The sequence below is a fragment of the Noviherbaspirillum massiliense JC206 genome, assembly GCF_000312045.1.
Taxonomy (GTDB): Bacteria; Pseudomonadota; Gammaproteobacteria; order Burkholderiales; family Burkholderiaceae_D; genus Noviherbaspirillum; species Noviherbaspirillum massiliense.
Map to the genome: position 1 here is coordinate 2,559,875 of NZ_HE978634.1, position 57,671 is coordinate 2,617,545.

The 57,671-nt window shown below is 52.6% G+C and carries 48 protein-coding genes and 1 pseudogene (1 of these 49 cut by a window edge); 6 read left to right on the plus strand and 43 right to left on the minus strand.

Features of this window, described 5'->3' with window-relative positions:
- Window positions 1-359 precede the first annotated feature (359 nt).
- Complete coding sequence (locus HGHM_RS21265; RefSeq protein WP_019141883.1) at window positions 360-2,264, plus strand: polysaccharide biosynthesis protein; 1,905 nt, start codon at window positions 360-362, stop codon at window positions 2,262-2,264.
- Between the two features lie 77 nt (window positions 2,265-2,341).
- Here the strand turns inward: HGHM_RS21265 and HGHM_RS12550 are convergent, their stop codons facing one another.
- From HGHM_RS12550 to HGHM_RS12615, 15 genes are all read right to left on the minus strand, one after another.
- The gene (locus tag HGHM_RS12550) at window positions 2,342-2,902 is read right to left on the minus strand and encodes a sugar transferase (protein WP_026075971.1); all 561 of its coding nucleotides are present in this window, start codon (window positions 2,900-2,902) and stop codon (window positions 2,342-2,344) included.
- A 7-nt stretch (window positions 2,903-2,909) separates the two neighbouring features.
- Window positions 2,910-3,848, minus strand: a complete 939-nt coding sequence (locus tag HGHM_RS12555; protein ID WP_019141885.1) for a UDP-glucose 4-epimerase family protein — start codon at window positions 3,846-3,848, stop codon at window positions 2,910-2,912.
- A gap of 19 nt (window positions 3,849-3,867) precedes the next feature.
- Window positions 3,868-5,028 (minus strand): glycosyltransferase family 4 protein, encoded by a 1,161-nt coding sequence (locus HGHM_RS12560; protein ID WP_019141886.1) that lies wholly within the window; start codon window positions 5,026-5,028, stop codon window positions 3,868-3,870.
- 18 nt (window positions 5,029-5,046) lie between these two features.
- Window positions 5,047-6,084: an NAD-dependent epimerase/dehydratase family protein gene (locus HGHM_RS12565; RefSeq protein ID WP_019141887.1), complete on the minus strand. Its 1,038-nt coding sequence runs from the start codon at window positions 6,082-6,084 to the stop codon at window positions 5,047-5,049.
- An 11-nt stretch (window positions 6,085-6,095) separates the two neighbouring features.
- On the minus strand, window positions 6,096-7,379 hold the full coding sequence (locus HGHM_RS12570) for a nucleotide sugar dehydrogenase (RefSeq protein ID WP_019141888.1): 1,284 nt from the start codon (window positions 7,377-7,379) through the stop codon (window positions 6,096-6,098).
- Between the two features lie 27 nt (window positions 7,380-7,406).
- On the minus strand, window positions 7,407-9,368 hold the full coding sequence (asnB, locus tag HGHM_RS12575) for an asparagine synthase (glutamine-hydrolyzing) (protein WP_026075973.1): 1,962 nt from the start codon (window positions 9,366-9,368) through the stop codon (window positions 7,407-7,409).
- A complete protein-coding gene (locus HGHM_RS12580) occupies window positions 9,368-10,507 on the minus strand; it encodes a glycosyltransferase family 4 protein (protein WP_019141891.1) in 1,140 nt (379 codons plus the stop codon). The genes asnB and HGHM_RS12580 overlap by 1 nt, the downstream gene beginning before the upstream one ends.
- Before the next feature lie 151 nt (window positions 10,508-10,658).
- Window positions 10,659-11,777, minus strand: a complete 1,119-nt coding sequence (locus HGHM_RS12585; RefSeq protein ID WP_019141892.1) for a glycosyltransferase — start codon at window positions 11,775-11,777, stop codon at window positions 10,659-10,661.
- 203 nt (window positions 11,778-11,980) lie between these two features.
- Window positions 11,981-13,096: a glycosyltransferase family 4 protein gene (locus HGHM_RS12590; protein WP_019141893.1), complete on the minus strand. Its 1,116-nt coding sequence runs from the start codon at window positions 13,094-13,096 to the stop codon at window positions 11,981-11,983.
- An 11-nt stretch (window positions 13,097-13,107) separates the two neighbouring features.
- On the minus strand, window positions 13,108-13,980 hold the full coding sequence (locus HGHM_RS12595; protein WP_081583563.1) for an FkbM family methyltransferase: 873 nt from the start codon (window positions 13,978-13,980) through the stop codon (window positions 13,108-13,110).
- On the minus strand, window positions 13,977-15,308 hold the full coding sequence (gene murJ, locus HGHM_RS12600; RefSeq protein WP_019141895.1) for a murein biosynthesis integral membrane protein MurJ: 1,332 nt from the start codon (window positions 15,306-15,308) through the stop codon (window positions 13,977-13,979). The genes HGHM_RS12595 and murJ overlap by 4 nt, the downstream gene beginning before the upstream one ends.
- A 378-nt stretch (window positions 15,309-15,686) precedes the next feature.
- On the minus strand, window positions 15,687-16,781 hold the full coding sequence (locus tag HGHM_RS12605) for a glycosyltransferase family 4 protein (RefSeq protein WP_019141896.1): 1,095 nt from the start codon (window positions 16,779-16,781) through the stop codon (window positions 15,687-15,689).
- A gap of 171 nt (window positions 16,782-16,952) precedes the next feature.
- Window positions 16,953-17,792, minus strand: a complete 840-nt coding sequence (locus HGHM_RS12610; protein ID WP_026075974.1) for a glycosyltransferase family 2 protein — start codon at window positions 17,790-17,792, stop codon at window positions 16,953-16,955.
- A 102-nt stretch (window positions 17,793-17,894) separates the two neighbouring features.
- A complete protein-coding gene (locus tag HGHM_RS22655; RefSeq protein ID WP_075111715.1) occupies window positions 17,895-18,311 on the minus strand; it encodes a divergent PAP2 family protein in 417 nt (138 codons plus the stop codon).
- Between the two features lie 3 nt (window positions 18,312-18,314).
- Window positions 18,315-19,199, minus strand: coding sequence for a decaprenyl-phosphate phosphoribosyltransferase (locus tag HGHM_RS12615; RefSeq protein ID WP_019141898.1), 885 nt, complete (start codon window positions 19,197-19,199; stop codon window positions 18,315-18,317).
- A gap of 365 nt (window positions 19,200-19,564) precedes the next feature.
- Between HGHM_RS12615 and HGHM_RS21270 the strand changes: the two are divergent.
- Together HGHM_RS21270 and HGHM_RS12625 are read left to right on the plus strand one after the other, a co-directional pair.
- Window positions 19,565-20,263 (plus strand): annotated as a pseudogene (locus HGHM_RS21270) (SDR family NAD(P)-dependent oxidoreductase).
- A 219-nt stretch (window positions 20,264-20,482) separates the two neighbouring features.
- The gene (locus HGHM_RS12625) at window positions 20,483-22,348 is read left to right on the plus strand and encodes a glycosyltransferase family protein (RefSeq protein WP_187370975.1); all 1,866 of its coding nucleotides are present in this window, start codon (window positions 20,483-20,485) and stop codon (window positions 22,346-22,348) included.
- Between the two features lie 122 nt (window positions 22,349-22,470).
- Here HGHM_RS12625 and HGHM_RS22660 read toward each other — a convergent pair whose 3' ends face one another.
- The 15 genes from HGHM_RS22660 to HGHM_RS12710 form a co-directional block, all read right to left on the minus strand.
- On the minus strand, window positions 22,471-23,421 hold the full coding sequence (locus HGHM_RS22660; RefSeq protein ID WP_075111716.1) for a glycosyltransferase family 2 protein: 951 nt from the start codon (window positions 23,419-23,421) through the stop codon (window positions 22,471-22,473).
- A 3-nt stretch (window positions 23,422-23,424) separates the two neighbouring features.
- Window positions 23,425-24,762, minus strand: coding sequence for a glycosyltransferase (locus tag HGHM_RS22665; RefSeq protein WP_075111717.1), 1,338 nt, complete (start codon window positions 24,760-24,762; stop codon window positions 23,425-23,427).
- A gap of 27 nt (window positions 24,763-24,789) precedes the next feature.
- Complete coding sequence (locus tag HGHM_RS12640; RefSeq protein ID WP_019141902.1) at window positions 24,790-25,722, minus strand: NAD-dependent epimerase/dehydratase family protein; 933 nt, start codon at window positions 25,720-25,722, stop codon at window positions 24,790-24,792.
- Between the two features lie 203 nt (window positions 25,723-25,925).
- A complete protein-coding gene (locus tag HGHM_RS12645; protein WP_026075975.1) occupies window positions 25,926-27,260 on the minus strand; it encodes a glycosyltransferase family 4 protein in 1,335 nt (444 codons plus the stop codon).
- Window positions 27,257-29,566: a glycosyltransferase gene (locus HGHM_RS22670; RefSeq protein ID WP_075111718.1), complete on the minus strand. Its 2,310-nt coding sequence runs from the start codon at window positions 29,564-29,566 to the stop codon at window positions 27,257-27,259. The genes HGHM_RS12645 and HGHM_RS22670 overlap by 4 nt, the downstream gene beginning before the upstream one ends.
- A 2-nt stretch (window positions 29,567-29,568) precedes the next feature.
- The gene (locus HGHM_RS22675; protein ID WP_161603782.1) at window positions 29,569-30,261 is read right to left on the minus strand and encodes a class I SAM-dependent methyltransferase; all 693 of its coding nucleotides are present in this window, start codon (window positions 30,259-30,261) and stop codon (window positions 29,569-29,571) included.
- Window positions 30,246-31,541, minus strand: coding sequence for an ABC transporter ATP-binding protein (locus HGHM_RS12670; protein ID WP_019141907.1), 1,296 nt, complete (start codon window positions 31,539-31,541; stop codon window positions 30,246-30,248). Before HGHM_RS12670 ends, HGHM_RS22675 begins: the two co-directional genes overlap by 16 nt.
- Entirely contained in the window at window positions 31,531-32,361 is an 831-nt protein-coding gene (locus tag HGHM_RS12675; RefSeq protein WP_026075976.1) for an ABC transporter permease, read from the minus strand. Before HGHM_RS12675 ends, HGHM_RS12670 begins: the two co-directional genes overlap by 11 nt.
- Window positions 32,358-32,903 (minus strand): dTDP-4-dehydrorhamnose 3,5-epimerase, encoded by a 546-nt coding sequence (gene rfbC / locus HGHM_RS12680; protein ID WP_019141909.1) that lies wholly within the window; start codon window positions 32,901-32,903, stop codon window positions 32,358-32,360. The genes HGHM_RS12675 and rfbC overlap by 4 nt, the downstream gene beginning before the upstream one ends.
- Entirely contained in the window at window positions 32,903-33,784 is an 882-nt protein-coding gene (gene rfbA, locus HGHM_RS12685; RefSeq protein WP_019141910.1) for a glucose-1-phosphate thymidylyltransferase RfbA, read from the minus strand. The genes rfbC and rfbA overlap by 1 nt, the downstream gene beginning before the upstream one ends.
- Window positions 33,781-34,680, minus strand: a complete 900-nt coding sequence (gene rfbD, locus HGHM_RS12690; protein WP_019141911.1) for a dTDP-4-dehydrorhamnose reductase — start codon at window positions 34,678-34,680, stop codon at window positions 33,781-33,783. The genes rfbA and rfbD overlap by 4 nt, the downstream gene beginning before the upstream one ends.
- Window positions 34,677-35,744: a dTDP-glucose 4,6-dehydratase gene (gene rfbB, locus HGHM_RS12695; RefSeq protein ID WP_019141912.1), complete on the minus strand. Its 1,068-nt coding sequence runs from the start codon at window positions 35,742-35,744 to the stop codon at window positions 34,677-34,679. Before rfbB ends, rfbD begins: the two co-directional genes overlap by 4 nt.
- A 338-nt stretch (window positions 35,745-36,082) precedes the next feature.
- Entirely contained in the window at window positions 36,083-36,805 is a 723-nt protein-coding gene (locus HGHM_RS12700; protein ID WP_019141913.1) for a class I SAM-dependent methyltransferase, read from the minus strand.
- Between the two features lie 333 nt (window positions 36,806-37,138).
- On the minus strand, window positions 37,139-38,242 hold the full coding sequence (gene gmd / locus HGHM_RS12705) for a GDP-mannose 4,6-dehydratase (protein ID WP_019141914.1): 1,104 nt from the start codon (window positions 38,240-38,242) through the stop codon (window positions 37,139-37,141).
- Between the two features lie 65 nt (window positions 38,243-38,307).
- Complete coding sequence (locus HGHM_RS12710; protein WP_019141915.1) at window positions 38,308-39,714, minus strand: mannose-1-phosphate guanylyltransferase/mannose-6-phosphate isomerase; 1,407 nt, start codon at window positions 39,712-39,714, stop codon at window positions 38,308-38,310.
- Between the two features lie 126 nt (window positions 39,715-39,840).
- On the opposite strand from HGHM_RS12710, the gene HGHM_RS12715 reads away from it, so the two are divergent.
- The gene (locus HGHM_RS12715; RefSeq protein WP_019141916.1) at window positions 39,841-40,662 is read left to right on the plus strand and encodes a symmetrical bis(5'-nucleosyl)-tetraphosphatase; all 822 of its coding nucleotides are present in this window, start codon (window positions 39,841-39,843) and stop codon (window positions 40,660-40,662) included.
- Window positions 40,663-40,720: 58 nt separating this feature from the next.
- Here HGHM_RS12715 and HGHM_RS21275 read toward each other — a convergent pair whose 3' ends face one another.
- From HGHM_RS21275 to HGHM_RS12780, 13 genes are all read right to left on the minus strand, one after another.
- Window positions 40,721-41,491, minus strand: a complete 771-nt coding sequence (locus HGHM_RS21275) for a lysophospholipid acyltransferase family protein (protein WP_019141917.1) — start codon at window positions 41,489-41,491, stop codon at window positions 40,721-40,723.
- Window positions 41,488-42,783, minus strand: a complete 1,296-nt coding sequence (locus tag HGHM_RS12725) for a dihydroorotase (protein WP_019141918.1) — start codon at window positions 42,781-42,783, stop codon at window positions 41,488-41,490. Before HGHM_RS12725 ends, HGHM_RS21275 begins: the two co-directional genes overlap by 4 nt.
- Window positions 42,784-42,787: 4 nt before the next feature.
- Complete coding sequence (locus tag HGHM_RS12730; protein ID WP_019141919.1) at window positions 42,788-43,747, minus strand: aspartate carbamoyltransferase catalytic subunit; 960 nt, start codon at window positions 43,745-43,747, stop codon at window positions 42,788-42,790.
- Window positions 43,740-44,246: a bifunctional pyr operon transcriptional regulator/uracil phosphoribosyltransferase PyrR gene (pyrR, locus tag HGHM_RS12735; RefSeq protein ID WP_019141920.1), complete on the minus strand. Its 507-nt coding sequence runs from the start codon at window positions 44,244-44,246 to the stop codon at window positions 43,740-43,742. Before pyrR ends, HGHM_RS12730 begins: the two co-directional genes overlap by 8 nt.
- Entirely contained in the window at window positions 44,233-44,622 is a 390-nt protein-coding gene (gene ruvX, locus HGHM_RS12740) for a Holliday junction resolvase RuvX (RefSeq protein WP_019141921.1), read from the minus strand. The genes pyrR and ruvX overlap by 14 nt, the downstream gene beginning before the upstream one ends.
- Window positions 44,623-44,647: 25 nt before the next feature.
- Window positions 44,648-45,235: a YqgE/AlgH family protein gene (locus HGHM_RS12745; RefSeq protein WP_019141922.1), complete on the minus strand. Its 588-nt coding sequence runs from the start codon at window positions 45,233-45,235 to the stop codon at window positions 44,648-44,650.
- Window positions 45,236-45,485: 250 nt separating this feature from the next.
- Window positions 45,486-49,514 (minus strand): Hpt domain-containing protein, encoded by a 4,029-nt coding sequence (locus tag HGHM_RS21280; RefSeq protein ID WP_019141923.1) that lies wholly within the window; start codon window positions 49,512-49,514, stop codon window positions 45,486-45,488.
- A 173-nt stretch (window positions 49,515-49,687) separates the two neighbouring features.
- Entirely contained in the window at window positions 49,688-51,436 is a 1,749-nt protein-coding gene (locus HGHM_RS22845) for an Hpt domain-containing protein (RefSeq protein WP_019141924.1), read from the minus strand.
- 101 nt (window positions 51,437-51,537) lie between these two features.
- Window positions 51,538-53,799 (minus strand): methyl-accepting chemotaxis protein, encoded by a 2,262-nt coding sequence (locus HGHM_RS12760; protein ID WP_019141925.1) that lies wholly within the window; start codon window positions 53,797-53,799, stop codon window positions 51,538-51,540.
- A gap of 57 nt (window positions 53,800-53,856) precedes the next feature.
- Window positions 53,857-54,420: a chemotaxis protein CheW gene (locus HGHM_RS12765; protein WP_019141926.1), complete on the minus strand. Its 564-nt coding sequence runs from the start codon at window positions 54,418-54,420 to the stop codon at window positions 53,857-53,859.
- Between the two features lie 9 nt (window positions 54,421-54,429).
- Window positions 54,430-54,795 (minus strand): response regulator transcription factor, encoded by a 366-nt coding sequence (locus HGHM_RS12770; protein WP_019141927.1) that lies wholly within the window; start codon window positions 54,793-54,795, stop codon window positions 54,430-54,432.
- Between the two features lie 21 nt (window positions 54,796-54,816).
- Window positions 54,817-55,218 carry a response regulator gene (locus HGHM_RS12775; protein ID WP_026075978.1) on the minus strand — a complete coding sequence of 134 codons (402 nt, stop codon included), beginning with the start codon at window positions 55,216-55,218 and terminating at the stop codon, window positions 54,817-54,819.
- Window positions 55,219-55,366: 148 nt separating this feature from the next.
- Window positions 55,367-55,519, minus strand: a complete 153-nt coding sequence (locus HGHM_RS12780; RefSeq protein ID WP_019141929.1) for a rubredoxin — start codon at window positions 55,517-55,519, stop codon at window positions 55,367-55,369.
- A gap of 99 nt (window positions 55,520-55,618) precedes the next feature.
- Between HGHM_RS12780 and thiD the strand changes: the two genes are divergently transcribed.
- Both thiD and hemL read left to right on the plus strand, forming a co-directional pair.
- Window positions 55,619-56,452, plus strand: a complete 834-nt coding sequence (gene thiD, locus HGHM_RS12785; protein WP_019141930.1) for a bifunctional hydroxymethylpyrimidine kinase/phosphomethylpyrimidine kinase — start codon at window positions 55,619-55,621, stop codon at window positions 56,450-56,452.
- Window positions 56,453-56,469: 17 nt separating this feature from the next.
- Window positions 56,470-57,671, plus strand: partial view of a glutamate-1-semialdehyde 2,1-aminomutase gene (gene hemL, locus HGHM_RS12790; protein ID WP_019141931.1) — the 5' portion only. The gene runs 82 nt beyond the window's last position; only the first 1,202 of its 1,284 coding nucleotides appear in the window; it begins with the start codon at window positions 56,470-56,472; its stop codon lies off the right edge, out of view.

Genomic DNA, 57,671 nt, shown 5'->3' on the forward strand with positions numbered 1-57,671 from the left:
ATAGCCTGATTAAAAAAATAGAAATCATAAGATTGTCTCATGTTGTCGAAACGGCGACAGCGAAACAGGGGATTATGATTTTTCTGGGGGATTAGTCTATACCAAGCGCCACAATACTTGGACACCCATATATTTTGACCGTTTAATCTTCGTTATACTTCGCTCGGGAAAATTCATCTAGATAACCTCGCTTGGCAGCATAGCTCCTTTTAGTGAAGGCATATCTTGGAAATTGACCGCCAAGTATGCAGTTCTCTCCTATTTACGAAGTAGTCAATATGTCCACAAAATACCCCTCGATTGCAGCTCGACTTAGCAAAAAACTAGTGTCGATGAATCGATGGTCAAAATTCGTACTTATGCTGGCAACGGACTTTGTTGCCATGCCATTCTGCTTCCTGTTTGCCATGGTGCTCAGGCTCGGTGACTTGAAGCTGGCATTGGACTATGAAGTAACGCCTTATTTAGTCGTTGGGGCACTCACAATTATCGTTTTCGCGGCATCAGGTTTATATAAGGCTGTCATCCGCTTCATTGACCGGCATTTGCTCACGCTTACGGGGATAGGACTTGGATTGGCAGTGGTCGCTGCTTACAGCATCATGTTTTTGCTTAACGATCAAATACTGCCGCGCAGCGCGCTTGTGATCTATTGGTTTATTGCGTTTTCGTATGTAGTTGGGTCCAGAATCATGGTACGCACCTTCCTGCGAAGCAATGCTGGCGGTCAACGTCAGCAAAAAAATATCATTGCAATCTATGGCGCAGGTGAAGCAGGAGCACAACTTGCACAAGCACTTCGAGCAAGTGAAAAATATCGTGCGGTCTGTTTCTTTGACGACAAGCTTTCATTACAAAACCAGAATGTTGCCGGTTTAAGGGTATTCCATACAAGTCGCCTTGCTGAAATAACTCAGCAACTGGGGATCAGGTTAATTGTGCTTGCCATACCTTCGGCCTCAACAAAGCGTCGCAGGCAAGTCATGCACCAAATTCATGAAGCAGGGCTGGAAACAAAAACAGTGCAGACCCTTTTCGAACTTGCGGATGACAAGATTTCTGCGCAATCCATACGTGAAATCAAGATCGAGGATTTACTCGGCCGCACCCCTGTTCCGCCACGCCTCGATTTGTTTGCAAAATGTGTTCGAGGCAAAAGCGTGCTGGTTACCGGCGCAGGGGGTTCGATTGGAAGCGAATTGTGCCGCCAGATTATTGCCCAAACTCCAACACATTTGCATTTGCTAGATCATTCCGAGTTTGCGCTATATTCCATCAAGCAAGAATTGCAATCACGCCTCTCAGCAACATCAATCCATGCTCATCTAGGCTCGGTGTGTGATGCCCGACTTGTCGAGCACATTATGCAGATACATAGAATCGACACTGTTTATCATGCCGCCGCCTACAAGCATGTACCGCTGGTCGAAGCAAATATGGCTGAAGGAATTCGGAATAACGTGGTCGGCACTCAAACAGTCGCAGCTGCCGCGAAAAAGTTCGAGGTTCAAACTTGTGTTCTGATTTCCACAGATAAGGCTGTGCGACCTACCAATATCATGGGCGCCAGCAAACGCATTGCAGAACTGATTTTCCAGGCTGCCGCCAAGTCAGATTCCAAAACCACCTTCTGCATGGTTCGTTTCGGGAATGTATTAGGATCGTCCGGTTCTGTTGTTCCTCTTTTTAAGAGGCAGATCGAGCTGGGCGGTCCAATTACAATTACTCATCCCGACGTGGTGCGTTACTTCATGCTGATACCGGAAGCTGCGCAACTAGTAATACAAGCAGGTGCCATGGCAAAAGGCGGAGAGGTTTTTGTTCTTGACATGGGCGAACCGATCAAGATCGTAGACTTGGCGCGCACAATGATTGATATGGCCGGTCTTCAGGAAAAGGATGAGCAAACCCCCAACGGTGATATCGAAATTCGATATGTAGGCTTACGTCCTGGGGAAAAATTGTATGAAGAACTGCTCATTGAGGATAAGGCCTCGCCCAGCGAACATCCTCGAATCATGTGCACGACAGAATACTCGCTTGCGCCTGAAATACTGAATAAACTGATCGAACAGCTATTGCAGGCATGCAACAGCAATGACCACGAAGGAATCAAGGCAATTATGCAAAAAATTGTCAGGGAATATTTGCCCAGACAAAGCGACCACACCGAAGACAATGTGTATTCAAGGAGTTCCAATCCGCATTCGGTACAGACAAAATTATTCGAACCGGTATCTGCACTGCTCAGTCTCCCAAAGTGATATTGCAAACACAGTTAGATCATAGATCCGAAATTTGAGTCCCAACACTGCTGTTACGCTACGCTGGAACGAAGACATCAATGTGATACGCCCTCTCGCCGCAACACCTTAATGAAGGTTAAGAATAAGATCTTGATGTCGAGCCAGAAGGATTGACGCTTCAAGTAGTGAGCATCCAGTCTCACTTTCTCTGATATCGGCAGCTCATCCCTTCCGTTGATCTGTGCCCAGCCAGTCAATCCCGGCACAAGCAAATGAACATTATGGGCTGTTCGCAGTGTTATGAGGTCCTCCTGATTAAACAAGGCAGGACGGGGGCCAATGAAGCTCATGTCTCCGCGGAGAATGCTCCATAGCTGCGGAAATTCATCCAGACTGGATTTGCGCAAAAAAGAACCAATTGGAGTCAAATATTGAGTCGGGTTCTCCAATAAATGGGTGGCCACTGCGGGTGTATCCACTCGCATGGTTCGAAACTTCGGCATGCGGAAAATGTGGTTATTTATTCCTATCCGATCGGACCAATACAAGACAGGGCCTTTGGAAGTCAATTTAATGCCAAGCGCCACAATCAAAAGCGGCAAGGCAAAAATCAGCAGCAGGATCAAGCTTAAAAAGACGTCAAAAGCACGTTTCATAAATCCGTTACATCTCCCCAAGAAAATGTGACACTGTCTTTTCAACAGCAGTACTCGTATCGATTAATGGCTTCCAATTCAATGTTTTTTTGGTGTGCGCAATATCCATCTGTAACGACCCAAGCAACCGATCTGCAATGGCAGATTTCCCTAATACAGCCAAAAATCCCTTGATTAGCCAAACCGGTATCGGTAGCAGAATTGGTTGCCTTCCCATGGAATTCGCAATCAGTCGGATTAGTTCTGAAATACTGAGATCGTTATCGTCAGATACCAGGAATATTTCTCCTGCAGCTTTCGGGTGATTTGCACAGACAACAAGCAATTCCACCAGATTTTCCAGTGCCACCATGCTTCTGCGATTTGAAATATCTTTGAAAGGCAGCGGCAATCCAAGCTTGACCAACTGCATCAGCCAAAGAAAGTTGGCGCGCACTCCCGGGCCGTAAATCAGAGGTGGCCGGACGATTACAAGTTCCATGCCGCTCTGCCTGGACAAAGCCTGCAATGCACGCTCCGCCTCAAGCTTCGATTGGCCGTAAGGATCAAGAGGTTCGGGCATATCGCATGAAGTAAATGGTTTGCCGGAAGTCGACTCGCCATTTACCTTGATACTGCTAACAAATACAAAACGCCTGATCCCGTGGCCGATCGCCTGCTTTGCCAGATTGAGTGTCGCATTGACGTTCACTTCACGGTAAGCGCGAAATGGATCGTTGGCCTTGTCTTTCATCACGTGAACACGAGCCGCAAGGTGTATGACGACGTCGCATCCACTTAAAGCCTGTGACCAATCCGTTGCACACGTCAAGTCACCGGTTTCATATTGAAACTCCGCCTTGTTCTTACGGACGGCTCCAATGTGTGGTATGCCCCTCTTATGGAGCGTGTCGCATAGTGCCGAACCGACGAAGCCATTCGCGCCCGTAACGAGTATCTTATTCATCAGTATTCATCAAACCTCATTACACATGGCAATCAAGAATCGAGGCCATTATCTGCTCATTGATCTTGTGTACATCGAATTTTTTTTCTGCCATGTTGCGGCTTGCACGTCCCATCGAGATGATGGATTCCGGTTTACCCACAAACCGAAGCATTGCCTGGGCCAGCGCTTCAGGGCTGCGCACAGGTACCATGAAACCATTCACGGCCTCTTCAACTGTTTCTCGGCAGCCCGGGGCATCCGTGGTAATGACCGGCCGCCCCATTGCCATTGCTTCCTGCGTGCTTCTCGGTAAACCTTCGCGGTACGAAGGAAGAACAAAGACGCTTGCCTGAGCAAGCCAAGAACGGACATCTGCCACTTGGCCTGGCCATTCGATCAAGCCTTCGTCTACCCAGGCCCTGACTTCTGATTCTGCGAGAGAACCTGGATTCACGTCCACACTGCCCAGCATCAGAAAACGCACTTCTGGATAAAGAGCCTTTACCTTGCGGGCAGCCGTCACGTAGTCGTAAATTCCTTTTTCCCGTAGAAGCCTTCCGATCAAAATAAAGCAGACTGGATGCAGGACCGGATTTGTTACGTGATAATGATTCAAATCCAAACCGATGCCGTTTAACAGACGCACCTTTTCCGCGGCAACCATATGAGCACTAACGAATAGGCTTTTGTCATCCTGGTTAAGCATAAATACCCGGTCAGCCTGGCTCAATCCGAGACGGTACAGCCAAGTAGTGGCCGAGCGCAACAAGCGACGACGTATCGACGGTCTTTCTTCGTCCATGAATACATAACCAGCGCCTTCGATCAATGCATATCGCTTTGGCACATTTGCCAATCGCGCGGCAATGGTTCCATATATAACAGGCTTGATGAAATAGGCAAAAGAAGCGTTCACCTGCAAAATTCGCAGCTTTCGCACGAGCTGGAACAGGCTGAAGATGTCCTTAAACGGACTTATTCCAGCGCGGATCATTGAATAATCTATCGGTTCTGCCCCGAGGGATCTTACTGCTGCCCTGCTCGCATCATCATAATCTGGCGCCAGCGCGTAGACTTCCATGCCATGACTCACCATCTCGCGCACAAGCGGGCCACGAAAATTGGCAATAGAAAAAGCTTGACTGGAAATGAGCGCTAATCGGAGCGGTGGCTTGCCACCATCTTTAACTGATTCCATAAGCAATCATTGTTTGCTTTAATCTTTAATGCTTACGGTCGAAAGATAAAATTCTGTCGCTTCGCTTAAGCCATCGGCAACGCGATGTGTGGGAACATAACCCAAGTGCAACCGAATTTTTTCAATGTCCGCTTGCGAATGGCGTACATCGCCTTTCCGGAAATCCCGGTATAGAGGCTTTGCAGAAGCTACTTGCGGGCGAACTTCTGCAACACGATCGCGTATCAGCATAAATAATTCGTTCAGGGTGGTTCGGTCACCCAATGCAACGTTGTAGATTTGATTTATCGCGTCAGGATCGGCCACTGTCGCAGCAAGAATATTGGCCTGGACGACGTTGGTCACGAAGCAGAAATCACGGCTTGTCTCCCCATCTCCATTGATGTAGACAGGGTCCGAGCGCAGCAACGCTCCATACCATTTCGGAATCACGGCCGCATATGCGCCATTCGGATCCTGTCTTGGCCCAAAAACATTGAAGTAGCGCAGGCCAATTGATTCCAGGTGATAGGAGCGTGCAAACACATCCGCATAAAGCTCATTCACATACTTCGTCACTGCATAGGGAGAGAGTGGTTTTCCTATCCGGTCTTCGACTTTCGGCAAGCCCGGATGGTCGCCATATGTCGAACTCGACGCTGCATAGACAAAGCGCTTTACTTTCGCATCGCGAGCGGCAACCAGCATATTTAAAAAGCCGGAAATATTTGTCTCGTTAGTAAAGATCGGATTTTCCAGCGAGCGCGGCACGCTTCCCAGCGCGGCCTGATGAAGTACATAGTCAGCCCCGTCAACTGCTTTACGGCAGTCATCCAATTCGCGGATATCCCCCTCATGAAAACGAAACCTGTCCCACTGTGCCGCCTGCACCAGTCCACGAACCCGTTCCAGATTGTCCCTGTAGCCGGTTTCAAAATTATCCAAGCCGATGACATGCTGGTCGAGTTTAAGTAACGCTTCCAGCAAATTTGAACCGATAAAGCCTGCAACTCCGGTTATCACCCATATCTTTGGATTTTCGCGCAGGGCCACGCGTGCCTTTTCATAGGCGCTCATGATGCTCCCTTTCAGAGACGCCAGAGCCGGATGCCGGCGGCGCCGAAAGCCACTTGGTCACAAATGCCCTTGACGTCAACTACGACAGGACTCTCTTTCAGGATGCGCAAATAGTCATTCACCTTGAATTCCACGAATTCCCTGTGTGCTACAGCGACCACTACAGCTTCCGCCGGCGGCAATTGGTTTATCGCCTTCAACTCGACTCCATATTCTTCCTTCGCCTCATGCGCGTCTACCTGCGGGTCGCAGACCTGTACTTTGACACCGAAGGACTGGAGTTCCCGAATAACGTCGATGACCCGCGAATTACGCAGGTCCGGGCAGTTTTCCTTGAAGCTTAAACCCAGTACTGTCACAGTGGATTTGCATACATCATGTCCTGCATGGATCAGCTGCTTGATTGTCTGTTGGCCGATAAAGCCCCCCATGCCGTCGTTGATGCGGCGACCTGCAAGGATGACCTGTGGGTGATATCCCAGCATTTCCGCCTTGTGTGTAAGGTAGTATGGATCGACACCAATACAGTGCCCTCCAACCAGGCCGGGCTTGAATTTCAAGAAATTCCATTTTGTGCCGGCAGCCTCGAGCACACTGTTGGTATCGATCCCCATGCGATCGAAGATAAGCGACAGTTCATTCATCAGCGCTATGTTCAGGTCACGCTGGGTATTCTCGATCACCTTGGCAGCTTCGGCGACCTTAATGCTTGCCGCCCTATGAATGCCGGCGGTGACGACTGACCCATACACTGCAGCGACCACATCTAGCGTTGACGCGTCCTGTCCGGATACCACTTTCGTGATCCTGGTAAAAGTGTGCTCCTTGTCGCCAGGATTGATGCGCTCCGGGCTATACCCTACAGTAAAGTCTGTGCCACATTTTAGGCGCGAGACACGCTCCAGAATGGGTACGCAAACATCCTCTGTCACGCCGGGATAAACTGTGGATTCATAAACCACGATGTCGCCCTTCTTGAGTGCCTTCCCCACCGTTTCGGAAGCCCGCACAACAGGAGTCAAATCTGGTTGATGCGCCTCATCTACGGGCGTCGGCACGGCCACGATATGGAAATCGGCCATTGCAAGAATCTTGATATCGGAGGTAAACAATATGTCCGCGCCCTTCAACTCCGAAGCAGTAACTTCGTTGGTGCGGTCATACCCCTCGCGCAGTTCTGCAAGCCGGCCTTCATTGATATCGAACCCGATGGTGGTGGCGTGCTTGCCGAAAGCAACCGCAACCGGCAAACCAACGTAACCAAGTCCGATAACGGAAATTTTTCTTTTATGCATGACGTTGAAATGACATATTTAAAATTTTTACTGATGTTCGAGCCATGATTGGAACATCAGCACATCCCAAAGGTGATACTGCCAGTTGCGTTGACCTGAAAGATGTTCCTTCCATTTGCGTCTAACAAGCTTTGGCAGAAAATATCCTTCATTCCGCATTCTCGATTCATCCAGCAGTGATTCGGCCCATTCCCGCAATGGCCCACGCAACCATTCATCGATGGGCACACCAAAGCCCATCTTAGGCCGTTCAATCAGCTCTTTGGGTACGTAGCGGTATAAAACCTGCCGTAATGCCCACTTGGTTTCGCCCTCGCGTAGCTTCATTGATTGCGGCAAACGCCAGGCAAGCTCTATCACGCGGTGATCGAGAAATGGAACCCGCGTTTCCAGCGACACGCCCATTGCCGCACGATCCACCTTTACCAGAATATCGTCCGGCAGATAAGTGAGCATATCCAGCGCCATCATGCGTTGAACGTCACTGAGGCCCGGTATGGATGGCGCATTGTCAGTCAAGAAGGTAGCAGGTTCGTATCCATTTATTACCACTGATGCGGGGTCATGCCAATGCGATATCAGGCCAAGATATAGCGGGTCAGGCGACTGGCTCGCCAGTACAACACTCCCTTTTTGCATCCTGTGTCCCACGTTGGCGAGCTGGACTGGCTGGGGCAAGTAATCGGCCAGGGCGGTCAGGCCGCCCCATAACTGCGTGGGAATGCTGTTCAATCCCTTTGCCGTCAATTTGCGCAGCGGGAGAGGCACTGCCGCCAGCTTGCGCCAGAGATTTGCGCCTCTGGAATAGCGGCTGTAACCGCAAAACAACTCATCACCGGCATCGCCGGAGAGCGACACCGTAACATGCTGCTTGGCGAGCTTCGACACCAAAAAAGTGGGGATCTGGGAAGAGTCTGAAAACGGCTCGTCATACAATGCCGGCAATTGTGGAATGGCCTCCATGGCCTGCTCAGCCGTAACATAAAGCTCTGCATGGTCGGTACCAAGATGCCTCGCCACCGCCCTGGCATGTCCTGCTTCGTCGTAGGCTCTTTCATGGAATCCGATAGAAAACGTCTTTACCGGGTGCGAAGACTGCGCTTGCATCAACGCCACCACAGTAGACGAATCAATTCCGCCCGATAGAAATGCTCCAAGAGGCACGTCTGCCATCATCTGCTGACGCACTGCATCCTTGAGCAACGCCTCCAGTTCATCCACGATTTGATCTGCATTACCGGACAAAGGATTCGCGACCCCTAGTTCGGCAACTCCCGGGACAGACCAATACGACCACAATCTTGGCTCGCGCTGTTGCAACGACACTGTCAGGAGACTGCCTGGGAGCAGTTTGGCAATACCCTCGTATATGGAATATGGCGCAGGGATATAGTTATGGCGCAGTAGCAGGCTTATCGCACCACGATTGATTTTATTTTCAAAGGCCGGATGTGCTCGCAACGCCTTCAGTTCGGAGCCGAATAAGAATACGGCATTGTTGCCATGCCCTTGCCAACCGTAATACAACGGTTTCTCGCCAATGCGATCCCGACCAAGGGTAAGCATCCTTTCTTTTCTGTCCCACACTGCGAACGCGAACATCCCGACTGTACGTTCTACGGTGTCTTGGATCCCCCATGCGTCGAATCCGGCAAGCAAAGTCTCGGTGTCTGAATGCCCGCGCCAAGTCGGCGCCTGATTTATGGCCTCCAGTTGTTCGCGTAGCTGCAGGTGATTGTAAATCTCCCCATTAAAAGCGATCACATATCGGCTGCTGCCGGATTGCATTGGTTGATGACCGGCAGGGGAAAGATCGACAATGGAAAGGCGACGATGGCCGAAACCAATCCGATGATCCGGGTCGACCCAAAAACCGGCATCATCAGGGCCGCGATGGATGATCGTATCAGCCATGCGTTTAAGCGTAACTTCAGCTCCAGCTTGGCCGAATGAGGCAGTTCCGCCAAGGAATCCAACAAAGCCACACATCAGTGCTTACCGTTTCCAGCTAAATGTCCATAGATTGCCTCAAACCGTTGACGAGCGCGGTCCATGGTGAATTCCTCATATATCCTTGCTTTTGCCTTCTGCCCCAATTTTTGGCGCATGGCCGGGGTCATTGTCAGCAGATTTTCCAGTCCTTGAGCAAGGGCTGCAGCATTCTCTCTGGGCACGACGACACCGGTATCCTTCACCAACACAGCAGCATCACCGACATCCGTTACCACACATGGCAGACCCATGGCCATTGCCTCACCAACCGAAAGGGGAAAAGCTTCCGTACGCGAATGGAGGCACAGCATATCCATCGCCGCCAGGCATACCGGCACATCAGCACGTTCACCCAAAAGCACAAAACGATGCGGATGGCCTGTCTCCGTAATCCACCTTGCCAGCTCCCTGTTGGCTGGAACCAAATCACGACCGACCAGCAAAAAACGAACATGCGGATAACGATTAGCAAGCAGGGTCGCTGCGCGGACAAAATTATGGTGATCTTTGACTGCATGGAAACGTCCCAGGCTGCCGATCACCACATCCTTTTCGCCAAATCCGCACTCGGTCCGCATGACCGCCCGTTGTTCAGCCGTCGCAACCAGTCGGGAAACGTCAAAACCATTGGGGATAACTATCATGCGCCTGGCATCGTAGCCTGCTCTTATATGTGCTTTCTTCGCCGCTTCAGCTACACAAACGATAGTGTGAGGCACGAATTCAGAGATCCATGCACATAGCTTTTGAACGAGTTGAGTAGTCCACGCCTCACCGGTTTTTAACTCTGTTGAATGCACTCCCCAGATCACGTGCCGATTGCCTGCCAAACGCGCTGCTATGCCACCCAGAAAATCGGCATGATACATCCAAGTTTGGACGATGTCAGGACGTAACGCACGGATACGCCGCACAAGTTGCCAAAGTGCGCGTGGAAAGGCCAGCGGTGAATGCATATTCAATGCTTGCACTTCAATTCCAAGTGCCTGCAACTGCTGCCCCACCTTGCCAATGGTGGTAAGCGAAATCACCATGTGCCGAAAAGTTTTATTGCCAAGATGTGATTCAATCAGGCGCTTGAGCATGGATTCTGCGCCACCGACATCAAGACCTGTGATGATGTGAATGATCAGCATGTAAGGTGCAGCTTAAAGATGAAGAGAACCGCTTCCGGAGAAGAAGCCGTTTTCTCGTTGCAAAATCCTGACAAACAATAGAACTCGTGGATATTTAACATACATGCTTTCATGCCTTGTGCCTCGACGGCATGTTTGTGGCAGACGAAACTCAAGGCACTGCGTCAGCAAACAACTCCGCTGCATAGCAGTTCACAATTCCTTCAATCCTGTATGGTTCGATTACAGTTGACGGCACCTGTGCATCGTGAGGCATGCGCTGGATTGCCTGCGCCAACCCCTCCGCTGTCAGAGACTCGGCCAGGATGCATCCCTCTGCTCGTTCGAGAATCTCCTTCACCCCTCCAGGCGATGGAGCGGCAATCACTGGCGTTCCGCAAGCTAGCGCCTCCAGCACGACATTCGGAAAGCCTTCGAGCCGAGAACTCATTACAAAGGCATCGGCCTTGGCAAAGAAGGGATACGGATTTTTCTGAAAACCGGCAAACCGCACTTGCTGGGCCACGCCACTATCCCTGGCCAAACGCTCCAGATCAGTCCTCAACGGGCCTTCACCCAGGATAGTGAGCCGAAGACGAGGATTACCACAGAGCGCCAATGCAGTGATCAGAAGATCGAAACCCTTCTCATGGGACAATCGACCCGCGGCGAGAAGGTGAACGGGGATTTCATTGCCGCCCCCACCTCCCCTTTCGAACCCCGTAATCAACGCCTCCTCAGCCAATTGATGGATACGTTCCACATCTACCGGATTGTGGATGACTACGGCCCTGTCTTTCGGAAAGGCAAAGCTCTCCACGAGATCGTCGCGCATGTAATACGACTGGCAAACGACTTTGTCAAAGCGACCATAAAAGTGACGATAGGCCCACCTCCACAACTCGGGTCGTCGATAACGACGAATGATTTCAGAGACGATGCTGGTCTCCCGCGCTAAATAACGCACTCCGTCCGGCAGAAGCGGCCGAATAATGGCCAGCGCCAGATTGAGGTGTCCCAAGGTGGAAAAGACAACGTCCGGTCGTCGTTGCCAAATGAGTTGTACAATTTTCGGCAGCGCGTATCGCACACGTTCACACTTCAGATCAATGAATTCCACATCCTCGGGTATGGCATCCCGGTGGACAGCTTTACGTGTGTCGATGACCGCCAGCGTCAACTGGAACTTTGAACGATCCAGATAGCGCAGCAGGGTGGCGATCACCCGTTCCGCTCCGCCGCCACCGAGGCTCGGGATAACAAATAAAATGCGACGGCGAGATTCAGCCATAAGCCAGCTGCCTCCTTACACATAGAAACGAAAAAGGCCACACAGCCACTCGGTCATGCTTGGGCACTCTGCTCATTTCGAAGACGGGCAAACGGGATCAGTGACATGGTCCTTACCTGGTTCATTCACAAAACCTCAAACGCTCACTTGGCAGCAGCTCACCCCATGGTACCGACTCAACATTGTCGAACACGGCATTCATGTCATCGAGCGCTCGCTTTAAATAACTCTTCCCACATACCGGCAATCCGCTCCATGGAGAAGCGATCCCGAGCCTCCACTGCACGCGCAGCCAGGCTCTGACGCATCTCATCATCGCCCATCACTCGATCCAGCACAGCGGTCAGACCGGCCACATCTTCCGGGGGCACCAGCAGGCCATCCACCTCGTGGCGAATGATTTCTCGCGGTCCGGTATCACAGTCAAAGCTCACCGCTGGCACACCGTAGGTCAATGCTTCCGCCAGGGTATTGCCAAAACCTTCGAAGCGCGAGCTCATTACGTAGAGATCGGCTCGTTCGTACCACTCGCCTACATTACCTGCTCGACCGGGGAGAAAAATGCGCTCTTCTAATTCTGCTGCCCGTAATTGCGCTTGCAGTGCGTGGCTTTGGGGGCCGTCGCCAAGAATCACCAAGTCCCAGCTGGGGTGTTTATGCGCGAGATTAGCGAACGCTTCTATCAACCAATCAAAACCCTTGTACTCGACTAACCGTCCGGCAGCCAGCATCAGTTTTCGCCCAGGCCGGCAGACCGCATCAGGACTCAACCTGGGCTCTTGTACTGGCAATGGCCAAGGGGCCGCGTTGGGTATGACGGGCACTCGCCGAGCGCTCGTATGGACCTTGAGCCAATGGGCGCTTTCGCTGGTCAGCGCCGTTACGGCATCGAGCCATCTATAGGCAAGGCGACGCAACCGTTCCCATAAAGCGCTCAAAGGATATTGCGGAGGATGGGTATGCTCTGAGCCTATGACTCGAACGTTCAGGCCGAAAGCTGCCATGGCAAGCAGCACATTGGCAGTGGTCATCATAGCCAAGGCAATGCGCGGCCTAATCTCGCGCAGCACTCGGCGAAGCGCGAGCACCCGATGCAGATTCTGCAGCAATCCTGCCAATACGTTCCCACTATCTCCGTCAGAATTTAGCGCGACGCGCTTGACCGACGGATGCAACTCGTAGAAGTCAAGGCTCCGGGGTGCAAGGGTGACGATGGTGATCTCCCATCCTTTAGCCGCCCAATAATTTGCCATGTTGGCCGTTACCCGTTCCGCGCCACCACTCCCCATGGAATGAATAAAAATGACCAAGTCATTCATTTGCACCAACGTCAGGTGGGGTAAGCAATAACGTTTTGAAAGTCTTCCAGTGATGCATCCCGGATTGGCTGCGTCTTTCCGCCTGTGACGATTTTTTCGATTCGATAGCCCGCGCCCTCAAGCCAATTCACCAATGCCTCCGGCTCATAACCGGCAGCCCGGCAGGTATCCCTCCCGATTTCGAGGATTAATATTGGTCGACAAGTTGCCAAAGTATTCACTGCGCCACGCAAGGCAATCCATTCCGCCCCCTCAATGTCCAGCTTAATGAGGTTCACTCGAGGGACCTCCAGGTCGCGGAGTACATCATCCAGCCGCCTAACCGGTACCACTTCGCGAGCATGATGACGAGATTCAGAGGCAAAGAGTGTCGGCAAACCTTCATTTCTTGTTCCGTCGAAGAACAACTTCGGCTCGTCGTAAATTGGCAAATTTCCTTCTTGCTCACCTAAGGCAACCGGAACGACCTGGACATTTCTATAATTGTTCAGCTTTACATTTTCGAGCAAGCGCTGTCTATATTCCGAAACCGGCTCAAAGGCAATTACTCTGCCCTTCGGAACAGTCTTGGCGATGGCAATAGAGAATTCACCCTGATTAGCTCCAATATCAAGAAACACGCTGTCTGCATCCAGCAATTTTTCGATTATCGTTAACTGGTCTCCGGAATAGCTGCCGCGGAAGAATATCTGTCCGCCCATGTGCTCCCTTAAAAAGCAGTTAAATTTGGCATTCCCACGGAAGTCATTAATTACCAAAGGTGAATGCGGCGCATGTCTTGCAGCCCAACGGCGAACAAATTCACAAAGTCGCCCTAATCCAATTCCTCTAATTCGATAAGCAGGACGAGTGAAGCGACGTAGAGTGTAATAAACATTCGTCATTTTTTTGCCTTTCTCCCAACGAACCCAAGCAGCAAAAGTGTTATTGCATACATCAGAGACGTCGCAAGAACAATCCCTTTTAATTTCAAAATTGGAACAAGAATTATCATGGCAAGCAGTTTTATCAATAGATTGGCTCCTGCTACAGCCGCAATTGCCCTATGCTTTCCCTGACTGGCCAGCAGCGAAACCAGAACGATGCTCGGAAAATAAAACGGCAACTGAGCCATTCCATAACGCAGGACTTCTGTTACAGCCTCAGTTTGCTGAGCTGAGAATGCTCCGCGTTCAAAGAGCAATTTCACACCCCAAGGCGCCATCCACCAACCAACAATCATGGCGGCCATGCCGAGCGCGAACAGGATGCGTACCCACCGCACCGCAACATGATGCGTTTGCCCTCCTCCCAAGGCTTGAGCGCGAGAGAAAACCGGCAGCGTGGCGCGGGATACCGCTGTGGCGCCCAATGCAAGAATCAGGGCGAGAACGCGGTTTGCGTAGCTAAGCGTGGCGATGGCTCCCGAGCCTATGCGGGCAGCAAAAAACTGATCGATGATTCCTGTGAAGCTCATCAATGCCTGCCCTGCCAGCATTACACCGAAGCCCTGCCAAAAAAAATTCCATTGAGGAGATTGGTGGGTAAAGAGTGGCGCCTCGATTTCCCTGCTCCTGGCTAATGGGAAGGCCAAACCCGCCGAATGAAGGACAAAGCCGGCAAGAGTTCCCCATACCAGAGGCTCCGCGTGATCACCTGGCAAAATTAATAAGGCCGCCAAAATAGCTAGCGCCGGCACACTTTCCAGCAGCGTGTTGGCGTGGCGTCCATTGGCGAGCATCCAGGCTGAAAAAAGGCTGATGAGAATACCCAGAGGACCCAGCAGAGCCAGGCGCGGCACCATGTCAACTGCTGCGGCTGTGGCTGTGGATGAGAGGCCTGCCAATGGTGAGCGAATCAGCAATGGCAAACCGAACCATGCCAGCAAGGCCAGTACCAGACCAAGCAGGAGGGCCAACCCCAACAGTTCTGCCCGAAAGCGCGGCAGTTCCGACGACGCTTCCTGCCGGATGCGGGCAACCAAGGGCAGGAGCACAATCGTCAGGACACTAAACCATACAGCCACCGGCCAGTTGATCAAATTGAAGATGAATAAATAAGCATCAACCTCGTCGCTGACTCCATAACGCCAGGCGATCGCCATTTCCTTTGCCGCTCCGGCCAACTTGCCAAGGAAGACGAAAAATGCCACCCAGGCCATACCGCGGGCGATCGCGTGATGATCAGGGTGCGCAGTATGGATACGCGCCCTTATCGCACTAAATACCTTCATAGGGGAAGATCGGGTTTCGAATGGCGCTTCTGCAATCCAGCCATGTCGGAGCAGACCTGCAGGTGTTGAATCGACAAAATCCGGTGCCGCAAAAATATACAGACTGCCTGTCCTTCATGCAGCTTTGCAGTTGCATGAAACGCGGATCGAGGGCACAAGTTTTGCCAAGGCTCTTTGCGAGGGAAGAGATGGAAATCGCATAAAATTACCGATCGCGCATTTGGTTGACACATTTTACGTGGCGCAATGGTAGCACGCGATGCTACGATAAATACTCTCCGTCGTGATTATCTGCCGTGATCATGCAAAATAATCGATGCCGGAATGTCTGTTCGATCCGACATGGCGCGTCAGGCGACCTGCCAGGCTAACGGCACATCATCTTCTCTTCCCCAAAATCATCCAGCGCGGCGACCTGAACCGAACGATCCGGGCATAGAGCCAGATATAGCTCACGATGAACAGCAGACTGAATACCATCAACACCCAAGTATGCTGCCAGAACAGGGTTGCCGGCGCCACGGCCATCAGTGAGAGCAGCCACAGATAAGGAGAAGTTATGGCATTTTGCCGGGTCAGCGCCTGTGCGTCGCGGTCGCCTACTGCCCAGACTGCTATCCGGCGGAAAATCAGGCTGTGCAGGTGAATGCCGTCCGGGGCCCCGGGAGATTGCCCCCGCAAGAAAAAGCGCCGGTATACGGAGAAAAGCGTCTCAAATACCGGATAAATCAGCAAAAGCAATGCATACCAGGTTGACACTTCCGGATTGCGCATGACTAGCAGTATCGACAGTTCTCCCAGCATGAAACCCAGGAAGTAGGCGCCGCCATCGCCGAGGAAGATCAAGCCTGCCGGATAATTCCATATCAGAAAACCGGCAGTCGCCCCGGCAACGATAAAAGCGGCAACCAATATGAACATATCGTTCACCTGCCACGCTACATAGCCAAGTGAGAAGAGCATGCAAATGGTAACGACGCTCGCCAAACCGTTGAACCCGTCGATAATATTGATTGCATTGGCGATCCCTGCTACAGCCAGCACCGTCAGGGGCAAGGCGATCCAGGCATATTTCAGCCACCAGACCGAAAAAAACCAGTCGATCCGCTCGATTCGAGCATCGAGAAAAAAATAGCCGACGGCAGCCGCAGCCATCGTCAGGATCAAGCGACGGCGAGGGCTTACCCGCTTGGTGAAATCCTCCACGATGCCGCCCAAGAATGCCACTCCGGAGCATGCCAGCAGCAGCAGAATTCCTTGGCCGATCAAAGGAGCACGCCATGTCGCAAACAGACTGGTCAATATGACGGAGGCGAAAATTCCTATTCCGCCAATTCGAGGCACGGCCGAGGAATGGACTTTCTGTACGCCTGACAGATCCGAATCCAGCGCAGCCTGATGCAACTTGGACTGCTTGATCAGGAGCAGTGTCAAAAGTGCGGATGCGATGAAGCTAATCAGAAAAGAAGACATTGCTTTTACATGTTTGCATCCAACCGTCAATCTTCCGGTATCCAATGCCAGCGTCGGCTGCTCTAAACAGGCGGCAAAATGGCTGATAGTTTAAACCAATGCAATACAATTAAGTTGCAAAACTTGCATCTCCGGCCTCGAAGCAACGAAGGAGTCGCTAGCGACTATTGCTTACCAGGCGTGTATGGACTGAAATTGCTCCAAAGCCGCTTGGTTAACCGCGCTTCTCTCTTTGTCCAAGAACCAGCCCCATTTATTGAAGTAGAGAACTGCTGATCGAATATGGTGAAAGAGCAGCTTTCTATTTTTATAGGAACCCTTCACATACTCATGGGTGATTGACACAAGCGGGAAATACACCGTCCTGGCAACGCGTCCGATCCGCCTGGACAAGTCGACGTCCTCCAAATACATGAAGAAGCGCTCGTCGAATCCACCAACCTCGCCCAATACCGAGGTCCGAATAAACATGAAACAGCCAGACAGCGCCGGCACATCCATGATTTTTTCGTAGCCGCTCATGCGCAGTTCATAACGGTCAATCCAGCCAAAAGATTTATAGAGCCCCGGCGCGAAGCGGCGCATTAACAAGTCCAATGGTGTTGGCAACAGCTTGCACAAATGCTGCCGACTTCCGTCGGGATAACGTATGTCCGGCATGATCATTCCGACGTCGGTATGTTCTTGCATGAACTCGGTAAGAGCCGGAATAACGTCACTATTAAAGTATGTGTCCGGATTGAGCACCAAGTGATACGCGGCTCCCCTTTCAATGGCACTTTGAATCGCGACGTTGTGGCCTGCACCGAATCCTGGATTTTCGGGCAAATGAATATAAGCCACACCAAAGTTTCGGGCCACCGCGGCTAGTCCGTCGTCCGGCGAATTATCAACCAAGGTCACCCACAACTCTGGAGAATCTGAGTGTGGACAGGAAGCAAGGCTATTTAATACCCGGGCGATTTGTTCCGGCGCATTCTGATAGCAAACCACTGAACAGCTAATGAGCATTAATCCACCTTGTTAAGGACTCGGAACATAGTTCAAGTGCCAATGCTTTAAAAGCGGAATCAACCCAGATTACTCAAAACACCCTTTCTATCCGGAGTGTTTTTATCGGAATACTGTATTTACAGAAGAAGCAACGGCAATGCCGACCAAAACTCCAGCCGCAATCTCGATTCGACTGTGCCCGATCCGCTCTCGCAAGCACTCCGTCAAGCCTTCTGATGAAAACAATCTATTAATAGCAGCAGCTTGCCTTCCTACTTGCTTACGCAAGCTATTTGCATCAAGCATGACGATAAACGCAATGGTTACCGCGACACCAAAGGCGGGATGAGAGATTCCTTCTTTGAGCGCGATAAGCGTGGCCGTACTACTTACGATAGCACTATGATTGCTCGGCAGCCCCCCGTAACCAATCAATCCGAATGCAAATGTTTTTGAACGTACGCTGTTAATTATGAATTTCAGTGTGCCAGCAACCAGCCATGCCGCAAATGGCGTAATCACATATGAAATACTCACGGATTATCCTTTCACAGGCCAGAGAGCCCATCCACAGGCTCCGACCCAAAGCATTACTGTAACGAGCAACTGCCAGTCCGCGAGCAAGGCATCCGTTGGTGATTCACCTCCATCAAGCTCTTCTACGACAAACCAGTAACGAAACATCCCAAATAGAACCAGAGGCACTGTAATGATCATGTTGGGTTTGGCGGACATTACGAACAGAGCATAGAAAATCAAAGCTCCCGTTGCGGACATTTCCGCATAGCGGTCTACTAGTGAGACAGAATATTTTTCAAGTACTTTTCTACCTTCAATACCACTTTGACTAAGCTCCTGTCTTCGCTTAACAGCTGCAAGATATAGCGCCAGGCAAAGCGTCGTAATAAACATCCAGCCAGATAATGGAACTGTCAGCGCCACTGCACCGGCATATACGCGAAGCACGAAACCAATGGCGATCGTGAAGATATCGATAACTGGCTGATGTTTGAGGGCAAAGGTATAGGCTACGTTTAGCAACAAATAGCCGGCGATTACCGATACGACGGCCGGCGCTATTTTCCAGGCGATGACCAATACCCCATATAAGCAAAGGAGCAAGGCTATTGCCGTATTTTTTGCAATCACGCCTGCGGCCAAGGGACGTGACTTGGATTTCTTTGGATGGCGGCGATCACCTTCAATGTCACGTATGTCATTAACGATATAGACTGCCGACGAACCCAGACAGAAAAGGAATGCAGCGAACAACGAGAGCCCGATCGCCTCCGGCTTCAAAAACTCACCTGCAAATACAAGTGGCGCGAGCACAAAGCCGTTCTTAACCCACTGTTTAGGACGCATAAGCGCGACTAGTCCACGCAGTTTTTCTATAGGCGAGCGCCTTATTACGTTATCATGCATGCGCTTTTAATTAGGCAGCGTTAATAGAGCAGTCTGCGACGAAAAAAATTACAAAGAGCGTAATTCTCGCATTAATTGGTGCCACGGAAAATAATAGCGAACCAAATGTGCGATCCGGGTATATGGCGGCATAATCAGGTCAATTTCCTCTGCTGGCGGCTCCGGCACCATTGCTAAAATTGCAAAAACCCCGGCAATATATGCGCTTTTTCGCCAAGGCTTACAGATCATGAAAGCGCTAACTCCTTTACAAAAGGAAGACGAATATTCAGAAAGAATCCCCAATCGAGTATCCCTATCGGATCTATTCCATATAGCTTGGGATTGACGTCAAACGAAAGATAAGTCGCTTCTCTCCGAATATTTTGAGGAAAACTGGACTAACGCAGAAAATACTTCTTATTGGCGCGAACTCCGCAGTCGCCGAAGCAACTGCACGTCGATTTGCAAAAAGAGGAGCGGCGCTCTATCTGTTGGCTAGGTCTAAGGAGCCGCTTAAAGATTTAGCTCACGAGTTGAAAATTGAAGGTGCAGCATCAGCGGACTATTCATCGTTTGAAGCCAATGAGTTTAATACTCACGAAGCGTTGCTTTCCAAAGTGATCAATTTAATGGGCGAGATCGACATAGTGCTAATCGCTCACGGAACATTGAGTGATGAAGAGGAATGCAGGCGGAGTTTTGAGAAGACTCTGTAAGAGTTGAATACAAATGTCATTAGCATAATTTCGCTGCTTACTTACTTGGCGAACTATTTTGAGCAGCGGGGGCATGGCACGATTGCGGTCGTCGGCTCGGTGGCCGGCGACCGAGGGCGTCAGTCCAACTATATCTACGGAACAGCAAAAGGCGCAGCGGCAATTTTTCTTCAAGGATTACGGAATCGTCTTCATAAATCCGGTGTGAATGTTTTAACGATCAAATCTAGCTTCGTCGACACTCCAATGACAAGTGCGTTTAGAAAAGGGGCACTTTGGACTAGCCCGAACATTATCGAAAAAGGGGTGGAACGATCGATCTTAAAAGGCGAGATATTGCCTATTTACCAGGATAGTGGCATTTAATTATGCTGATTATAAAAGCCTTGCCAGAACGACTCTTCAAGAGAATGAGTTTATAAATTCCAGAAACTTAAGCAGCTAGCGAAAAAAAGAAGTTCTTGTCGCCTAGCTTCCAAAACAAAGGCGGGTTTTAACGTATTAATAGTTCCCATCGCACCATATCTTGAGTAAGTCTTTTAGTAGATTTTCTTACACGATTGCACGCCATATAGAAGCTCGCAAATGAATTCGACTAATACACGTTTTACGACTACACAGATACTAATTCTGTTTTGCAGCAGTGTACTAGTGTTGCTTTTATCAATGTATTACCGCCTTGGACCAGAACTGGTTGATGACGGCGCATTTTTTTTGCGCTACGCAGAAAATATGCTTAAAGGAGAGTTTTGGGTTTGGAATATTGGGGAGGCCCCTGTGTGGGGAGCCTCTGCCCCTCTCTACCCACTATTAATCACCCTTCCAATGGCATTAGGAATTGGTCCGGAGGCGGCCGTTATTGGTATGGGATTCACTTTAGCTTCTATTAGCTTGGCTGCGACCGCCTTCATGCTCGGTCATCGATTCGGTATATGGACAGGAATTGCCTTCCTTGCCTTTGCGACGCTAGATTCTTACATGATGTGGTTTTTGGGTTCAGGATTGGAAACTCCATTGACCATTGCGTTGCTGACTTTTGCAGCATGGACACTCTTGTACAGACCTTCCGCATGGATAGTTGGGCTAGCCGCCGGCCTGCTTATGGTAAATAAGCTTGACCTTGTTCCGGCAGGAGGGTTACTTCTATTTGCCCATTGGATTCAAGAGAAAAAGTTCCCCAAAATTGCTTGTATTCTTGCGGCTGCCATTGGCTTGGCATGGTATGGTTTTGCCTGGTTTCATTTCGGTGCACCAGTGCCAAATTCATTTCTTACGAAATCTTTGCACCAAAACGATTATCCAAAAAGCATTGATTGGACTTGGTTTGGGCAATTTATATTTGGGGTTGGCATCCATAAATGGATGACTGGATTAACCATATTCGCTTTATTACGTGTTGCAGGCGTAAAGATAGCATTTGCATTTTTCCTCGTCGGCATGGTGCTTGTTCATCTAGTGGCCTACACATTGAAGTATCCGTTTGAACCCTATAACTGGTACGCGATGCCCGCAGTATATTCAATGCTAATTTGGGGAGCGATCGGTGCAAATTTGCTTGCACAATTAATCAACCTACCGCTTAAAAGTGGCGTGTGGCTCGGCCGTGCGACTGCATTTTTAGTTATTACAGTAATCTCTGCCAATGCCATCAATTCTGAGAAGCTCAATACATCTCAGATTAATACATATACCTCATATTTTGAGGCTGACCGTGCAGAAGCTGGTCGATGGGTTGAAGAAAATACGCCCAAAAATTTTGTTGTCTATTCACGCTGGGGACATCCTGCCTACTACTCACATCGCAAAGTATTAGATGGCTCATTCCTTAATCGACGATATGAAGCAGGAGACTTAATCGAGCGATATCGTCCAGAGATTCTCATTCTGCAAGGTGATTCAGGTACGACTCCAATGAATCCTAAATTTAGTGGAGTCAACACCGAACACTATCGTGTAGTCAAAGTTTTTGACAAAACCTATTCGTTGGGAAAGGACTATTTTTTTGGTGTACTTGCTCGTAAAGATGCAATTGCGCAGATCTCTAATATCGCGCCTCCGCAGGACCTCATGTCCTTTGTGAAGGACTTTGAACTCGGCGACCAGTTCGGTACATTAAGATCACTCGGAGTGGATACACTGTTTGTACACCCCGGCAAGAATACGCCGACCAAATTTAGCTTTAGTGTCGCCGAATATTTGAATAATAATGATCATGGAAGATTGCGCTTTTACGGTCGTATCGCAAATATTCCTAAAGAGGCAATCCGGCGAGGGGCTGGCAACGTACTAATACGTATTTCACAAAATGAGAAGCAACTTATGGAGGCTGTTGTCAAAGTTAACGAACCTTTTCGAGGTGATATCGCTGTGACTAAGCAACAGCCGTTAAATATTACTGTTGAAAACAATGGTAACGCGGATACCGACTGGCTATTGCTATCAATTCATTGAAGCTTAAATCAGATGCGACAAATATAGTCAGATAGACATATCACGCAAATCCGAAATTGAGGCCATTACATGACATATATACCTCTTATCTTGTTCTGTTTAAGAGATTGAGTAGATGTTTGTTACCATGGAATTAGTCTTTTATCTAAGGCGGACCATATTTCACATATTTTCGCGACACGCGTCCGCTGAACATGCCTTCTTTTTGCCCATACTTCAGGTAAACCTCGAATCGCATGCAATTTTGCGCGCAAAATCAATCTGCCTTGGCCCCGAAGCATAAATCGGAAAATCGAAATTAAATTCAGTAGTAGGTGTAGCGGTAGCAGCAATATAAATAACACGTTTGGCATATTTTTTATAAATGTCCACACTAAGTTTCGGTGGCCGTGATATACAGAAAAATCACTATGCCGCCCTCCAGTGCTAGCCGATCCAACATGATGCACCACAGCATTAGGGACATATAGCGCTTTATAGCCGGCCAATCGCAATCGAAAACCCACATCAACATCTTCGACATAGCAAAAGTAGTCTTCGTCGAAACCGCCAATAGCCAACAGCGCTGTACGGCGGTACAAGGCTGCGGCTGCACAAGGAGAAAATATTTCTCGGCTGACCAAATCTTGAGGTTTAGCGAGCATGCCATAGCCTTCCCGACGAACACGGCCGCTCATGTTATAACTGTCACCGGTTCCGTCCAAAACCTCGGGCCGCTCGTAGCACAGTTGACGTGAGCCAAAAGCTGCTGCGTTTTGATGAGTGGCGGCAGCCTCTAGTAAATGCTCCAACCAATCAGGCTTAGGGAAAGCATCCGGATTTAATAGGGCAACGTACTCGGTGTTGCAAAGTCTCAACCCTACGTTATTGGCCCCAGCGAAACCTAAATTCGACTTCATTCGAATGACAGTCACGTCAGGAAACTTCTTTGCGAGTTCACTAGGATCCTCACGACTTGCGTTATCTATCACCAATATTTGTTTTGGTTTTATAGTCTGGTTAGCAAGATGAAATAGACAGGTACTTAGAAGATCTGCGCTATTCCAATTAACAATAATAACCGTCACTGACATGAATTATGTCTCTCCCCATACGGCCAGTAATTCATTGACATAATTAGCAGTAGATTTGGGCTTTCTCGCTCGACAACTTAAACGGTTGAATAGTCCCGGTTCTTCAACCAGGCGCAAAAGCTGCTTTGCAAGTTCGATTCGATTTCCTGGAGAGAAAAGCAATCCGTTCTCATCATTGCAAATAACTTCGGAGATGCCAGGGAAATTAGAGGCCACTACAACGCATTTTGCTGCTTGAGCCGAATACACGACCAAAGGAGTATTTTCGTACCATAAAGATGGCACAACAAGCACATCCAAATCCTCCAAGACCGCGGAAATTTTTGAGTTAGGAAAGACCCCACAAAACTCGATATTTCTGTCGCACCCAGCTAATCGCTTTAATTCCATCGAATAATCTGGAAAGTCGGCCGGATTACCAAAAATCTTGAGGGTCGCGAGGTCAGGAGGCAACTCCTTAAATGCATCAATTAAAATGTGACAGCCCTTATGTTTAGCAAGCGTACCTATAAAGCCAATTCGAATTGGCTGGCGAGGCGCTAAGCGTGGCAATTTCTCCAAACCAACGTTAATTCCATATGCAGACTCAATTATTCGATCCGCAGATACCCCATATCGTATTAAGAGTCCGGTCATGAACTGATTAGGAGCAACAATTTTGTTTAACTGATTAAGCCTTGCAACGTTGATATGAATGCGAGAGCTAACTGCTTTAATTTCTTCTCTTTGCGGATACGCAGGCAGGGCTCCCAATTGCGTCAGGTGAGCGATTGCATCGACCCAGCTGACTGGTATCCATTCGGCGACCTTAGCGACCAGTCCAGATTGAGTTTGTTGTGCCAAATGTTTTACACAATTCCCTGAATATGCGCTTGGGCCTTTACATACTTGGCCATCACACAACACAAGCTGACTAGAATTGCAAATGGCCCAGAAATCGGTGGGCGTCATGAAGGCAGGAATCCGCGCTTCCACAGCACATTCGATGAGTCCCGTGCCTAACCGGTTTAGATGGAAAAAGTGGACTATTTCAGGTTTAAACGATTTAAGGATTTGTCTGAAATAACTCGCCGCGAGCTTATTATCGTAACTAAGTTCGATAAGGGAATTCTGACCCGCCATAGGAGTATAGGAATGATGAAACCGGTAGACAGCGATGCCATCAAAGTCATACTCGTCAAATCGGTGTACCTCTAATAACTCATCGGCCGCGGGATATCCGGTCAAGATCCGAACGTCATGACCACGGGCGATTAGCTCTTTAGCTACCGAGTAGGTTAAGACTTCTGTTCCAGATGCATATTGCGGAAAAAATTGATGAACAGTTAGCAGAATTCTCATGGAGGATAATGAAATTGATAAAGTAGCTCACCTAGCCAGCTCTGCTCTCATCCACGCCGCAGTACGTCTTATACCTTCCCGCAAAGAAGTCGCCGGGGCCCAATTCAATTCCGTCCGAGCCAAATCGTTGCTTAATACACTAACAGGAACATCAAATGGGCGACCGGGCAAATAGTGTCGTTCAATAGGTTTTTCAAGCACATCCTCGAGCAACAAAATTAGATCATTTAAAGTAGTGCCCGATCCCGAACTGATATTGAAGACACTTTCGTTCCCTTGATATTGAACTGCTTGGCAAAACGCTTCAGCCACGTCACTGATGTGAAGATAATCGCGCATGACCGTTCCATCGCCCCAGATTTCGATCGGCATTCCTGAGATAGCACGATGGAGGAAAACACCGACAGCTCCTTGTGCGGTTTCAATGCGTTGGCGCTCGCCGTAAGGATTAGCAACTCGAAGTGTAATTGCCTTAATGCCGTGCATATGCTCATACAACTTTAGGTATTTCTCAATTGCGAGTTTTGTGATTCCATAGGAAACAAGAGGGTTCGTAGGGTGTTTCTCGTCAACTGGAATGTATGACGGCGCGCCATAGATTGTCCCACCGGAGGAAATGAAAACAATCTTGGGAACCTTATGCGCCACCATAGCGTTAAGCATCTGGAGCGATGCCACAAGATTAGTCTGCACATCGTAAATTGGATCGTCATTAGAACTTTTCGGCAGCGTGGTAGAAACAAGATGTAAGACTACATCCGCACCACTCACAGCGTCGCTGACGTCATGAGTGCTTTGCAAATCGCCAGTGATCCATTCCACATCTTCTTTCGTATCAAACTTGCGATAAGGCTCAACTCTTGGACGTTCAAATATCCTTAGTCGGTGTCCGTCTTTCAAAAGACGATCTGCTATGGTTGAGCCGATGAAACCGCCGCCACCAAAAATAACACACTTCATTTTTTGGATATCCTTTTAAAGAATGTCAAGAGACATTCACCATATGCGCTACCGATGGAGACCAACTGACTCGAATAGCTGCGCCACGCCTAGCAGCAGCCCTAGTTCAAATTGCGAAGACACTGACGCAATGAAATTGCGCCTATAAAGACGAACGACCTATGTGTACTGCCTGTATGGGCGTGCGTCAGCTGAAGATGAGATCACGCCACGTCATAAATTTGAAATGTCTCACGGGCCATACGTTCGGGCGTTCGCTCAAAATGCGTCGTCGTTGATAACTCGAACAAGGACTCAGGTTCACTTACCAATTTCACCAAAACGCGCTCAAGATCGTCTACGTTGCCTCTTTCAAAAGCAAATCCGTTGCGCCCATTTTCTAAAAACTCTGTCATGCCCGCAACGTCCGATACGACAACCGGTGTATGTGTTGCAAGCGCGCTTAAGAGTACTAAAGGGCTGTTTTCATACCACCGCGAAGGAATAACTAAGAGATCCAGGCATTCCAGGACATCGTGCATGCGCTCCTTCGGAAAGGTGCCTAGAAAAGATATGTCGTCGGTAGCCATATTTCTTAGCTCGCTCATGTACGCTTGATCTTGATTGAAAGGCCCGTAGACACGCAGCTCACCCGCTCCCTTTGGCAAGCGCTTAAAAGCCTCGATAAGGAGATCTGGTCCCTTGTGTTGCGCGATCTGGCCGATAAAACCGATTATCGGGCGATGCCCCCTCAAGCGCTTGGGTTTAGGCTTACGTTCAATATCAACACCAAACCAGATATTGTGCATTGGAACGCGAATGCCGTTATTTTCGTACGCGCTCCTAAGAAACGACGTTGGCGCAACCGCGGCTCTGTAAGCAGTGTTATATAGTTCCGCAAGGACTGTCGGGCGGCACACAATGTCATCAACGACGCAATCTATACGGCTGCCACGGAGGCCGGGTAGACGGCGTATAGCATTTATCCCGGATGCGAGCCACATTGCATTGCGGGGAGTACCCGCGTAGCGCAAAAAAGGATCAATTGATGAACTATTTGCGGCCGCTTTAAAGTGACAAGCAACGCAATTGACCCGTGTTGATGATGGGCCTCGGCATAGTTCGCCATCAGCCGCTTCAAGTTTATTATTTAAGCAAAAACCAAAAAAATCAGTGAACGTAGCGTAAGTTCTAATATTTAGATGCTTCGCAACTTCCAATAGAGCAGCCGTATGGTTAATTAAGTGCGTGACATGTACGACGTCGGGCTGCAGCTTCCTGAGAACACTTTCCAGCACTGGCCGCATGTCCACTTGATAATATGTTTCGCTCACTCTTGAATGCGGGATACGGTTCTTGTCGATAGATATGACCGGGATACCTGCATATTTGTAATGAGTAATCAAGTCAGAGCTTGGTTGTTCGCCTTGAAAAATGGCTGATACGACTGTTACGTCGTGCCCCCAAGATTGATAGCATCGAGCAAGTTCAAGCGTATATGTTTCCGTGCCATAGAAATGGGAAGGAAAGAAGCAGTGAACAAAGAAAACGATCTTCATGAACTCACTTGCTCAGCCAGCACTTCTTGATAAACGCTTTGGTAAGCGCTAACCATTGCTTCAACAGAAAAGTGACTCCGAACGCGTTGACGCTGAAGGTCACCAATTTTTTCTCGATCCTCGGGAGAATCAAGCAAGTCAACAATGATGTCCGATAACGCTTCTGCGTCTTCGGGCTGCGCCAAAAGATCACGATTCATTACGATTTCACTTAGGGCCCCTACGTCATATCCCACGACGGGTATTCGCATGTTCATCGCAAATGAACTAACCTGGCCAAAGCTCTCCTTCCAGACAGGGGCCACAAACAAGGACATTCGGCGGTAATATTTAGGCAACTCTTCGTAGCTGACATATCCGGTGAATTCAAAGTTATCACTGACCCCGGCCTCTGCAACCGTACGGCGGAAAGGTTCTAATAGACTCCCGCCTCCCACGATTAATACTCGGGTCTGCGGACGCTTTTGAACCACCCTGATAAAAGGAATAATGGCGCGCTCATTTAGTTTATCCCGCTCCAGTCGATAAACCATTCCGACGCAATCGTTGGGAATCGATTCGTCAATTGTTCGTTCAAAATGCGAAAAATCCGAGCCTGGATATATAGTCATGTGAGAAGGATGGTCCTTACCAAAAACGTCTCGAACATAATCACTAACGTAAACATATTTACGAATAGAGTCAGACGTAAAAGGCGCTACTGGAGTATTCACATTCTCGATCACCGGAATACCTAAACGCTCTGCTGCCTCTATTGCTTTGGCATACCAGGATTCATCAGTGTCGCCCCAGTAGTGGACATGAATCAGGTCGGGTTTAAGGCGCAAAAAATGCCTAAGAAATGGCCGTTCCCCGTCGGGAAATCTGAACTCGGTAATATCTAGTCCAACATATGCTGGCGGACTTGGAATAAAACTCGTTACGATGCTCTGCTCATAATCACAACCAAGACTTTCGATCAAATCTATAACTAGACGCGAAGAGCCTCCCAACATGAAATTTGCAATGACATGAATTACACGCGGCCGGTTGAATGAGATGGAAGTCGGCTGCCGCACCACATAAGGATTATTTTCGCTACTGGCTGATCGAGGTAAATAGCGAAATTTGGTCCAGCACGATCTGACGTAACCAACTAATGGAGAGAGCGCCGCACGGACAAAAGAAGGAGCGATCATTGATACGAACAAATAGGTGATACCTGCCAATTTCCTCAAGCCCCACGGTTGATGAATGACCGCGTCTCGCAATCTGAACCACTTAGTTCGTTTTATTGCGTCAAGCTCATTTTCTACACGCAAATATTCCGCCTTTATGTTCTTAAGAATATCTTTGGCATGCTTTAACTTCTCAAGGGACTCTAAATTTTCCCTTAGCTCGCTTCGAAGTTTGTGAACCTGCGAAACTGCCAAATCCGATTCATTGCGCCATATGCCCTTTGGTGTAATTTGCTGCTTCATGCAGTTGGCCGAAGCCAATGCCAACAAGCCTGCATGTTCTCGGATATCTAGTTTTATGCCTGAATCTACTCTAGATGCATATACCCCTGAAATTTTCACGTCGTTAAACTGCGCCTTCTCGAGAAGATATTGGAGCGAATAAGTAGAGTAATAAACAACGTGGGCTGGAGGGTGTCGATAAATCCAATTAGACGGATTTTTTACTGCATCAACAGATCTTGCATTCGGTGTAGTAATAGCTAAAGTAGTTTTCCTCCCAATCAATCCTTTACTGAAAAGATCTTCAAACAACTTGTATGGGTTGGGCAAATGCTCAAGGACATCCAGCATTACGATGAGATCGAATTCATGCCCATCAGGCAAGTCATTTACCTCTTTAACAATTGTTGCGTTTGCACCAAGCCGGCGCGTCGCAGTATTTCTCGCGTGTTCAGATATTTCAACACCAAAACATTTCCAACCTCGATTTGCAGCTATGCTAAGTTGCGTTCCGTAGGCGCATCCGACGTCCAGAACAGACATATTTTTGTTATTCGGAAAGCGTTCAAGTAGATTGCTAAATAATTCCAGTACGCCTGCCGTTTGCAGATCGTAATTATCGTATCCCCCTTGAATACCCCCTTCGAAATATTGTGAACCGTCATAATAATTTCGAAGCTCTGCTTCTGTCGGCATTGGAAAAACGAAATCAACGTCACAAAAATCACAAACGACGACCTCATAATTACCTACCTTGCATAGTTTCCTTTTTGCATTTCTAAGCCTGCAAACCGGGCAAGTTACTTCCTCAAGCGTCTTGTTAATAATGGCGCGAGACTCTTCTTCGCTCAAACTTCCGTAATCCATAATTAGACTTTCCGAGCAATACACATCCAAGTCTGTGTATTATTGGCATCAGGTATGCGCTTATCTAACCAAAGAGCTAAGCGATTAATGATTCTATTGATACTTGGCTTATATATTTGACGTTCAGAGAGGTGATCGAGAAATATTTGCGCGATCAGTATGTAAACGCCACCTGCAGATTCAACATCTTCAATTTTGAATCCAATATCCTCTAACTTTCTACTGATTCCAAATTTTGTAAATCGCCAATAATCATGAGGCACTTCATGATGTCTCCACTCCATAGGGACAGAAATTATTAAACATCCTGAATTCGCTAAAAGCCTATAGCAATCTCGCAAATAAAAATCGAAGTCATATACATGCTCCAATGTTTGCGTAGAAAGAATGGTATTTACAGATTCATTTGGCAGCGGCACGGGAGATCCTGGCTCCAGCTCAATATCTAGTTCAACCCCGGCAGCCGCAGCCACATCTGCACCAATATAACGTCGAATATTTTTTTGCAGTATTTGCCTGTATGGTTGCCCCCCACACCCATAGTCCAAAAGAACACCTTTAGCTGCTGGAAGTCCCTTACGAAACATCCAATCATGCAAAAAACTTAACGCCAAATAATGATGATGACTTAGGTCGATATTCACACTTGAGATTCGTTTTAAGCCCTCTAGATCTTCTTTTAATGTGGAAGACATTTGCCGCCTCCCACTATCCATTCACATGGATGTATAAACTTTCCCCAAGTTGGAAAAGATGATCTCACTGAAAAATAAACCGTTAAATCTGTCACGGCGTAGCAAATAGAGTGATCTTTTGAATATGCCCCTAACGCCACCATATAATCTCCTGGTGCAAAACAAATCGGCGTAAAGACTAGCTCACCCCGAACTACATCGCCGCCTCTAACGGCTGGCCAAAAAACACCACATTCCCGGCTTGTTTGACCAATTAACCAATCCCCGTCATTCCGATAAACACTTATCGCGAAAATGACTTCATCTAAATTTTGCAATGCCTCTAGTGCAAAATTAAATTTCATCTTTTCTCCCACGGTGTAAATTGCTGACTCACCATTCGAGGGGCGAGCCAAAGCACATTCCGTGAACCTGGCCATCTCTGTATTTTGTTGCTTAATAATGTCGCTCTTATTGTTCTGCTCTGATTCACTTCCTATCATCGAAATGTAAAACTCGGAACAAACATGAATAGGGTGCCCCATAGCTTTCACTTTTCCAGCGTTGAGCCAAATTACATAATCACAGATCATTTGAAGCGTGCTTAAATCATGCGACACAAATAAAAGGGTTGTACCTCTTTCGCGAAGCTCTTTGATCTTCAATATGCACTTATTGCGAAATGCGATATCACCGACACTGAGAGCTTCGTCGACAACCAATATATCAGGCTCAATATGGACGGCTATAGCAAACGCCAGCCTGACAAACATCCCGCTGGAGTAGGTTTTTACAGGCTGCTCAAGAAAATTGCCGATGTCTGCAAAAGCGACGATATCGTCGAAGCGTGCCTCTATTTCTTTCTGACTTAGCCCCAATACGCTAGCATTCATAAATACATTTTCACGCCCTGTGAACTCTGGGTTAAAACCTGCCCCGAGCTCCAACAGTGCCGCGATCCTTCCATTGACTTCCACTGTGCCGCTTGTCGGAGTCAACGTACCGCATAGAATTTGGAGAAGAGTTGATTTTCCTGCTCCATTGCGTCCAAGTATTCCTAATGCCTGCCCTCTCTTGATTTCGAATGACACTTCTTTCAGCGCCCAGAATTCACGGTAGTATTGCTTAGGCGTTCCTCCAATAAGACGTTGCAAGCGTGGAGCGACAAACTGCTTAAGCCGATCACGTGGAGTGTCATAGATTTGGTAACGTTTACTGAGATTACTGACGCGAATTGCAAAGTCGACTTCCACCATATCCTTCTCTAGCGTGCTTTGGATTGCCTGGTCATTAAAGGACATCTGCAAACCCTCTCCTGGTTTTTTGGAACCAGGCGTAACCAATCCAAGCCACAACAACTGAAACCAGTGTATAAATAGCTAGCCCTACCCAATTAGGCGTATGGCCCCAAACGATCACTTCGCGCAATTGCTCGATAATGAAAGTAAGCGGATTGACCATGAGCCAAGGTCGAAGTTGTTCGGGCAACGCATTCACCGGATAAAAAACCGGGGATAGAAACATCATTACTGAGGTGATGATCCCGATTGTTTGTGCGACATCTCGTAAAAATACGCCAAGAGACGATAATATCCAAGCTACTCCCATGGTAACTACGACTAGAGGTAGGAGGATGAATGGGGCAAAAACGACTGTCCAATGCAGATACTGGTTCAAAAATACAAATGCAGTCAGCAAAACACCTAGACTAATAAAAGTGTGAAATAACGCTGCACCCATTGCAATTACCGGCAGTATCTCGATTGGAAATACAACCTTCTTTACGTAGTTAACGTTTGAAAGAATTAAGCTGGGTGCTCGATTGAGCACTTCAGAAAAAAGAGTATGAACAATCATTCCAGCGAAGAGCAGAACAGCAAACTGAGCCTTACCCGAATCGCCATCGATCCCCCAGCGTGCTTTAAACACGGTCGAAAACACGAAGGTATATACGACAAGCATAAATACCGGATTAAAAAACGACCATGCCAAACCCATTACTGATCCGCGATATCGGCCTACGACTTCGCGCCGAATCATCCGCTTTATGAGTTGTCGATTACTCCAGAGGCTGTGAGCTAACTCGAAGAGCGAAGTAGAATGGGGAGCTTGCGGGTTCATGCGAATACTTCTGCTTCTACAAAGCGCAACCCGGCTTTATCTTTGCTGGACAATTGCGGTTCTAAATTAATTGGCCACTCAATGCTTATTGAAGGATCACTCCATAGAATGGCGCGCTCGAATTCAGGAGCATAATAGTTTGTAGTCTTGTACAGGAATTCTGCTGTTTCGGAGAGTACAGCAAAGCCATGAGCAAAACCTTCAGGGATCCAAAGCTGTCTCTTATTTTCAGCGCTAAGAATTTCACCAACCCATTTCCCGAATGTAGGAGAAGATTTGCGGATATCGACGGCAACGTCAAACACCTCTCCTGACACTACGCGAACAAGCTTTCCTTGGGGCTGCTTGATCTGATAGTGAAGTCCGCGCAGCACGTTCTTCGCCGATCGCGAATGGTTATCCTGTACAAACTTTACTTCCCGCCCGATTGCTTGATTGAACTGCCGCTGATTGAAGCTCTCGAAGAAGAAGCCGCGATCGTCGCCGAATACGCGGGGTTCAAGCAGTACAACGTCGGGGATAGCGAGAGGCGTGGCTTTCATCAGAATACCGTTTCCTTTAACAGCCGCTGCAGATAGCGGCCATACCCATTTTTACCAAGCGGCTGCGCCAGTTTTTCCAGCTGAGCCGCATCAATCCATTTCTGGCGAAAGGCGATCTCTTCCAGGCAAGCGACCTTTAGTCCCTGCCTCGCTTCCAGCGTCGCAATGAAGTGGCTTGCATCGAGCATCGATTCATGAGTGCCGGTATCCAGCCAGGCGTAGCCGCGGCCCATGATTTCTACTGAAAGGCTTCCCTGCTGCAGGTACAACCGGTTCAGGTCCGTAATTTCCAGTTCGCCCCGCACCGATGGTTTGAGGCTTTTGGCGAAATTGACGACCTGCCTATCATAGAAGTAGAGACCGGTTACGGCATAACTGGATTTGGGTTGGACTGGTTTTTCTTCAATGCTGATTGCCTTGCCTGTCGTATCGAATTCGACGACGCCATAACGCTCCGGGTCATGCACATGATATGCGAACACGCTCGCGCCTTCCTCGCGTCCCATGGCATTGACAAGCAAGTGGTGAAAGTCATGCCCGTGGAAGATGTTGTCGCCAAGGACTAGCGCCGAGAGATCGTTCCCGATAAACGATTCCCCGATCAGGAAGGCTTGTGCCAATCCGTCCGGCGACGGCTGGACTGCATACGAGAGATCCATCCCCCATTGCTCGCCGCTGCCGAGAAGCTGTTCGAAGCGCGGCGTGTCTTGCGGTGTCGAGATGATGAGTACATCCCGGATGCCGGCCAGCATGAGTGTGCTGAGCGGGTAATAAATCATCGGCTTGTCGAAGACTGGCAGCAGCTGCTTGGAGACCGCAAGCGTTGCCGGATAAAGCCGGGTACCGGATCCACCGGCCAGGATAATACCCTTGCGTTTCATATTGCTCCTTGGGCGCTCAATTCATCGATCAGGCGCCGGACGTGGTATTGCCACTCCGGCAGTTGAAGATCGAAAGTTTGAGTCAGCTTGGTTGTATCCAGACGCGAATTCTTCGGCCGTACTGCGGGAAGCGGGTATGCTTCGGAGGGAATCGGCTGCACTGCATCGCCTTTCGCCTTGAGTATGGCGCCGCTCGACTCGGCCCGTTGGAGGACATACTGTGCGTATGCGTGCCAAGTGGTGTGCCCGCCTGCAGTCAAATGATAGGCGCCGGCAAATTCAGGTTTCGCTTGCTGGCCAATACGGTGCAGGACAAGAGCGGTGACATCCGCGATCAGTTCGGCGCTGGTGGGTGCTCCGTATTGATCGGCAATGACCTTCAACTGATTGCGCTCCTTTGCCAGACGCAGCATGGTCTTGGCAAAGTTGCCTCCCCGCGCGGCATATACCCAGCTGGTACGGAAGATCAGATGCTTTGCGTGATGATCGCGGATCAGCCGTTCGCCTTCAAGCTTGGTCTGACCGTATACCGATATTGGATTGGTCAGATCGTCTTCCTCATAAGGAGAGGATTTCTTTCCGTCAAAAACATAGTCCGTTGAATAATGCACCAGCCATGCATTCAGCCGGTCGGCTTCTTCCGCCAGTACGCCCGGAGCCTGGGCATTAATCTGGCGCGCCTTCTCCGGATCGGACTCGGCCTTGTCCACTGCGGTGTAGGCCGCAGCGTTCACAATCACCGCAGGCTGAATGCCGCGAATTAATTGGCGCAGGCTTTCTGGTTTTTCGAGGTCGGCTTCGTTTCTGCCGAACGCATGAAGCTCGCCCAGCGGGGAAAGAGAACGCTGCAATTCCCAGCCGACCTGGCCATCTTTACCGAGCAACAGGATTTTCATGGTGCTCGCCGACCGTAATTCTTTTCGACCCATTCCCGATAAGCACCAGATTGCACGTTGCGTACCCAATCCTGGTTATCGAGATACCACTGCACGGTTTTGCGGATACCGGTATCAAAGGTCTCCGCTGGCTTCCAGCCCAGTTCCTGCTCGATTTTGCGGGCATCGATGGCGTAGCGCCGGTCGTGGCCCGGACGGTCTGCCACGAAGGTGATCTGTTCGCAATAAGACCTGCCGTCGTCCCGGGGGCGCAGCTGATCCATCAGCTTGCAGATGGTGTGAACGATATCGATGTTGGCTTTCTCGTTCCAGCCACCGACATTGTAGGTTTCGCCTGGCGTGCCTGCTTCCAGCACACGGCGGATGGCACTGCAATGATCCTTCACATAGAGCCAGTCGCGGATTTGCTGCCCGTCGCCGTACACCGGCAGGTTCTTGCCCGCCAGCGCATTCACAATCATCAGCGGGATCAGCTTTTCCGGAAAGTGGTAAGGCCCGTAGTTGTTGGAACAATTCGTGGTCAGAACCGGCAGCCCGTAGGTGTGGTGATAAGCGCGCACAAGGTGGTCGCTTGCCGCCTTGCTGGCAGAGTACGGGCTGTTCGGCTCGTAGCGATTGGTTTCGCGGAAGGCCGAGTCATCTTTCGCGAGAGAGCCGTAGACCTCGTCGGTTGAGACATGCAGGAAGCGGAAATCCGTTTTGTCGTCGCCGGACAGCTCGCCCCAGTACGCCTTTGCTGCTTCCAGCAGTCGGAAAGTGCCGACGACGTTGGTCTCGATGAAGGCTTCCGGTCCGTGGATGGAACGGTCGACGTGGGACTCGGCTGCAAAGTTGACAATGGCGCGCGGCTTGTGCTGAGCCAGTAGTGACGACACCAGGGCTGAATCGCCGATGTCGCCCTGTACGAAGATGTGGCGGCAATCGCCCTGCAGGGAAGCCAGGGTTTCCAGGTTGCCTGCGTAAGTAAGCTTGTCGAGATTGATGACTGGCTCATCCTTCTGGGCCAACCAGTCCAGCACAAAATTAGCTCCGATGAATCCAGCGCCGCCTGTCACTAAAATCATTCTGTCATCCTGAGTATTCAACTACATTTACGGGTCACCCACTAGCCTTTTCCAGCAAGGCCACCAGGGGCGAATTTGGCAATTACTCCTTCTGATATATAACCGTCCGCCTCCATGCTACTTAGCGAAAGCTTGCCGAATTTCATAGAAATCTGAACAATTCCTGAAAATTCCCGGCACGTAGCCGACTTTTTTGCGGTCCGTAATTTTACTCTGGCGCAGCGGCTATACCAAATTCAAATAGATATTTTTACAATAAATCAACGTTGAATCTTTGAAGACCTTGCCATATCAGGAAAGAAAGTGAAGGAATTACCTCAAATTCTACGAATGCTCATTCATCGATATTTTTTTTGTGTAACGAAATAGATTTCGGGGTTTAGCCAGCGGCCCAACACTGGAAAAGGGCTGCACAGCACAAACAGCAGTTCGAACTGTTTGCGAAGATGATTTTTTAGGCGACGATAGTCAAAGCCGGTATGGTGAAAGTGAAACTGAAAACCTGGAGCAATTTCGGCCGTAGGACGATTCAGAAGAGGAATACCGATCAATGAGTACAAAACATTCTTTGGATTAGCGTCATACTCCCCAAAGCGCCGAAGCATTCGGAAACATCCTTTATAGAGTGCCGGCAAACCAATTTCAATCGGCACACCGAATACGGCTAAACCACGATCTTTCAAGCAATCGTCAATCTGTTGCAAAGCATCTTCAGTTTCTTTCAAAGGAAGGTGTTCGAAGACTTCAAGACAAAACAGAATATCAACGGACATCCTTTGAATGGACCCGAGATTGGCATGAAACTCAACATTTGGTATTGAAGATAGGTTCTCCTTTGCCTGGAGTAGCAAATCATTTACAGGCTCATAGCAAATTATTCTGGCATTCGGATATTTCCTCGAAAGAAGCTTACATAGTTCTCCGTTGCCCGCACCAAAATCGCAAACAACAGCCGGGGCTTTGAAACGTGATACTGCCTGGACTGCGGAGACTAGCCTTCTTCGTTGCAGCCACCGCTTGACCGGATTTTTGTCTTTGAAGGTGATTTCAGCATATGACATACTCAGCAACTTTCATTAGGTACCATGGTTAGATTCGGCTATCTCTTAGATGAATAGCAAATGCTTAACTTCGAAGGAAATTTCTCAATTGTATTCTTCAGCCATCTGACAAGAAAATTTTCCTGTTTGATGTATAAAGTGAAGCGATAGAGAGCGTGCAAAGAGCAGGGAAAATACAGTACCAATAGAAACCTATGCCTTAAAGTGGCGCATCAGAAAAAAATCCGGTGCAAGACACGTTCACGATGCGTATAAGACCTCCCAAAAAAGAAAGAGCGCCTTATTCTGGCGCTCTTTCTTAGTTCCCTTTTTAAAAGCTGGGTCGAATATTTTCTATTCGTGATAATTGAATACACTATATCCACTGTTCTTCACCAGCTCATCCCTCTCCGCTGACTTGAGGTCTTCGCGCACCATTTCCGCCACCAGTTCGTCGAACGTGGTCTTGGGCGTCCAGCCGAGCTTGATCTTGGCCTTGGACGGATCGCCCAGCAGGGTTTCCACTTCCGTGGGGCGGAAGTAGCGCGGGTCGACGGCGACGATGCATTTGCCGTGGGCGTTGTAGCCCTTTTCCTCCACGCCTGCGCCTTGCCAGGTGATGGCGATGCCGAGTTCCCTGGCCGCGGCATTGACGAAGTCGCGCACGCTGTATTGCACGCCGGTGGCAATGACGAAGTCTTCCGGCTGGTCCTGCTGCAGCATCAGCCATTGCATTTCGACATAGTCGCGCGCATGGCCCCAGTCGCGCTTGGCATCGAGGTTGCCCAGGTACAGGCAATCCTGCAAGCCGAGCTTGATGCGGGCGAGCGCCCGGGTGATCTTGCGGGTGACGAAGGTTTCGCCGCGGATCGGGCTTTCATGGTTGAACAGGATGCCGTTGCAGGCATAGATGCCATAGGCTTCGCGGTAATTGACGGTGATCCAGTAGGCGTACAGCTTGGCCACCGCATACGGGCTGCGCGGGTAGAACGGGGTGGTTTCCTTTTGCGGGACTTCCTGCACCAGGCCGTACAGTTCCGAGGTCGAAGCCTGGTAAAAGCGGGTTTTCTTTTCCAGCCCGAGGATGCGGATCGCTTCCAGGATGCGCAGGGCGCCGAGCGCGTCGGAGTTGGCCGTGTATTCCGGCTCTTCGAACGACACGGCGACATGGCTTTGGGCAGCGAGGTTGTAGATTTCATCCGGCTGCACCGCCTGGATGATGCGGATCAGGCTGGTGGAATCGGTCAGGTCGCCATGGTGCAGCTTGAAGCGCACATCCGGCTCATGCGGGTCCTGGTACAGGTGGTCGATGCGGTCGGTGTTGAACAGCGACGAGCGGCGCTTGATGCCGTGCACTTCGTATCCCTTGGACAGCAGCAACTCGGCCAGATACGCGCCGTCCTGGCCAGTGACGCCAGTGATGAGGGCGACCTTGTTGGCTTTTGATTTCATGAGCATTCTGAACTTCCTTGTTTCTGTGGTGTGATTCTTGAAAGGCGCTCGGGCAGCCGGCGGCGGCTGGCTTACACTCGCCCATAGCTGTCCGAAAACCGGACGATGTCGTCTTCACCCAGGTAGCTGCCGCACTGCACTTCGATCAGCACGAGATCGGTGATGCCGGGGTTTTCCAGGCGATGCCTGGCACCGATCGGAATGTAGGTCGACTGGTTCTGCGTCATCAGGGTGGTCTTGTCGTCAATGGTGATATTGGCGGTGCCGAAGACCACGACCCAGTGCTCGCTGCGATGATGGTGCATCTGCAGCGACAGGGATTGCCCCGGCTTGACCACGACCCGCTTGATCTTGAAGCCCTGCCCTTCGCCCAGCACCGTATAGGTTCCCCAGGGGCGCACGGCAGTGCGGTGGATCTTGTGGGCTTCATGCCCGCTGGCCTTGAGCTGGTTGACGACCTGCTTGACTTCCTGGCTCCTGGACTTGTCGGCAACGAGCAAGGCGTCCGGCGTGTCGACGATCAGAATGTTCTCGAGGCCGATGGCGGCAACGATCCGGTCCTTGGAATCGATGTAGGTGTTATGGCTGTCGATCAGGATGGGTTCGCAATTGTTGGCCTTGTTGCCATCCGCGTCGGCCGGCAGCACATCGGCTACCGCGCTCCATGCGCCCATGTCGCTCCAGCCGAAGTCGCCCGGAACGACGGCGATGTTCTTCGCCTTTTCCATCACCGCGTAGTCGATGGAAATGTTTTCGAGCTTGGCGAAGGCGGCCGGCAATTCGGTCTTGTCGCCCTGGGTCTGGGCCGCTTCCCAGACTGCACGGGCGGATTCGAGCAGCGCCGGGTTGTAGGTGGCCAGCGCATCCAGGATGCTGCCTGCCTTGAAGCAGAATATGCCGCTGTTCCAGACATAATTGCCCTGTGCCAGATACCTGGCGGCGGTGGCGGCATCCGGCTTTTCGACGAAACGCTGTACTGCATTCGCCTGCTGGCTGACTTGGGCGCCCATTTCGATATAGCCGTAGCCGGTCTCGGGTGCTGTCGGGCGGATGCCGAACAGCACCAGGAAGCCGTCCTTGGCCAGGGTTTCCGCGTGCTGCGCGGCCTTCTGGAATGCCGCCACATCCGTAATCAGATGGTCTGCGGGCATTACCAGCAGGCAGGCATTGCTGTCCTGCTGCGCTGCCCAGAGCGCAGCCAGGGTGATCGCCGGCGCGGTATTGCGTCCGCTTGGCTCGAGCAGGTAATGCGGCTTGACTTCCTGCCGGGCCAGTTCGTCACGCGAGCGGAGATAATAGTCATGGTTGGTGACGATCAGGGGCATGCCTTGCGGGGATACCGACTGAGCGCGTTCATAGGTCTGGGTCAGCAGGCTTTTGCCGCCGCCGATGCGCATGAAAGGCTTGGGATGCGCCTCGCGCGATACCGGCCACAGGCGCGTGCCTGCACCGCCGGAAAGAATGATTGGAATTAACATGATATAAGTGCGTGTCCTTGGCGCTTTGGCTGTCCGAATGACATCCCCACTTTATAGGCCAGGGCATCGCGCTCCTTATTGCGTTGTGACAAAGGGCGCGCTTCTTACTTCTCAAAAGATTTACGCATGACAACTTTTGCCATCGGCGACGTACAGGGCTGCCGGGACAGCCTGAATGAATTGCTGCATGAAATCGATAAGGCTTCGCCTAATGCCAAGCTGATCTTCGTCGGCGACCTGGTGAACCGCGGGCCGCACTCGCTGGCCACGCTGCGTCAGATCCGCGACCTCGGCGGCCGCGCGCGAGTCGTGCTCGGCAATCACGACCTGCATCTGCTGGCAGTCGCGCACGGCATCCGCAAGCCCCACCGTACCGATACGCTGGACGACATTCTGCAGGCGCCGGACCGCGATGAACTGCTCGACTGGCTGCGCCGCCAGCCGCTGGCGATCTTCGAACAGGGATATCTGCTGGTGCATGCCGGCGTCGTGCCGCAATGGACGGCGCAGCAGACGCTTGAGCTCGCGCAGGAAGTCGAAACCGCGTTGCGCGGCCCGGACTGGGTGGAATTCCTGAGAAAAATGTATGGCAATACGCCGGCCAGATGGGAGGACAATCTGCAGGGCCCGGACCGCTTGCGCTGCATCGTGAATGCCCTGACGCGCATCCGCTTCTGCAGTGACGACGGCACGATGGACATGGCGTCGAAAGGCGCGGAAACGGAGCTGCCGGGCTATATGCCGTGGTTCGATGTCCCGGGACGCCGCACCGAAGATGTGACGGTCGTCATCGGCCACTGGTCGACGCTGGGCCTGGTGATGCGCCCGGACCTGATCGCGCTGGACACCGGCTGCCTGTGGGGTGGCAAGCTGAGCGCGGTCTGCCTGGAGGATCGCAGGGTCATGCAGGTGGAGTGCCCGCAGTACCAGCAGCCGTTCTCGATGTAGGGCTCAGCCGACTGCGCCCGGGATCCTGCGAAAGCGAGGAGGATGTATAGGTGCCTGGTCAGCGCGTTCCGGATTCTGACGCTATGCCCTGATATTCCTCGTACCCCAGAGCTTCCGTAATCGATTTTCTGGCGGCTTCCGCCAGATCCCGGCGGTGTGGAGCTCCCTCGGTGTCGATCGGCGGCAGTGGCATCAATTGTGCCTGCATCCCCGATGACTTGAGAATCATCAGCATGCTCTGCACGAAAGTCATCGCCCCGACGAAATCGGCCGCGGGATGAAACTTTCCCTCGTCATCGACATAACGCAGCGCATAGGGCTGGATCGGCACCTGCGCTTCGATCGCCGCTTCAAACAGGTTGGCATGGAAAGGCAAAATCGTTCCCTGTGCCGCCGTGGTGCCTTCGGGGAAAAAGGCGACATGTTCGCCCGCATGCAGGCTGGTGACTAGCCCCTGGTAGATTTTGCGCACATCCCGCAGCTTGCCGCGGGAGATGAAGATGGTGCCGACCTTCTCGCACAGCCAGCCGATCAGCGGCCAGTCGCGGATATCCGACTTCGCGACGAAGCGGCACGGGTTCAGGGAATTGATGACGAAAATGTCGAGCCAGGAGATATGGTTGGCCACCGTCAGCGCCCGCGGCGCGATCTGCACGCCCTCGGTCTCGACCAGTTCGACCCGCACCCCGCAAAGCTTGAGCAGCTGAATCGACCAGCGCCGGATATGCGCCTGCCGACCTGCCTGATCCGTCCACGGAAAGACCAGCGCGCAGATGCCCAGTCCGACGAAGAGATGGAGCACTACGCGCGCCAGTCGATAGGCCGTCATGCGTTCTTGCGCTCGAAGGCGACATGGCCGGCAACAAGCGTTGCCCTGACCTGCCCTGGCAACTCGTAACCGAGGAAAGGCGTGTGCTTGCCTTGGCTGGCGAGCGCGGCGGCGCTAACCGTCCAGCGTGTTCCGGGATCGAACAGGCAAATATCGGCAATGCTGCCTACGCTCAGCTGACCTGCATCCAGACCTACCACGCGGGCGGCATCAGCGGTGATCTTGGCAATTGCCCTCGAGAGCGGCCGCTCAGACTTGTCGAGCGATTCGTCCGCCCATTTGAGCGCCAGCGACAGCAGCAGTTCGAGGCCGGTCGCGCCCGGCGATGCCTCGCCAAAGGGCAGCAGTTTTTCATCATCGTCGACCGGCGTATGGTCGGAACAGATCACGTCAATTGTCCCATCAAGCAGCCCCTGCCGGATCGCATCGCGGTCGCGCTGTGCGCGGAATGGCGGGTTGACGCGTGCGTTGGAATCGAAGAAGCCGATGTCTGTATCGGTCAGGTGGACGTGATGGGCGCCGACGTCGCAGCTGACCGGCAAGCCTTCCTTCTTGGCAGCACGCACCAGTTCTATGCCGGCGGCGGAGGAAATGCGGCACAAATGAACACGTGCGCCGGTGGTGCGCATCAATTCGAAGATGGTATGCAGTGCGATCGTCTCGGCCATCACCGGCACGCCGGGCAGGCCGAGGCGCGAAGCGACTGCGCCGCTGTGAGCGATGCCGCTGCGTCCCAGATGCGGATCCTGCGGGCGCAGCCAGACGGTATAGCCGAAAGTCTTTGCGTACTGCATCGCACGCAGCAGCACCGTGGTATCGAGAATGGGGCAATCGGCCTGGGAAAAACCGACGCAGCCGGCTTCGGTCAATTCTGCCATCTCGGTGAGGGCCTGGCCCTTCAAGCCGACGGTCAGTGCCCCGAGCGGATAGACATGGGCCTGATTCAGGCCGCGTGCACGGTACTTCAGCATTTCCACCAGGCCCGGCTCGTCCAGCACCGGATCCGTGTCCGGCGGGCAGACGAGGCTGGTGACGCCGCCTTGCATCGCTGCCTGCATTTCCGATTCCAGCGTGGCCTTGTACTCATAGCCGGGCTCGCGCAGGCGCACGCTCAGATCCACTAGTCCGGGCGCGACCACCAAGCCGCTCGCGTCGATCGTCCTGTCGGCGGCAAACCCGGCCGGCGCCTCCCCCACGCCGACCACCTTGCCGTCGGCCACATACAAATCCTTTTGCCCATCGATGCCATTGGCCGGATCGATCAGATGGCCATTCCTGATATAAAGTCTCATTGTGTCAATTTCCCGCCAAAATGCTCATCACTGCCATGCGCACCGCGATGCCGAAGGTGACCTGCGGCAGGATCACTGCCTGCGACCCGTCGGCGACTGCCGAGTCGATCTCGACGCCCCGGTTCATCGGTCCGGGGTGCATCACGATGGCATCCGGCTTGGCGAGAGCCAGTCGTTCAGGCGTCAAACCATAGCTCTTGAAGAATTCCTGCGCGGACGGCAGGAGCGCGCCGCTCATGCGCTCGTTCTGCAGGCGCAGCATGATGATTACGTCGACGCCTTTCAGGCCTTCATTCATGTCGGTGAAGACGCGCACGCCCATCTGCTCCAGCCCGCCCGGCAGCAGGGTGCGCGGCCCGATCGCGCGCACTTCCGGCACGCCCAGCGTGGTCAGGGCGTGGATGTCGGAGCGGGCCACGCGGCTGTGCAGGATGTCGCCCACGATGGCAACCGTCAGGTTCGTGAAATCCTTCTTGTAGTGCCGGATCGTGTACATGTCCAGCAAGCCCTGGGTCGGATGCGCATGGCGTCCGTCACCGGCATTCACCACGTGCACATGACTCTGTTTCGTATCGATCAGGTGCTTGGCGATCAGGTAAGGCGCGCCGGATTGCGAATGCCGCACCACAAACATGTCCGCATGCATGGCGGCGAGGTTGTCGATGGTGTCGAGCAGCGACTCGCCCTTGCTGGTGCTCGAGGCGGAAATGTTCAGGTTGATCACATCCGCTGACAGGCGCTTGGACGCGATCTCGAAAGTCGTGCGGGTGCGCGTCGAGTTTTCAAAGAACAGGTTGAACACACTCTTGCCACGCATCAGCGGCACTTTCTTCACTTCGCGGTCGCCGATGCTGACGAAGGAGGAAGCAGTGTCCAGAATATGGTTGATGATCGCCTTCGGCAGGCCTTCGATGGTGAGCAGGTGCTGCAGCTCGCCGTTCTTGTTCAGTTGCGGGTTAAGCATTGGTTACAGTCAGGGAGAATCGGCCATCTTCGGCGCGTTGCAATACGAGTTGCTGGTTGTCGGAAAGCGTGGTGGACTCGGCAACGAAACTGGCGGCGATTGGCAGTTCGCGCCCGCCGCGGTCGACCAGCGCTGCCAGCAGGATCTTCGCTGGGCGGCCGTAGTCGAAGAGCTCGTTGATCGCCGCGCGGGTGGTGCGCCCGGTGTACAAAACATCATCTACCAGCAGGATGGTGGCGCCTTCTACTTCGAACGGGATCTGGGTCGGCTTGACTTCCGCATGCAAGCCCTTTTCCGCGTAGTCATCGCGGTAGAAGGACACATCGATGAAGCCGAGCCGGTCGGTGAGTTGCAATTCAGCCGCCAGCCTTTCGGCAAGCCATGCACCGCCGGAGTAAATGCCAACGATAGCCACATTCTCGTCATGGGCAAGACCAGACTTCACTTGCTCCGCCAGCGACTGGTAGAGTGTCTCCGCATCGAATTTAGGATTTGCCATATTCGTTGAAGTATTGTTGCAAAATGATTGCAGCGGCTTCGGCATCGATCAATTCGCCGCGCCGCTGCGCGATGACCGCCGATGAATACCGCTCGTCCACAAGGACGGTATCGACACCGTAACGTCCGTGCAATTGATTGGCGAAACGCCGGCAGCGCACCGTCATTTCATGTTCTGCGCCGTCCGGATGAAGCGGCAATCCGACCACGCAGCGTGCTGGTTGCCATTCCCGCATCAGTGCGGCGATCTCGGAAAATTTTGCGTCATTGGTCGCGGCCGTGATGACGGTAAGCGGTTGCGCCTGCCGCAGCAGGGTATTGCCGATTGCGACGCCGATGCGCTTCAGGCCAAAGTCGAATCCCAGCACGGTTTCCACTAGTCAGGCTGCCTTTTCCTCGCCATCAAGCGCGTCCGACCTGGCCGGACAAGGCCCAGGGATTGATGCCGAGCAGATTCATGGCAGCGGCAAAACGTTCCTGCGCGGGCAAATCGAAAATGATGGCGGGATCGGCGGGCACAGTCAGCCAGCCATTCCGGGCAATCTCATCTTCCAGCTGCCCTGCCCCCCAGCCTGAGCAGCCGAGACTGACCAGCATGCGGCGGGGGCCATCACCGTGCGCCACCGCTTCCAGCACATCCTTGGACGTGGTCAGTGCGATGTCATCGGTCACCTTCATCATGGAGGAATACGGGCCGTGGGGGCTGTGCAGGACAAAGCCGCGCTCGACCTGCACCGGACCGCCGAACATCACCGGATGCGTCGTCGAAAGGAGTTGGCTGGGTGAAATTTCAAGCTTCAGGTCGACGCGCTCAAACAATTCATCCATGCTCATGTCTGTTGGTTTGTTGATGATCACGCCGAGCGCACCATCTGCATTGTGCTCACACAAATAGATCACTGTGCCGCCAAATACCGGATCCAGCATGGATGGCATTGCGATCAGAAAATGGTTGGCAAGCTTGAGTTCGGAGGCCACGACCTTGGACATTGCGGAAAAATAGGATATTTCCTGGGAGAGTGCGGATTCAGGCGGGAAACAACTGCAAATGACCCGAACCGGAATTGTTTGTCGTAATGCGGATTTTAGCATTTTTGCCGGGTCGCCCGGTTCGTTTCATGCCCGTCCATCGATGCCTTCGGCTGCGAGTGGGCTTCGCAAGCGTCACGGAGCGGGACAGGCCGCCCACAAAAAAACCCGCATGATTGATGCGGGTTTTTTGTGGGGCGGTAGACGCAATTCAAATAGCCTGTGCTTCCCTGTTGACGAATTCGCTGATGAATTTCAGCAGTTCGTCTTCCCGGTATGGCTTGCCCAGATACTCGTTCACACCCAGCTCCATCGCGTAATTGCGGTGCTTTTCCGCAGTACGCGATGTGATCATGATGATCGGAATATGCCGCGTGCGCTCGTCACTGCGTACGTTGCGCGTCAAGTCGAAGCCATCCATGCGCGGCATTTCGATATCGACCAGCATTACGCCTGGCGTTACGGATTGCAGCTGTTCAAGGGCATCCACACCGTCCTTGGCCAGTACCACCTGGTAGCCTTCGCGCGACAGGAGACGCTGGGTTACGCGACGCACCGTCAGCGAGTCATCCACCACCATGACGATGTTTTGGGTGCGCAAGCCCTGCACTGGTTCCGATACCGGCGTGGAAGGCGAAGAGACAGACATTTGCGCAACTGCACCCATGTTCGCCGGGGCATCGGATGGAATGAGGCGCGGTGCACGCACATTGTCCTGGGCAGCACGCTGAGCGAGTGGCACCGGATTCAGAATCAGCACGATGTCGCCCGAGCCAAGCACCGTAGCGCCGGCAATGCCAATCATCCGCGCCAGTTGCGGCCCGATGTTCTTGACTACAACTTCCCGGTTGCCGATGATTTCGTCCACATGGAGCGCGACCCGTTCGCTGCCGCTTCTTAGAATCATCAAGGGCGAATACATCTGCGACATGGGGGAAGCCGCAGTATCTCCGAGGAGTGCTGCCAGGTAATGCATCGGCACGCGCTGCCCCTGGAATACGACGACGCCGTCGTTGTAGGCAGCAGTCAGCGCATTCACCTTCAGCTGCTGCACCTGCTCGACCAGCACCGACGGTACCGCATAAGTCTTGCCTCCGGAGGACAGCAATACGACCTGGGTCACGGCGAGCGTCAGGGGCAGCGTGATCGTGAATTGTGCACCCTTGCCCGGCTCCGAGCGGGCCACCACGCGACCGCCAAGCGCGATTGCTTCCGAACGAACAACGTCCATGCCGACACCGCGTCCTGCCAGCTCGGTAACCTGCTCCGCCGTCGAGAAGCCCGGATGGAAGATCAGGTCCTTCACATCTTCGTCGCTCATGTCGCCGTCATTCGTCAGCAGGCCGACACGCTTGGCCTTGTCGCGAATACGCGCGATGTTCAGGCCCTGGCCGTCGTCGGAGAACTGGATGACGACTTCATTGCCCTCCTGGCGGATTTCGACCAGCAATTCGCCGACTTCGCTCTTGCCTGCTGCACGTCGCGCTTCGCGCGATTCGATGCCGTGCACGATCGCATTGCGCAGCAGATGCTCGAACGGGCCCGTCATCTTTTCCAGCACGCCGCGGTCGATTTCAACCGAGTTGCCGCGAATGTCCAGGTTCACCCGCTTGTCGACTTCTTTTGCAGCCTGCCGCGCCACACGGAACAGACGCTCCGACACGCTGGCAAACTGCACCATGCGCACCCGCATCAGGTCCTGCTGCAATTCACGGGTCAGCCGCGCCTGGGAAGACAGGCCTCCGGCCGCACCGTCGAGGGTACGGCTGAGGTTCTGCTGAACCGAGTTCACGTCGTTGACGCTCTCGGCCATCATCCGGGTCAGTTCCTGCAGGCGCGTGAACCGGTCGAACTCCAGCGGGTCGAATTCGCGGTCGGATGTCTGCGTCATGCGCGAGGTAATCTGCGTTTCCGCCTGCATCTCGATCTCGCGGAGCTGGCCGCGCAACCGGTTGACGTTTTCGGTCAGCTCCAGCAGCGACTGCCGCAGCGATCCGACATCGGTTTCGAGCCGGGATCGGGAAATCGAGACTTCACCAGCCTGGTTCACCAGACGGTCGAGGATGTCGGCGCGAACACGAATGAGCGGCGCATTGGCCGCGGTTACAACCGCAGACGCTGCCGGACGGGCCGGTACGGTGGCCGCCGGATTCACAGCCAGTGACTGGGAGGCCGCCAGTGACGGCTCCTGCACCGTGATGACCTCTCTGGTCTCCGGCACTTCTTGCGCGTCCATGGGCAATGCCTGCTCAACGGGGCTCGCCTTTGGCGTTTCCCGGCTGGCATGCGGATTTTGCAGCAGCTCGTACAGATACAATGCGTGGTCGTAACGCGCGACGAGATCTTCGACTGCCTGAGCGGAGGGCGTGCCAAGGCGCATCAGGCTCTCGATACGCGTTTCCATCTCGTGCAGATGCTGCCCCAGGGTCATCGCGCCGGCCATGCGGGCGCTGCCTTTCAGGGTGTGAAGCGTACGCAGCAGCGATTGCGGTGCAGCCGCATCGCCGAGTTGCCCCTGCCATGCCCGCAGCACCTGCCCCATCTCGGGCAGCATGTCCCGGCCCTCCTCGAGAAATACCGGGAGCAAGTCGGCATCCAGTTCATCCTTGAGCACGACTGCCGGCTCGGTTCGGGTGGCATTTTCGCCCATGACAGCATCGGCGGATGCCGGGCTTACCAATTGAGTTGAGGCTCCCGTTTCGGACTTCGGTTCAACTGCCAGGTGCGGCTTGGGTTCTGCGGGGCGGCGAGTTTCCATGACCGGCTTCAAGGTAACCGGCAGGTCTTTGCTTGGGGAGGATGCCTGGCGCATCGATCGCGCGTCCAGGTCTTGCAACACCCGAACCAGATGCAGTGCATGCTCCGGCTGATGCTCCGGCATTTCGCCTGAGGCGAACTCCTGCAGCATCAGTTTCAGGCGTTCCGCGCTCTGATCCAGCAAGTCGAACTCATGCGCGGTCAGGAGTACGGGTTTGCGCGCCAGGAATTGGAGGACCATTTCAAGCGCATGTGCCAGTTCGTGCAGGATCTTGAAACCGACGGTGGCGGAGCTTCCCGCCAGCGAATGTGCTGCATGGACTGCCTGGATGTTGACATGGCGTTCCGGTTCGTGGCGCCATTCAGCAATATCACGCGCAAGCAAGCGCACGAGTTCGTCGGTCTCGGACAGGAAGATATTGTAAAGCGGGAGGCTGATCTCCAGGTCGCCGATCCGCCTTACATTGTCGTTCGACTTGGTCTCAGGCATGACCATGGTCGGAAACTCGATGACTTCCGCCACGAGGGGAGCTGTTGGCCTTGCAGCTTCGACCGGCGCGACAGGCTGGGGCTCTGTATCGCTAGCTGGCGTATCGCTGCCGGCCTGATTGAACATGGCCATATCGGCATCGGACAACGAGACTTCCTCCGCCTCCGGGAGAGCGAGGGGAAGTTCGGCTTCCGCTTCGGAGATCGTCTCCGGCGCAAAAGTCAGGTCAGCCTCTTGCATGAACTGCTGTGCTGCCTCGGGTTTTGGCGCGTCGGTATCTGTTACTAGTGCGATCTCGGAGAAAGCCGGCGCCGCTGATTCGTCGACAGTATCCTGCGCATCTTCCATCGAAAGACCGAGTTCTGCAGACACTTCGTCGAACACGAACGGCTCACCTGCCTTCACCCGTTCAGCGGCGCGCACAAGCGCATCCGGAGTACGGTCGGACCTGCCCTGGGTTTTCAAGTCCGCCACCCATGCGCTCAGCAATTCGGCCGCTTTCTCCAGCAGGGCATAAAGATGGGAATCACCAGGACGGGCATCGGCCAGCCTGACATTCAAGACCTGCTCGATGCCCCATGCCGCTTCGCCAAAAGCCACGAGGCCAACCATCCGCCCACTTCCCTTGAGCGTATGGAATGAGCGTCGCAGAGTGGTCAGATGTTCCTGGTTGTGTGGCTGGCTACGGGATTCGGGCAAAGTCTTGTCGACGCAATCGAGCACTTCTTCCGCTTCAGACAGGAAAATCTCGAGCAGTTCGGCATCAATCGCATCATCGCTTTCAGGGGTGGCCGAAGGCGAGGCCTGAGCCGGCGCAGGCTGAGCTGGCATGCTTGCGCTGATGATAGGGGCAAGGGTGTCCTGGGAAGGAGTGAAACCGGCACTCTCGAGGATGTCGATCCCGGCCTGGGCACGGGCCTTGACCTCGGCGTCGTCAACCAGGGCGGCATCCAGCCGAACCTTGTGCAGTGACTCCTTGAGCTGCTCCTGCAACTGCGGATTATCCGGTTCCGCTGTCAGGGAAATCGCGAGGTCGGCGGACTGTTTCTGAAAATATGCGAGCTCGTCTTCGACCGTTCCAAGCTGAGGAAGTCCGGCGCCAACTGCGCCGGAACTGGCGCTTGCAGGCGCTGTCGGCGCTTGTCTAGATTGCAGCTGTTCCGCTTCTAGCGGATTTTTTTTTCCAGGAGGTTGGCGCGGAACAGGCCTTCTTTGGCATCGAAGGAGAAGCGATGCTTTGCTCCTTCCGGATGGAATTGCAGCGTTTCAAGGAAAAAACTCAAGGCGCCGACGTTCTGCGCTACCTTCTGGAATGCCTCCTGATCCGGAGTGACTTCATTTGCTTCAGCAAAGCCGTGGACAGCGGCACGCGTATGCTGGACCGTACGCCTGGCATCTTCCTGGTCCAGGATGGCGAGCGCCCCCTCGACTTGGCGCAGTACATCGTCAAGATGCGACAGGGGTTCCCGCTGAGAGGGATCCCTGAAATATTCGTCGAGCATTTTTTCAACCTGGCGCAGATTGGACTGCATTTCGCCTGCCAGCGCCGCCATGGTCTGCCGCTCCTGAGCGGCACGCGACATATCATCAAGCCATGGCGCCGATTCTGCCGGCTGCTGGCCTGCAACGACGGACAGCAGACGCGCCGTCATCGCGTCAGCACGCTCTGCGAAATCCTCGGACAAACGGCTGATATCGTTCAGAGAATTTTCGATGAACAAAAGGCCCGTGGCCATCTCGAGGCTGAGTGCATCGCCAGGCTGAGCATGGGCTGCATGCCGGGCAATGCCGTTGATTTCGCGCAGGAGCTTTGCCAGGGGCTGCGATCCGAGCCTGGATCCAGCCTCGGTCAGGCCATGCATTTCATGCTGAAACGATCCCGCAGCGCTGGCATCTCCACCTGCAATCCGGTTCCACAAGTTCTTCGCCTGCGACAGCCGTTCCTTGGCGATGGCAAGCGCGTCAACATCGATCTGGCCATAGCGCTTCTTTTCGTAGTCAGCCGGTACGGCACCATCGAGTTCATACGCCATGCGGATTTGCCCGGCACGCTCGGAAGGGTTCTTGGCACGTGCAATAAAGAAAAGCGCGTCACGCAAGAGACGTTCGGCAATGCTGCTGGAGCCCTGGCTCAAGCGCCTGATCTGAAGATTAATGCGGGCAAACAGCTGCTTGACGTAAACCTCGTTGTGGATCTGCCCTTCTGCCACGACATCGGCAAAACCATGCATCACCCACCAGAAGCCGCGCGCCTGAGGATTTTGCTGTGAATTCTCGATTTGCCCGACGATATCCCGCATGACGGCGGCACTGGCCAGCTCGGCCTTGCGGTCAGTGCTTTTCAAGAATGGCAGGAGTGCCCTCTCGAAACGCTGCCGCAAAGCAGTCAAGTCGCTCGATTGAAGCGGAGCGCCAGCGTCCTGGGAAGAAGTCGGTGTGCGAATCGTAAGATTCGGGAAAAACAGATCCGCAGGATGAATGCGTTCAGCGCCTCGCGCTTCCAGCAAGGCACGATAATAGGGGAACAGGCGTACTGGCTGGTGCGGCATACCGGACAACAGCTCTTCCAGATACTCAACCAGAGCCTGACATCCCGCGCCAATGGTCTGCACCAGATCCTGGGTGAGCTCGACTTGGCTGGCATCCACCCGGTCCAGCAAATCCTCAACAGTCTCGGTAATAATGGCAACGCCGTCGATATCGACGACTTGCAAGGCCCCGTGGGCTTGGTGCAAATAATTCTTGGCGTGACGCAACGCGGTCACTCGCGTCTCGGCGTCCTGTGCAAGAGCTTCATTCAGAGCATTTTTCGAAAGGTTCAGTGCCTCTCGGACTTCGCCCATCACCCAGGACAGCGGTCCGGCGTCGAAATTATCCCGAACACCTTGCGGAAAGGTGGAAGAAGGGGTGGTCATGGCTGCCTCGCGGGTTCAAAGGGAGGCGAACCGGAACAAAGGTCCGCCATCACGCATCACTAAGGGGCTGCACTGCCTATGCATGCCAGCAGTTTGTCGTATCAAGCAACGCGGAAACGGGATACCGAGTTCTTGAGCTCTTCAGCCAATTTCGACAGTTCGCGAATCGAGTGCGCCGTTTGTTGAGTACCTTCTTGCGTCTGCTCGGTCACCGTCAGAATGCTTTGGATATTTTTCGCTACGCCGTTGGCTGACGTCGCCTGTTGTTCCGTAGCGGACGAAATGCTTTGGATCAGCTCTGCAAGACGATTAGACACTCGCTGGATCTCGGACAGTGCTGCACCGGCCGCATCAGACAGCTTGGCACCTTCCACCACACCCTGGGTAGATTTTTCCATCGCCGCGACGGCGTCGTGCGTATCGGTCTGAATCGTACGCACCAGTGCACCGATCTGCTTGGTTGCCTCGGCGGAGCGTTCCGCCAGTCGCTGCACCTCTTCTGCAACCACCGAGAATCCGCGGCCTGCTTCCCCGGCGGAAGCTGCCTGAATGGCCGCATTCAATGCCAGCACGTTGGTCTGCTCGGTAATGTCAGAAATCAGTTCGGTGATTTCGCCAATCTCCTGGGAAGATTCACCGAGGCGCTTGATTCGCTTCGAGGTTTCCTGGATGTGCTCGCGAATCTCGTTCATGCCCTTGATCGCGTCTTCCACAGCCTTGTAACCCTGCTCCGCTGCACTCACCGACTGACGTGCAACCTCGGCCGATTCACTTGCAGACCGGGAGACGTCAGTAATCTGGGTGGCCATTTGCAGTACCGCCTGGCCAGTTTCCTGAATTTCGCGCGACTGCTTCTGGGACGCGACCAGCAGTTCCGTTGCGATGTTTTGGGCTTGGTTGGATGCGGACGTAACTTGTTCTGCAGTGCTGGTAACGCGACCGACCAGGCCACGCAATTCTTCGATGGTGTAGTTCACCGAGTCGGCGATCGCGCCCGTGATGTCTTCCGAAACCGTAGCTTCAACGGTCAAGTCGCCGTCCGCGACTTCCTGCAATTCGTTCATCAGGCGCAGAATTGCGGCCTGGTTCTGGTCGTTCGCGCGCTTCGCCTCTTCCTCTTTCTGAATAGCGAGGAGACGCTGCTCGTCAGCCTGCTGGCGCCGCAAGTCCGCTTCCCGGGTGCGGTTGCGGCTGTCCTGCAGCAGCACCAGCGCAATGCCAACCGCCGTGATCAACGCGACCAGAGCGCAAGCCCACATCAGGTAAAAGGACCAGTGCAGCGAGTCTTCCTGCGAACGATATGCCTGCTGCAACGAAGTCAGATGCTGTTTCAGCGCTTCATTTTCCGCAAAGATCAGTTGTTCGGATTGTTTCGCAGCGATGAAGTTTTGCAGGTTGCCAAGAATCGAGCCGACGTGCTTCTGATAGTCCGCAAACACTTTATGCAGCTCAGTCAGCCTTTCACGGGTGTCTGCATCGGTGGTCGCCGTCAAGCGCAGCACTTCACTGCCGTTCAGGAAGCCCTCGACGATGTCACGGAAGGTGTTGGTGTCTTTACCCAGCAAGAACGCCGTTTCGGGGTTCACGCCTTCGGTGGTCAGAAACTCGTTTGCACTGCGACCAAGACGCTGGGTCAGCATCACGAGCTGACCTGCAGCCGACAATTCGCGTGCGGATGCGCCGCTCTGCATCTTCAGCGTTGAAATCTGCTCAGTCAGCTCAAGCAGAATGGGAGACAGCGCATTCAGGTTCTGCAGCGTCGTGCCAAAACCCGTCAATTCCTTTTTCAGCTTGAGGATGGTGTCGGCTGCCTTGTCGGAGTTCGCCCACACCTTCTGGGTATCCTTCAGCATTGCTGCCATTTGAGGCGTTGGCGGAGCAATGTCACGGCCCTGATATTGACCGCCTTTCGTAAGAACGTTCAAGGCGAAATTGAAGTCCTTGCGGCTTTCTTCCAGCTGCTTGAATGCCTCGGGGTTACCCTGAATCGCGTTCGGCGCTGCTTTACCGATACGCTGGGAGTGCATCAGCGCATTACCGGCGATCTGTGTTTGGGTGGAAGACAGCGTGGAATGGTTAGAGTTAAGCCACACCGCACCTGCCGCAAGCAACAGGGAACCTGCCATCACGGTCAGCAGGAGGCGCACCTGCTTCTGCAATGACAAACGACCGATCAATGGCAAGCGGATATCGCCCGTTTTTTCCAGCGCACCGCCGATGAAGGTTGCGTTCAGGCTGTTATCCGGCTCACCCGAGGAAGCCACGCCGGAAGCTGTGTCGGGCACGACATCAGGCGCAAGACCCGCTTCTCCGGCAAGCCCCCCCTTATTGCCCTTGGCAAAGAACGGTAGTTTGAACGCCATTACTGAATCTCCTAATTCTAATTACTGTTGTTTGACCGGCTCATGCGTCCTGGCGGCTCATAAACCAACGTGCAAAAATTGCGGGTCTTGCACAATCAAAGAAAGATTAAGTTCCGTCCAGACCTGAGAATCTCGATCAAGATATCGCCGAGGGGACCAGGACGAGGCAGGCTCACTTCCGAGATCCTGAAGCTGCATCTCGCTGATATTCCGCAGCCCCATTACTCGAGTGACCAACAAAGCACTGTTGAAAGACAAGGCGGGGGAGAAGGCGATGATCCGGCTTTCCTTATCCACCGGAGTAGGTGCCAGGCCTTGAAACCGGGCGAAATCGATCACACTGATCAAGTTCCCGCGGATATTGGTAAGCCCGAGAAACCAGTCTTTTGTCAAAGGCACCTTGGTTATGGCGCCAACGGAGATGATTTCGCCCGCCTCCTGAAGATTCAGCAGCCAGCGTGCTTGGCCGATCATTACACCGAGCTGGCTGACATGGTCCTGCGAACCGGCGCGGACGGCCTGCATGCGCTCGACCAGTTGCGCCTGAAATTCGCGCAAGCGAGTGCGGCGCCCGCTCCCGTCAGGCGCTCTTAAGCCGATATCCGATTCAAGCTGGCTCATGACCAGACTTTATCCGAGCGCAGCGATTTTCGACAGCAACTCCTGGGGATCAACTGGCTTCACGATATAGTCGCGAGCGCCTTGACGCATTCCCCAGATACGGTCGGTTTCCTGGCCCTTGCTGGTGCAAATAATAATCGGCACATCCTGGGTTTCCGGATCGCGGGAAATAGCCCGCGTAATCTGGAACCCATTCTGACCCGGCATCACCACATCCATCAATATGAGTTGTGGCTTGTCCGCCTTCACCTTGACCAGTGCCTCTTCGCCGTTTTCAGCTGTGGACACGGAGAATCCATTCTTGACAAGAATGTCAGTCAGGAAGTAACGCTCGGTTGGAGAATCATCCACTACCAGAATTTTTTGTATTGCCATGGCAAACCTTTACATCAAAAATTATTTGGAAAGTACTTGAGCGGTATGCTCACGCACGGTCTTGAGCAGACTATCCTTGGTGAATGGCTTGGTGAGATATGCATCGGAACCAACCATTGCGCCGCGCGCCCTGTCGAACAGGCCGTCCTTCGAGGAAAGCATGATGACGGGCGTCGAATGAAATTTCGCGCTCTTTTTAATAAGCGCGCAGGTCTGATAACCATCGAGGCGCGGCATCAGGATGTCGCAAAAAATCAGCGCTGGATTATGGTCATTCATCTTGGCAAGAGCATCAAATCCATCATCTGCAAGGACGATCTGATACCCAGCCTGACCCAGAAAAATTTCTGCGGATCGACGAATCGTGCTGCTGTCGTCAATCACCATGATCTTGATACCAGCGTTTTCTGGTGATGTTGTCATAACGTATTCTCGCTGAGCTTCCAAGCAATATACGGTTGAACTGTAACAAAAAGCAAGATGCTTTAGAACAACCCTTTACTGGAAGCCGGCGATTATCGTGGTTTTTATGCGAAATTAACGGAATTGCAACCAACGAGATCGCGACAGTTCAGATCGCCACCATTTCGAAATCTTCCTTGCGTGCGCCGCATTCAGGGCAAGTCCAATTCATCGGCACATCGGCCCAGCGCGTCCCCGGCGCGATGCCTTCTTCGGGCAACCCAGCCGCTTCATCGTAGACCCATCCACAAATCAGGCACATCCAGGTCTTAAACTCTTCCTTTGGTGTTTCGTTGTTACTCACAGTCGCCTACCCTTCGATAAAGTAAAATGCAAAGTTGGATATCTTAATCTACCGATCGTGCAAAACCAAAATTCCCCGCTCATCATGACCTTCGGTGCAGCCGATCCGATTGCTGCGACCGGCATTCAAGGCGATCTTGCATCGTTCGCGGCGATGGGTTGTCATGGTTTGTCTGTTATCACCTCCATCCTCATTGGCGACACCACCCGCATCGAAGATGTCCAGGTGATCGATGCTGACTGGGTCGCCGATCAGGCACGGGTAGTACTGGAGGACATGCCGGTTGCCGCCTTCAAGGTGGGCGCAATCGGCAGTATCGAAAATGTGTCGGTGATAGCCGAGATCATTTCCGACTATCCGGACGCTCCCCTCATTCTTGACCCCTTTCTGTCCGCCATGCCGGACCAAGGGCCGGAGGGAGAAGACATGCTGATAGCAATACGGGAATTGCTGATTCCACAAACAACCCTTTTCGTCACCTCTGCAGTGGAAATGACGCGATTTGCCGAGACTTGGCGCGAGCCGTCGACAGGAGATCTGATTGCAACCGACGCAATGCGTCTGGTCGATATGGATTGTGAATATGTTCTCGTCACCGGCACGCCGGGCGATGCCCATGAAGTCGGCAACATACTGTTTGACGAGTCCGGCCCCATCCGGCAGGATACCTGGCAGCGCCTCCCAGGCTCCTTCAGTGGCGCGGGCAGCACACTCTCGGCAGCAATCGCGGCCATGCTTGCCAGCGGCGTAGATGTGCCTACAGCCGTTTACGAGGCACAGGAGTTTACGCATGCGGCCTTGGCAAACGCGCACCGTATCGGCATGGGCAAACTTACACCGAATCGCTACTTCTGGGCAGACGGTCCAGAGGCCGGCCCTGCCAACAATTAATCTTGACTGCATTCCATATGACTTCCAAGAATGAATCCCTTTTTGCCCGCGCTCAGCGCAGTACGCCGGGCGGCGTAAATTCGCCGGTGCGCGCATTCCGCTCGGTTGGCGGCACGCCGCGTTTCATCACCCGTGCCGAAGGGCCGTATTTCTGGGATGCCGATGGCAAACGCTACATCGATTACATCGGCTCCTGGGGCCCCGCCATCGTCGGTCATGCGCATCCGGAAGTGGTGAAAGCAGTGCAGGCGGCCGCAGCACTGGGTTTGAGCTTCGGCGCGCCGACCGAGGGCGAAATCGTGATGGCGGAAGAAATCTGCCGCCTGATCCCATCCCTGGAACAAGTGCGCCTGGTTTCCAGCGGTACCGAAGCCGCCATGAGCGCCCTGCGCCTGTCTCGCGGCGCCACCGGGCGCGACAAGATCATCAAGTTCGAAGGCTGCTATCACGGCCACGCCGATTCGCTTCTGGTGAAGGCGGGCAGCGGTATGCTGACCTTTGGCAATCCGACCTCGGCTGGCGTGCCGGAAGATTTTGCAAAGCACACGCTGGTACTCGACTATAACGAGCCGCAGCAACTCGAAGACGTCTTCAGGAACATGGGCGAGCAGATCGCCTGCGTCATCGTCGAACCGGTAGCCGGCAACATGAATCTGCTGCCAGCCACCCCGGAATTCCTGCAAACCATGCGCCGTCTGTGCACCAAGCATGGCGCAGTGCTGATATTCGATGAAGTCATGTCGGGCTTTCGCGTTGCGCTGGGCGGCGCGCAATCACTCTACGGCATTACGCCGGACATGACGGTCCTTGGGAAAGTGATTGGCGGCGGCCTGCCGGTTGCCGCATTCGGCGGCCGCGCCGACCTGATGAAGTTTCTGGCACCGCTTGGCCCCGTCTATCAGGCTGGCACCCTGTCCGGCAACCCGGTTGCGGTAGCCGCGGGACTCAGCACGCTGAAACTGATCCAGGAAGAAGGTTTTTATGCTTCCCTCGCGAAGCAAACTGCGCGCCTGGTGCAAGGCCTGTCCGCTGCGGCGAAGGACTGCGGCGTCGCCTTCTGCGCCAACTCTGTCGGCGGCATGTTCGGCCTGTACTTCGCCAAGGACATCCCGGCAAGCCATTCGGAAATGATGGCTTGCGACAAATCGAGATTCAACGCATTTTTCCACGCGATGCTCGATGCGGGCGTGTATCTGGCGCCATCGGCCTTCGAAGCGGG

Excerpts from the sequence above, each read along its gene's own strand:
- HGHM_RS21265 (WP_019141883.1), top strand. The coding sequence starts at position 360 with ATGCTGGCAACGGACTTTGTTGCCATGCCATTCTGCTTCCTGTTTGCC.
- HGHM_RS12550 (WP_026075971.1), bottom strand. The coding sequence starts at position 2,902 with ATGAAACGTGCTTTTGACGTCTTTTTAAGCTTGATCCTGCTGCTGATT.
- HGHM_RS12555 (WP_019141885.1), bottom strand. The coding sequence starts at position 3,848 with ATGAATAAGATACTCGTTACGGGCGCGAATGGCTTCGTCGGTTCGGCA.
- HGHM_RS12560 (WP_019141886.1), bottom strand. The coding sequence starts at position 5,028 with ATGGAATCAGTTAAAGATGGTGGCAAGCCACCGCTCCGATTAGCGCTC.
- HGHM_RS12565 (WP_019141887.1), bottom strand. The coding sequence starts at position 6,084 with ATGAGCGCCTATGAAAAGGCACGCGTGGCCCTGCGCGAAAATCCAAAG.
- HGHM_RS12570 (WP_019141888.1), bottom strand. The coding sequence starts at position 7,379 with ATGCATAAAAGAAAAATTTCCGTTATCGGACTTGGTTACGTTGGTTTG.
- asnB (WP_026075973.1), bottom strand. The coding sequence starts at position 9,368 with ATGTGTGGCTTTGTTGGATTCCTTGGCGGAACTGCCTCATTCGGCCAA.
- HGHM_RS12580 (WP_019141891.1), bottom strand. The coding sequence starts at position 10,507 with ATGCTGATCATTCACATCATCACAGGTCTTGATGTCGGTGGCGCAGAA.
- HGHM_RS12585 (WP_019141892.1), bottom strand. The coding sequence starts at position 11,777 with ATGGCTGAATCTCGCCGTCGCATTTTATTTGTTATCCCGAGCCTCGGT.
- HGHM_RS12590 (WP_019141893.1), bottom strand. The coding sequence starts at position 13,096 with ATGAATGACTTGGTCATTTTTATTCATTCCATGGGGAGTGGTGGCGCG.
- HGHM_RS12595 (WP_081583563.1), bottom strand. The coding sequence starts at position 13,980 with ATGACGAATGTTTATTACACTCTACGTCGCTTCACTCGTCCTGCTTAT.
- murJ (WP_019141895.1), bottom strand. The coding sequence starts at position 15,308 with ATGAAGGTATTTAGTGCGATAAGGGCGCGTATCCATACTGCGCACCCT.
- HGHM_RS12605 (WP_019141896.1), bottom strand. The coding sequence starts at position 16,781 with ATGTCTTCTTTTCTGATTAGCTTCATCGCATCCGCACTTTTGACACTG.
- HGHM_RS12610 (WP_026075974.1), bottom strand. The coding sequence starts at position 17,792 with ATGCTCATTAGCTGTTCAGTGGTTTGCTATCAGAATGCGCCGGAACAA.
- HGHM_RS12615 (WP_019141898.1), bottom strand. The coding sequence starts at position 19,199 with ATGCATGATAACGTAATAAGGCGCTCGCCTATAGAAAAACTGCGTGGA.
- HGHM_RS12625 (WP_187370975.1), top strand. The coding sequence starts at position 20,483 with ATGAATTCGACTAATACACGTTTTACGACTACACAGATACTAATTCTG.
- HGHM_RS22660 (WP_075111716.1), bottom strand. The coding sequence starts at position 23,421 with ATGTCAGTGACGGTTATTATTGTTAATTGGAATAGCGCAGATCTTCTA.
- HGHM_RS22665 (WP_075111717.1), bottom strand. The coding sequence starts at position 24,762 with ATGAGAATTCTGCTAACTGTTCATCAATTTTTTCCGCAATATGCATCT.
- HGHM_RS12640 (WP_019141902.1), bottom strand. The coding sequence starts at position 25,722 with ATGAAGTGTGTTATTTTTGGTGGCGGCGGTTTCATCGGCTCAACCATA.
- HGHM_RS12645 (WP_026075975.1), bottom strand. The coding sequence starts at position 27,260 with ATGAAGATCGTTTTCTTTGTTCACTGCTTCTTTCCTTCCCATTTCTAT.
- HGHM_RS22670 (WP_075111718.1), bottom strand. The coding sequence starts at position 29,566 with ATGGATTACGGAAGTTTGAGCGAAGAAGAGTCTCGCGCCATTATTAAC.
- HGHM_RS22675 (WP_161603782.1), bottom strand. The coding sequence starts at position 30,261 with ATGTCTTCCACATTAAAAGAAGATCTAGAGGGCTTAAAACGAATCTCA.
- HGHM_RS12670 (WP_019141907.1), bottom strand. The coding sequence starts at position 31,541 with ATGTCCTTTAATGACCAGGCAATCCAAAGCACGCTAGAGAAGGATATG.
- HGHM_RS12675 (WP_026075976.1), bottom strand. The coding sequence starts at position 32,361 with ATGAACCCGCAAGCTCCCCATTCTACTTCGCTCTTCGAGTTAGCTCAC.
- rfbC (WP_019141909.1), bottom strand. The coding sequence starts at position 32,903 with ATGAAAGCCACGCCTCTCGCTATCCCCGACGTTGTACTGCTTGAACCC.
- rfbA (WP_019141910.1), bottom strand. The coding sequence starts at position 33,784 with ATGAAACGCAAGGGTATTATCCTGGCCGGTGGATCCGGTACCCGGCTT.
- rfbD (WP_019141911.1), bottom strand. The coding sequence starts at position 34,680 with ATGAAAATCCTGTTGCTCGGTAAAGATGGCCAGGTCGGCTGGGAATTG.
- rfbB (WP_019141912.1), bottom strand. The coding sequence starts at position 35,744 with ATGATTTTAGTGACAGGCGGCGCTGGATTCATCGGAGCTAATTTTGTG.
- HGHM_RS12700 (WP_019141913.1), bottom strand. The coding sequence starts at position 36,805 with ATGTCATATGCTGAAATCACCTTCAAAGACAAAAATCCGGTCAAGCGG.
- gmd (WP_019141914.1), bottom strand. The coding sequence starts at position 38,242 with ATGCTCATGAAATCAAAAGCCAACAAGGTCGCCCTCATCACTGGCGTC.
- HGHM_RS12710 (WP_019141915.1), bottom strand. The coding sequence starts at position 39,714 with ATGTTAATTCCAATCATTCTTTCCGGCGGTGCAGGCACGCGCCTGTGG.
- HGHM_RS12715 (WP_019141916.1), top strand. The coding sequence starts at position 39,841 with ATGACAACTTTTGCCATCGGCGACGTACAGGGCTGCCGGGACAGCCTG.
- HGHM_RS21275 (WP_019141917.1), bottom strand. The coding sequence starts at position 41,491 with ATGACGGCCTATCGACTGGCGCGCGTAGTGCTCCATCTCTTCGTCGGA.
- HGHM_RS12725 (WP_019141918.1), bottom strand. The coding sequence starts at position 42,783 with ATGAGACTTTATATCAGGAATGGCCATCTGATCGATCCGGCCAATGGC.
- HGHM_RS12730 (WP_019141919.1), bottom strand. The coding sequence starts at position 43,747 with ATGCTTAACCCGCAACTGAACAAGAACGGCGAGCTGCAGCACCTGCTC.
- pyrR (WP_019141920.1), bottom strand. The coding sequence starts at position 44,246 with ATGGCAAATCCTAAATTCGATGCGGAGACACTCTACCAGTCGCTGGCG.
- HGHM_RS12745 (WP_019141922.1), bottom strand. The coding sequence starts at position 45,235 with ATGTCCAAGGTCGTGGCCTCCGAACTCAAGCTTGCCAACCATTTTCTG.
- HGHM_RS22845 (WP_019141924.1), bottom strand. The coding sequence starts at position 51,436 with ATGACCACCCCTTCTTCCACCTTTCCGCAAGGTGTTCGGGATAATTTC.
- HGHM_RS12760 (WP_019141925.1), bottom strand. The coding sequence starts at position 53,799 with ATGGCGTTCAAACTACCGTTCTTTGCCAAGGGCAATAAGGGGGGGCTT.
- HGHM_RS12765 (WP_019141926.1), bottom strand. The coding sequence starts at position 54,420 with ATGAGCCAGCTTGAATCGGATATCGGCTTAAGAGCGCCTGACGGGAGC.
- HGHM_RS12770 (WP_019141927.1), bottom strand. The coding sequence starts at position 54,795 with ATGGCAATACAAAAAATTCTGGTAGTGGATGATTCTCCAACCGAGCGT.
- HGHM_RS12775 (WP_026075978.1), bottom strand. The coding sequence starts at position 55,218 with ATGACAACATCACCAGAAAACGCTGGTATCAAGATCATGGTGATTGAC.
- HGHM_RS12780 (WP_019141929.1), bottom strand. The coding sequence starts at position 55,519 with ATGTGCCTGATTTGTGGATGGGTCTACGATGAAGCGGCTGGGTTGCCC.